This is a genomic window from Streptomyces similanensis, assembly GCF_039543625.1.
Taxonomy (GTDB): Bacteria; Actinomycetota; Actinomycetes; order Streptomycetales; family Streptomycetaceae; genus Streptomyces; species Streptomyces similanensis.
In genome coordinates, this window is sequence record NZ_BAABKC010000064.1 from 56,217 (window position 1) to 107,347 (window position 51,131).

Annotated in this window: 48 protein-coding genes, 1 rRNA gene, 1 pseudogene and 1 riboswitch (1 of these 51 only partly in view); of the genes and pseudogenes, 27 read left to right on the top strand and 23 right to left on the bottom strand. The window is 72.9% G+C overall.

All coding sequences use genetic code 11. The annotated features are described in order from the left end of the window. The 4 genes from ABEB07_RS21750 to ABEB07_RS21765 all read right to left on the bottom strand — a co-directional run. A protein-coding gene (locus ABEB07_RS21750) for a cobyric acid synthase (protein ID WP_345669898.1) crosses the window boundary here: on the bottom strand, nt 1-134 show its 5' portion. Its footprint begins 1,399 nt before the window's first position; 134 of the gene's 1,533 nt are visible here — the first part of the coding sequence; its start codon is at nt 132-134; its stop codon lies beyond the left edge, outside the window. Continuing rightward, nucleotides 131-1,159, bottom strand: coding sequence for a cobalamin biosynthesis protein (locus tag ABEB07_RS21755; RefSeq protein WP_345669899.1), 1,029 nt, complete (start codon nt 1,157-1,159; stop codon nt 131-133). Before ABEB07_RS21755 ends, ABEB07_RS21750 begins: the two co-directional genes overlap by 4 nt. Before the next feature lie 104 nt (nt 1,160-1,263). Continuing rightward, a riboswitch (cobalamin riboswitch) is annotated at nt 1,264-1,404 on the bottom strand. 283 nt (nt 1,405-1,687) lie between these two features. Continuing rightward, entirely contained in the window at nt 1,688-1,918 is a 231-nt protein-coding gene (locus tag ABEB07_RS21760; protein WP_176148463.1) for a hypothetical protein, read from the bottom strand. A 34-nt stretch (nt 1,919-1,952) separates the two neighbouring features. Continuing rightward, complete coding sequence (locus ABEB07_RS21765) at nt 1,953-3,335, bottom strand: inorganic phosphate transporter (RefSeq protein WP_345669900.1); 1,383 nt, start codon at nt 3,333-3,335, stop codon at nt 1,953-1,955. 132 nt (nt 3,336-3,467) lie between these two features. Between ABEB07_RS21765 and ABEB07_RS21770 the strand changes: the two genes are divergently transcribed. From ABEB07_RS21770 to ABEB07_RS21795, 6 genes are all read left to right on the top strand, one after another. Continuing rightward, nucleotides 3,468-4,265: a class II aldolase/adducin family protein gene (locus ABEB07_RS21770; RefSeq protein ID WP_345669901.1), complete on the top strand. Its 798-nt coding sequence runs from the start codon at nt 3,468-3,470 to the stop codon at nt 4,263-4,265. A gap of 89 nt (nt 4,266-4,354) precedes the next feature. Beyond that, nucleotides 4,355-5,482 carry an alpha/beta hydrolase gene (locus ABEB07_RS21775; protein ID WP_345669902.1) on the top strand — a complete coding sequence of 376 codons (1,128 nt, stop codon included), beginning with the start codon at nt 4,355-4,357 and terminating at the stop codon, nt 5,480-5,482. A 215-nt stretch (nt 5,483-5,697) separates the two neighbouring features. Then, a complete protein-coding gene (locus ABEB07_RS21780) occupies nt 5,698-7,134 on the top strand; it encodes a hypothetical protein (protein WP_345669903.1) in 1,437 nt (478 codons plus the stop codon). Nucleotides 7,135-7,509: 375 nt separating this feature from the next. After that, nucleotides 7,510-9,108 (top strand): ABC-F family ATP-binding cassette domain-containing protein, encoded by a 1,599-nt coding sequence (locus tag ABEB07_RS21785; RefSeq protein WP_164583177.1) that lies wholly within the window; start codon nt 7,510-7,512, stop codon nt 9,106-9,108. Between the two features lie 354 nt (nt 9,109-9,462). Then, nucleotides 9,463-9,684 (top strand): helix-turn-helix domain-containing protein, encoded by a 222-nt coding sequence (locus ABEB07_RS21790; protein WP_018567695.1) that lies wholly within the window; start codon nt 9,463-9,465, stop codon nt 9,682-9,684. Nucleotides 9,685-9,815: 131 nt separating this feature from the next. After that, complete coding sequence (locus ABEB07_RS21795) at nt 9,816-10,628, top strand: enoyl-CoA hydratase/isomerase family protein (protein WP_345669904.1); 813 nt, start codon at nt 9,816-9,818, stop codon at nt 10,626-10,628. Between the two features lie 70 nt (nt 10,629-10,698). On the opposite strand, the gene ABEB07_RS21800 is transcribed toward ABEB07_RS21795, so the two are convergent. The 5 genes from ABEB07_RS21800 to ABEB07_RS21820 all read right to left on the bottom strand — a co-directional run bounded on the left by ABEB07_RS21800 (nt 10,699) and on the right by ABEB07_RS21820 (nt 15,743). Beyond that, the gene (locus ABEB07_RS21800; RefSeq protein WP_164589163.1) at nt 10,699-11,454 is read right to left on the bottom strand and encodes an SDR family oxidoreductase; all 756 of its coding nucleotides are present in this window, start codon (nt 11,452-11,454) and stop codon (nt 10,699-10,701) included. Between the two features lie 5 nt (nt 11,455-11,459). Next, nucleotides 11,460-13,259 (bottom strand): glycoside hydrolase family 15 protein, encoded by a 1,800-nt coding sequence (locus ABEB07_RS21805; protein WP_345669905.1) that lies wholly within the window; start codon nt 13,257-13,259, stop codon nt 11,460-11,462. Nucleotides 13,260-13,383: 124 nt separating this feature from the next. Continuing rightward, a complete protein-coding gene (locus ABEB07_RS21810; protein WP_164589161.1) occupies nt 13,384-14,214 on the bottom strand; it encodes an SURF1 family cytochrome oxidase biogenesis protein in 831 nt (276 codons plus the stop codon). 49 nt (nt 14,215-14,263) lie between these two features. Further along, the gene (locus ABEB07_RS21815; RefSeq protein ID WP_164589160.1) at nt 14,264-14,497 is read right to left on the bottom strand and encodes a hypothetical protein; all 234 of its coding nucleotides are present in this window, start codon (nt 14,495-14,497) and stop codon (nt 14,264-14,266) included. A 259-nt stretch (nt 14,498-14,756) separates the two neighbouring features. After that, nucleotides 14,757-15,743: a DEDDh family exonuclease gene (locus ABEB07_RS21820; protein ID WP_345669906.1), complete on the bottom strand. Its 987-nt coding sequence runs from the start codon at nt 15,741-15,743 to the stop codon at nt 14,757-14,759. Between the two features lie 370 nt (nt 15,744-16,113). On the opposite strand from ABEB07_RS21820, the gene ABEB07_RS21825 reads away from it, so the two are divergent. Further along, nucleotides 16,114-16,824, top strand: a complete 711-nt coding sequence (locus tag ABEB07_RS21825; protein ID WP_345669907.1) for a VIT1/CCC1 transporter family protein — start codon at nt 16,114-16,116, stop codon at nt 16,822-16,824. A gap of 149 nt (nt 16,825-16,973) precedes the next feature. Next, the gene (locus ABEB07_RS21830; RefSeq protein WP_345669908.1) at nt 16,974-18,020 is read left to right on the top strand and encodes a zinc-dependent alcohol dehydrogenase family protein; all 1,047 of its coding nucleotides are present in this window, start codon (nt 16,974-16,976) and stop codon (nt 18,018-18,020) included. A 22-nt stretch (nt 18,021-18,042) separates the two neighbouring features. Here the strand turns inward: ABEB07_RS21830 and ABEB07_RS21835 are convergent, their stop codons facing one another. Then, complete coding sequence (locus ABEB07_RS21835; RefSeq protein ID WP_345669909.1) at nt 18,043-19,476, bottom strand: CoA transferase; 1,434 nt, start codon at nt 19,474-19,476, stop codon at nt 18,043-18,045. Nucleotides 19,477-19,563: 87 nt separating this feature from the next. Next, nucleotides 19,564-21,090, bottom strand: coding sequence for a S8 family peptidase (locus ABEB07_RS21840; RefSeq protein WP_345669910.1), 1,527 nt, complete (start codon nt 21,088-21,090; stop codon nt 19,564-19,566). Nucleotides 21,091-21,349: 259 nt separating this feature from the next. Here ABEB07_RS21840 and ABEB07_RS21845 point away from each other — a divergent pair, with 259 nt between their 5' ends. From ABEB07_RS21845 to moaA, 3 genes are all read left to right on the top strand, one after another. Further along, nucleotides 21,350-21,706, top strand: coding sequence for a DUF485 domain-containing protein (locus ABEB07_RS21845; RefSeq protein WP_176148451.1), 357 nt, complete (start codon nt 21,350-21,352; stop codon nt 21,704-21,706). Next, nucleotides 21,703-23,343 carry a solute symporter family protein gene (locus ABEB07_RS21850; RefSeq protein WP_176148450.1) on the top strand — a complete coding sequence of 547 codons (1,641 nt, stop codon included), beginning with the start codon at nt 21,703-21,705 and terminating at the stop codon, nt 23,341-23,343. The genes ABEB07_RS21845 and ABEB07_RS21850 overlap by 4 nt, the downstream gene beginning before the upstream one ends. 155 nt (nt 23,344-23,498) lie before the next feature. Next, nucleotides 23,499-24,488 (top strand): GTP 3',8-cyclase MoaA, encoded by a 990-nt coding sequence (moaA, locus tag ABEB07_RS21855; protein ID WP_345669911.1) that lies wholly within the window; start codon nt 23,499-23,501, stop codon nt 24,486-24,488. Here the strand turns inward: moaA and ABEB07_RS21860 are convergent. Continuing rightward, entirely contained in the window at nt 24,485-24,709 is a 225-nt protein-coding gene (locus tag ABEB07_RS21860) for a hypothetical protein (RefSeq protein ID WP_176148449.1), read from the bottom strand. The two genes, moaA and ABEB07_RS21860, sit on opposite strands and share 4 nt — an antisense overlap. A gap of 276 nt (nt 24,710-24,985) precedes the next feature. After that, nucleotides 24,986-25,387, bottom strand: coding sequence for a DUF3099 domain-containing protein (locus ABEB07_RS21865; protein ID WP_345669912.1), 402 nt, complete (start codon nt 25,385-25,387; stop codon nt 24,986-24,988). Between the two features lie 299 nt (nt 25,388-25,686). Here ABEB07_RS21865 and ABEB07_RS21870 point away from each other — a divergent pair, with 299 nt between their 5' ends. Further along, the gene (locus ABEB07_RS21870; protein WP_164584762.1) at nt 25,687-25,971 is read left to right on the top strand and encodes a GlsB/YeaQ/YmgE family stress response membrane protein; all 285 of its coding nucleotides are present in this window, start codon (nt 25,687-25,689) and stop codon (nt 25,969-25,971) included. A 141-nt stretch (nt 25,972-26,112) separates the two neighbouring features. Here ABEB07_RS21870 and tyrS read toward each other — a convergent pair whose 3' ends face one another. Genes tyrS through ABEB07_RS21885 form a run of 3 tightly spaced genes read right to left on the bottom strand, consistent with a single transcriptional unit; the run spans nt 26,113 to nt 30,352 of the window. Further along, complete coding sequence (tyrS, locus tag ABEB07_RS21875) at nt 26,113-27,381, bottom strand: tyrosine--tRNA ligase (RefSeq protein ID WP_345669913.1); 1,269 nt, start codon at nt 27,379-27,381, stop codon at nt 26,113-26,115. A 56-nt stretch (nt 27,382-27,437) separates the two neighbouring features. After that, nucleotides 27,438-28,832: a metallopeptidase TldD-related protein gene (locus ABEB07_RS21880; RefSeq protein ID WP_345669914.1), complete on the bottom strand. Its 1,395-nt coding sequence runs from the start codon at nt 28,830-28,832 to the stop codon at nt 27,438-27,440. Next, nucleotides 28,829-30,352: a TldD/PmbA family protein gene (locus tag ABEB07_RS21885; protein WP_345669915.1), complete on the bottom strand. Its 1,524-nt coding sequence runs from the start codon at nt 30,350-30,352 to the stop codon at nt 28,829-28,831. Before ABEB07_RS21885 ends, ABEB07_RS21880 begins: the two co-directional genes overlap by 4 nt. A gap of 247 nt (nt 30,353-30,599) precedes the next feature. Between ABEB07_RS21885 and fabG the strand changes: the two genes are divergently transcribed. Further along, on the top strand, nt 30,600-31,304 hold the full coding sequence (fabG, locus tag ABEB07_RS21890; protein ID WP_164584920.1) for a 3-oxoacyl-[acyl-carrier-protein] reductase: 705 nt from the start codon (nt 30,600-30,602) through the stop codon (nt 31,302-31,304). Between the two features lie 5 nt (nt 31,305-31,309). Continuing rightward, entirely contained in the window at nt 31,310-32,077 is a 768-nt protein-coding gene (gene fabI / locus ABEB07_RS21895; protein ID WP_164584921.1) for an enoyl-ACP reductase FabI, read from the top strand. Nucleotides 32,078-32,212: 135 nt separating this feature from the next. Here the strand turns inward: fabI and ABEB07_RS21900 are convergent, their stop codons facing one another. After that, the gene (locus ABEB07_RS21900; protein ID WP_345669916.1) at nt 32,213-32,911 is read right to left on the bottom strand and encodes a FadR/GntR family transcriptional regulator; all 699 of its coding nucleotides are present in this window, start codon (nt 32,909-32,911) and stop codon (nt 32,213-32,215) included. 82 nt (nt 32,912-32,993) lie between these two features. Between ABEB07_RS21900 and ABEB07_RS21905 the strand changes: the two genes are divergently transcribed. From ABEB07_RS21905 to ABEB07_RS21920, 4 genes are all read left to right on the top strand, one after another. Beyond that, the gene (locus ABEB07_RS21905; protein WP_345669917.1) at nt 32,994-34,319 is read left to right on the top strand and encodes a CynX/NimT family MFS transporter; all 1,326 of its coding nucleotides are present in this window, start codon (nt 32,994-32,996) and stop codon (nt 34,317-34,319) included. 48 nt (nt 34,320-34,367) lie between these two features. Then, on the top strand, nt 34,368-34,487 hold the full coding sequence (locus ABEB07_RS21910) for an SGM_5486 family transporter-associated protein (protein ID WP_086025514.1): 120 nt from the start codon (nt 34,368-34,370) through the stop codon (nt 34,485-34,487). Nucleotides 34,488-34,714: 227 nt separating this feature from the next. Next, the gene (locus tag ABEB07_RS21915) at nt 34,715-34,921 is read left to right on the top strand and encodes a hypothetical protein (protein ID WP_345669919.1); all 207 of its coding nucleotides are present in this window, start codon (nt 34,715-34,717) and stop codon (nt 34,919-34,921) included. Nucleotides 34,922-35,027: 106 nt separating this feature from the next. Further along, nucleotides 35,028-35,546 carry a SixA phosphatase family protein gene (locus ABEB07_RS21920; protein WP_345669920.1) on the top strand — a complete coding sequence of 173 codons (519 nt, stop codon included), beginning with the start codon at nt 35,028-35,030 and terminating at the stop codon, nt 35,544-35,546. Nucleotides 35,547-35,701: 155 nt separating this feature from the next. Here the strand turns inward: ABEB07_RS21920 and serB are convergent, their stop codons facing one another. Beyond that, a complete protein-coding gene (serB, locus tag ABEB07_RS21925; RefSeq protein WP_345669921.1) occupies nt 35,702-36,910 on the bottom strand; it encodes a phosphoserine phosphatase SerB in 1,209 nt (402 codons plus the stop codon). Between the two features lie 687 nt (nt 36,911-37,597). On the opposite strand from serB, the gene ABEB07_RS21930 reads away from it, so the two are divergent. Continuing rightward, on the top strand, nt 37,598-40,165 hold the full coding sequence (locus tag ABEB07_RS21930) for an FHA domain-containing protein (protein WP_345669922.1): 2,568 nt from the start codon (nt 37,598-37,600) through the stop codon (nt 40,163-40,165). Nucleotides 40,166-40,255: 90 nt separating this feature from the next. Here ABEB07_RS21930 and ABEB07_RS21935 read toward each other — a convergent pair whose 3' ends face one another. Further along, nucleotides 40,256-40,981: a transglycosylase SLT domain-containing protein gene (locus ABEB07_RS21935; protein ID WP_176148440.1), complete on the bottom strand. Its 726-nt coding sequence runs from the start codon at nt 40,979-40,981 to the stop codon at nt 40,256-40,258. 463 nt (nt 40,982-41,444) lie between these two features. Between ABEB07_RS21935 and ABEB07_RS21940 the strand changes: the two genes are divergently transcribed. From ABEB07_RS21940 to ABEB07_RS21950, 3 genes are all read left to right on the top strand, one after another. Continuing rightward, nucleotides 41,445-42,590, top strand: coding sequence for a GAF domain-containing sensor histidine kinase (locus ABEB07_RS21940; RefSeq protein ID WP_164583477.1), 1,146 nt, complete (start codon nt 41,445-41,447; stop codon nt 42,588-42,590). Next, nucleotides 42,583-43,224 carry a response regulator gene (locus tag ABEB07_RS21945; RefSeq protein ID WP_164583476.1) on the top strand — a complete coding sequence of 214 codons (642 nt, stop codon included), beginning with the start codon at nt 42,583-42,585 and terminating at the stop codon, nt 43,222-43,224. The genes ABEB07_RS21940 and ABEB07_RS21945 overlap by 8 nt, the downstream gene beginning before the upstream one ends. Nucleotides 43,225-43,373: 149 nt before the next feature. After that, on the top strand, nt 43,374-43,613 hold the full coding sequence (locus tag ABEB07_RS21950) for a chaplin (protein WP_164583475.1): 240 nt from the start codon (nt 43,374-43,376) through the stop codon (nt 43,611-43,613). Between the two features lie 469 nt (nt 43,614-44,082). Here ABEB07_RS21950 and ABEB07_RS21955 read toward each other — a convergent pair whose 3' ends face one another. Further along, entirely contained in the window at nt 44,083-44,871 is a 789-nt protein-coding gene (locus ABEB07_RS21955) for a hypothetical protein (RefSeq protein ID WP_345669923.1), read from the bottom strand. A 151-nt stretch (nt 44,872-45,022) separates the two neighbouring features. Here ABEB07_RS21955 and ABEB07_RS21960 point away from each other — a divergent pair. From ABEB07_RS21960 to ABEB07_RS21970, 3 genes and pseudogenes are all read left to right on the top strand, one after another. Further along, a pseudogene (locus tag ABEB07_RS21960) lies at nt 45,023-45,553 on the top strand (ABC transporter ATP-binding protein); the annotation flags it as partial. 366 nt (nt 45,554-45,919) lie between these two features. Continuing rightward, complete coding sequence (locus tag ABEB07_RS21965; RefSeq protein ID WP_164587170.1) at nt 45,920-46,351, top strand: NfeD family protein; 432 nt, start codon at nt 45,920-45,922, stop codon at nt 46,349-46,351. Nucleotides 46,352-46,475: 124 nt separating this feature from the next. Continuing rightward, nucleotides 46,476-47,453 (top strand): SPFH domain-containing protein, encoded by a 978-nt coding sequence (locus ABEB07_RS21970; RefSeq protein WP_176148436.1) that lies wholly within the window; start codon nt 46,476-46,478, stop codon nt 47,451-47,453. A 171-nt stretch (nt 47,454-47,624) separates the two neighbouring features. Here ABEB07_RS21970 and ABEB07_RS21975 read toward each other — a convergent pair whose 3' ends face one another. The 3 genes from ABEB07_RS21975 to ABEB07_RS21985 form a co-directional block, all read right to left on the bottom strand. After that, complete coding sequence (locus tag ABEB07_RS21975; RefSeq protein ID WP_176148435.1) at nt 47,625-48,131, bottom strand: HNH endonuclease; 507 nt, start codon at nt 48,129-48,131, stop codon at nt 47,625-47,627. Nucleotides 48,132-48,296: 165 nt separating this feature from the next. Next, nucleotides 48,297-48,836 (bottom strand): YbhB/YbcL family Raf kinase inhibitor-like protein, encoded by a 540-nt coding sequence (locus ABEB07_RS21980; protein ID WP_164587167.1) that lies wholly within the window; start codon nt 48,834-48,836, stop codon nt 48,297-48,299. Between the two features lie 59 nt (nt 48,837-48,895). Beyond that, nucleotides 48,896-49,678, bottom strand: coding sequence for a sporulation protein (locus tag ABEB07_RS21985; RefSeq protein ID WP_345669924.1), 783 nt, complete (start codon nt 49,676-49,678; stop codon nt 48,896-48,898). Between the two features lie 141 nt (nt 49,679-49,819). Here ABEB07_RS21985 and ABEB07_RS21990 point away from each other — a divergent pair, with 141 nt between their 5' ends. Both ABEB07_RS21990 and ABEB07_RS21995 read left to right on the top strand, forming a co-directional pair. Continuing rightward, nucleotides 49,820-50,470 (top strand): DNA-3-methyladenine glycosylase, encoded by a 651-nt coding sequence (locus ABEB07_RS21990; RefSeq protein ID WP_176148433.1) that lies wholly within the window; start codon nt 49,820-49,822, stop codon nt 50,468-50,470. Between the two features lie 602 nt (nt 50,471-51,072). Continuing rightward, nucleotides 51,073-51,131: ribosomal RNA gene (locus ABEB07_RS21995) — 16S ribosomal RNA — on the top strand; the annotation flags it as partial.

Below are 51,131 nucleotides of genomic sequence, written 5' to 3' on the forward strand. Positions count from 1 at the left end.
TTCAGGGACATGTTCTGCCCCTTGAACGGCGCGACCTTGACGCCCTGGCGCACCAGCCACCGGCAGATCCCGGCCGTGACGACGCTCTTCCCGGCGTCGGAGGTGGTTCCGGCGACGAGCAGACCGCCGCTCATGAGGTACGTCCCTTCGTCACGGGGGTGCGCGGGCGGCGACCGCCGCCCGGTGCGGGGGCCGAACGGAGGCCGCTCGCCGCCGGGGTGCGCGGGAGACGGGCGCCCAGCAGGCGCGCGCCGGCGCAGGCGCCGAGCGCGAGCCAGCTCACGCGCCGGGAGAGGCGTACGGCCCGGTCGATGTCGGCCGCCCGGACGGCGCGTCCGCCGCCGTTGAGCACCGGCCGGTGCTCCACCCGCCCCGCGTACGACAGCGTGCCGCCCAGGCGCACGCCGAGCGCCCCGGCGAAGGACGCCTCGACCGGCCCGGCGTTGGGGCTCGGATGCCGGCCGGCGTCGGCGCGCCAGGCCCGTACGGCCCCGCGCGGATCGCCGCCGGCCACGGTGGCGAGGACGGCGGTCAGCCGCGCGCCCGGCCAGCCGGCCACGTCGTCCAGCCGGGCGGAGGCCCAGCCGTAGCGCAGGTGGCGGGGCGACTTGTGGCCGACCATCGCGTCGAGCGTGTTGACCGCGCGGAACCCGAGCAGACCCGGCACGCCCGCGACGGCGCCCCAGGTGAGCGCGCCGACCACCGCGTCGGAGGTGTTCTCGGCGACGGACTCGACCACGGCGCGGGCGATCCCGTCGGCGTCCAGCGCCTGCGGGTCGCGCCCGCACAGGTGCGGCAGCCGCGCCCGGGCGGCCTCGATGTCGCCGGACTCCAGCGCGCGGCCGATGGCGCGGGCCTCGTGGGCCAGCGAGGTCCCGCCCACGACGGCCCAGGTGGCGACGCCGGTCAGGGCGGCGGAGGCGGTGGGGGAGGTGCGTACGGCGCGGGCGGCGACGGCGCCCAGCGCGGCGGCGCCGCCCGCGCACACCGCGGTGTGCAGAGCGCCCCACCCGCGGTGGTCCCGCCACAGCACGCGTTCCACGGCGCCCGCGGCACGGCCGAACGCGGCGACCGGGTGCCCGCGGCGCGGATCGCCGAGGAGGAGGTCGCCGAGGAGGCCGGCGGCGGCGCCGTACGCGAAGACGCGCTCGGCACCCATCGGGTCAGCCCGCCGCGAGGACGGTCAGGGGGTCGTCGCTGGTGACTCTCGGTCGGCAGCCGCGCATGGCGATATGTCCTCACTCAGGGTGTCCACGCCCTGGTTCGACGAGACCGGCGGTGAGAGTTCCTGGCTCCCGGGGGTTTCCTCCCCGGTCACAGTGGCGGGACCGCGCCGGATTCGCACCGGGCTTCCTCTCCTGCCGCCGTACATGGCCCCGGCAGTCCACCACGCCCCGCGAACACCCGTCAACTTGCCGTTGACCTGCGTCGTACGACTGAGATGAGGCCCACACCGGCCCCGCGCGACGGCGTGCCCCGGCGTGCCCCGGCGCGCGCCCGCGCACCCGTCGTCCCGCGCCTCCCACCCCGCCGCTCCCGCACCTCCCACCCCTTCGACGCGGGCCCGCCCCGGACAAGGCTCCGCCCCGCGCGGGCCGCTGGGTGGCGGTCCCTGCACGGGGCGGGGGAGGAGGCTGAGGGGCCGGTCGGGGCGGCGGCGTCGGCCGCGGCGGTGACCGGCCCGGGGTCAGCCCTTGCCCATGATCAGGTAGATGCCGTAGCCCACCGCGGCGGCGCACGCCGCGAAGCAGACGTAGGCGCCGGTGACGGCGAGCGTCCCGCCGCCCGCACCGGTGGCCACCGCCCGCTCACGGCGGGAGAGGCCGGCGATGCCGAGGGTGAACAGGGCCACCAGGCCCACGGTGGCCACGAGGCTGACGCCGAAGACGGAGCCGAGGGCTGCCCAGTCGATCTTCATGGTGATGCTTCCTTGGGGGACCGGTGTGCGGGACTCAGACGGTCGCGGCCGGCGGTACCGCCGCGCTCGCGGGGGTCGCCGACGGCGTCGGGTCGATACGGGGCGCGGACGCCGGCGCCGGGATGGTCGCCGCGAGGTCCTCGGTGAGCAGGCCGGCGGCCGTGGCCGGGACCGCGCCGAGCGGGGCGGCGAACGCCGCGGCGGGGGCGCCGACGGCCTGGGCCGGGATCCCGGGGACCGGGGCGGCCGGGGGCGGCGCCACGGCGGCGATCGCCTGGGTCACCACGCCGGCCGGCTCCTCGGACCCGGCGCCGGTGACGTTGGTGTGGTCGACGACCTGGCGGCGGGAGATCTTCCAGATCGCCGCGGAGGAGGCGACGAGGAACACGGCGACGAGCGCGGTGCCCCAGTCGCCGAGGCCCGTCACGGCCTCCGCGCCCGCGCCCACCAGCGCGGCGGCGGGCAGCGTCAGCACCCAGGCGATGGCCATCCGGCCCGCGGTGGACCAGCGGACCACGCCGCCCTTGCGGCCCAGACCCGCGCCCATCACCGAACCGGAGACGACGTGCGTGGTGGACAGGGAGAAGCCCAGGTGGGAGGAGGCCAGGATGGCGGCGGCCGAGCTGGTCTGGGCGGCGAAGCCCTGCTGCGGCCGGAGGTCGGTCAGGCCCGAGCCCATGGTGCGGATGATGCGCCAGCCGCCGATGTAGGTGCCGGCCGCGATGGCCAGGCCCGCGCAGAGAATCACCCAGGTGGGAGGGTTGGAGCCGGGGGCGATGGCGCCGCCGGCGATCAGGGCGAGGGTGATGATGCCCATCGTCTTCTGCGCGTCGTTGGTGCCGTGGGCCAGCGAGACCAGACCGGCGGAGGCGATCTGCCCGACCCGGTGGCCCTTTTCGGCCGCCTTGCCGTTCGCCCCGCCGTCGCCGTTCCCGCCGATGGCATACGACAGCCGGGTCGCGGCCAGCGCGGCCAGGCCCGCCACGATCGGGGCGGCGACGGCCGGGATCATGACCTTGGTGACCAGCACGTCGCCGTGCACCGCGCCGATGCCGGCGGAGGCGACGGTGGCGCCGATCAGACCGCCCATGAGGGCGTGCGAGGAGCTGGAGGGGAGCCCGACCAGCCAGGTCAGCAGATTCCAGAGGATCGCGCCGACCAGGGCGGCGAAGATGACCTCGGGACGGATGCCGGCCTCGTCGACGAGGCCCTTGGAGATCGTGTTCGCGACCTCCACGGAGAGGAAGGCGCCCACCAGGTTCAGCGCGGCCGACATGGCCACCGCGACCTTGGGCTTGAGCGCGCCGGTGGAGATGGTGGTGGCCATCGCGTTGGCGGTGTCGTGGAAACCGTTCGTGAAATCGAACGCGAGTGCGGTTATCACCACGATCGCGAGGATCAGCGAGAAGCTTTCCATTTACCCAGGCAATCGTTCGAGCGTCATTGGCTCGTTGAACGTAGGTAACCAGGGTGAACGGAAGATGAACTGGCGCGGTATGGGCGGTGTCCGATTCTGTTGCACACTTCACACCGCTGGCAGGATCGCCCCATGGCTGAAGAACGCGACGAGGGACGGCCCGGCGCCCGCCCGGAACACGACGGAGAACGGCCCGGCGAGCGTCCGCGACGCGACGGACGACGGCCCGGCGAGCGTCCGGGACCGGACGGCCGCCGCGAGGTCCGTGCCGAGGAGGCCCGCGCCTGGCGCGAGCTGGTGGCGGCCGCGCGCCGCACCGTCGCCGACGGACTGGTCGTCGGCACCTCGGGCAACGTGTCCGTCCGGATCGGCGACACCGTCCTGGTCACCCCGACCGGCGTGCCGTACGACCGGCTCACCCCCGACGACGTGACCGGCGTCGACCTCGACGGCCGCCAGGTGCTCGGCTCGCTCGCGCCGACCAGCGAACTGCCCACGCACCTCGCCGTCTACCGCGCCACCGACGCGGGCGCCGTCGTCCACACCCACGCCGTGCACGCCACGGCCGTCTCCACCCTCGTCGCCGAGCTGCCGCTCGTCCACTACATGGCGGGCGCGCTCGGCGGACCGGTGCGGGTCGCCCCGTACGCGACGTACGGCACCGAGGAACTGGCCGGAAACGTGCTCCGCGCCCTCGACGGCCGCTCCGGCTGCCTGCTCCAGAACCACGGCGCCCTCACTTACGGCGCCACCCTCGACCAGGCGTACGACCGCACCGCCCAGCTGGAGTGGATGTGCCGCCTGTGGCTGACCGCCTCCGCGATCCCCGGCCGCACCCCCTCCCTGCTGACCCCGGAACAGCTGGAACAGGCCACCGGACGCCTGCGCGGTTACGGCCAACGCCCGCGACCCGCGCCCGCCGAGGGATGAACCCCGCGCATCCTGGAACCCGCAGGGGCATGTCACTCCGACCCTTCCTTCCGCTGGCCGGTGAGCCGGTACACCGTGACACTGGTCCTGTGCGCACAGTCAAAGCGACGGCCGCGGCCGTCACCGCGGCCCTGGCGGCCGGCGCGGCGAGTGTCGCCGCCGGCCGGCTCGCCAGCGACGCCGCGCTCAAGGCGCCCCCGGGCCGCCCTTTGCCCACCGACCACCGCCTCACCGTGCACGGCACGGCCGACGGCCAGATCACCCTGACCCGCGACCTGGCCTCCCTGCGCCCGGGCGTCTACGGCCTGGCCGGCAACGGCTCCCACGCCATCGTCGGCCCCGTCCTGGACGGCGCCCCGCACCTGCCGGACACCGTGGTGCGCCGCCTCGACCGCGTCACCCACGGCGAGCTGCGCCCCCGCGACAAGGTCTGGCTCACCCCCAACCTGTACGTGGGCGACCCGCACGCCGCCCTCGGCCTGCGCTACGCGGAGGTGGAGATCCCCGGCGAGCTGGGCAGCCTGCCCGCCTGGTTCGTGCCCGCCGTCCGCGAGACCTGGGTGATCACCGTGCACGGCCTGGGCACCACCCGCGAGCTGCCCCTGAACATCATGGAGTTCCTGCACCGCAGACACTTCCCGGTGCTCGACCCGGCCTACCGCGGCGACCTCGGCGCGCCCCGCTCCCCGGACGGCCTGAGCCACCTCGGCCAGACCGAGTGGCGCGACCTGGACGCGGCGATCCGCTACGCCGTACGGCACGGCGCCGAACGGGTCGTCCTGCACGGCTGGTCCACCGGCGCCACCATGGCGCTGCACGCCGCCCTCCACTCGGAGCTGCGCGACCGCGTCTCCGGCCTGATCCTGGACTCGCCGGTGCTCGACTGGGAGACCACCCTGCGCGCCCTGGCCAGGGCGCGGCACACCCCGCACGCCCTGCTGCCGCTCGCGGTCCGCGCCGCCCAGGGCCGCACCGGCCTGCACGCGGACCGGGTCGCCGGGGCCGCCGACGCCGCCCGGCTCACGGTGCCCACCCTGATCTTCCACGGCCCCGGCGACGAGGTGGCCCCCTGGCGCTTCTCCCGCCGCCTCGCCGAGCGGCGCCCCAATCTCATTGCCCTGCACACGGTCCCCGACGCCCCGCACGGCGCCCTGTGGAACGCCGACCCCGAGGGGTACGAGGAGGCGCTGCGCCGCTTCCTCACGCCCCTGATGTGACGGCCGGCGCGACGGCCGAGCGGCGGTTCCGCTCCCGGCCGCCGCGCCGGCCGGACCCGCCCGCGCCGAGGCCGTCCGCGGCGCCCCGATCCCCGTACCGCGCTGGCCGGTTCGCGCCGTTTCGCACGCCGTGCCGACCCCTGCGTTGGCCATCCCCGTCGCCCGCCGTGACATTCCGTTTGGGTTTTCGGACCGTCAACCGGAAGACTGCACCTGTGACGTCCCGTATCCCGCGCGACTCCAGGCTTCGACTCGTCCGCCCACGACCCCTGGCCGCCGCCCCCCGAGCCGTGAACCAGCGGCGCTCGCGCCGCCCCGCGCCCCGCCCGCCGGAGGGCACACCGGCCCCCGCGGAGCTGGCCAGAATGGCGCGCTCCGGCCTGGCCGGAGCGGCCCGCGTCGCCCGCTGGGCCGACGCCGCCCTCGGACCCGGCCGCGCCGGCGCGACCGCCGACGGCAAGGCCACCCTCTCCGCGCACACCGCCGACCGCGCGGCCGACGAGCTGGGCCGCACCGCCGCCCAGATCCGCGCCGACTGGGACACCGCCCGCCTGGCCGGCCTCATCGAGGTGCACGGCGACAGCGCCCGCCCCGGCTGGCGGCTGCGCGCCTGGGACCGCGACGACAGCGCCGTGCTGCGCGGCTGGGTGGCCCTGTTCGACGCCTGGTCGCTGGCCTGCCCCGAGCCCGCGGAGCACGAGGCCGCCGCCGTCGCCGAGGTCGTCTCGGCCATGCCGCAGGTCCTCTCCTTCCTCCAGCTCTCGGCCGGCCCCGTCCCGGTCGAACAGCTCCTCGACCTCCTGGAGCAGCGCGTCACCGAACTGCGCACCGCCCGCTGCGAGGTCCCCTACGACCGGCGGCTCGAACCCGCGGGACCGCCCGCCCCGGTCCCGGCCGGCACCACCGCCCCGGAGCCCGCCGCGAACGACGCCCCGCTCGCGCCCCTGCTCGACTGGGCGCTGCGCGCCCTCGCCTCCGTCGGCGCGCTCACCTACGGCGACGGCCAGGCCACCCTCACCCCGCTGGGCAGCTGGGCGGTCTGGGTGAAGCTGGAGCAGATCTGCGTCGCCGCCCAGAGCCCCGCCGGGAACATCGAGCAGGCCGCCGAGGACATGCTGCGCGGCTGCGCCCAGCTGCGCCCGAACGCGGCCCGCGCCGAGTACCGCGCCTGGCTCGCCGCCCGCCCGGTCGGCAGCGCCGTCGCCGAGCTCCTCGCCGCGGCGCGCGGCGAGGACGCCCTGCTGCGCGGCCTCGCCTTCGAGGCGCTGCGGGTCGTCGGCGCCCCCGCCGAACCCGACGTACGGGGCGTCCAGGACGAGCCGGCGCTGCGGCCGTACGCACTGCTGTGGCTGGCCGAGCACGACGGCGTCGACCCGGAGGACGCGCACGAGGTCCTCACCCGCCAGGAGGCGACCTGGCTGTGGGTGGACACCGCCGCCGCCGTCGCCGACCACGGCGAGGCCCCGATGCTGGTGCGGCACCTGGAGGCCGCCGTGCAGCCCACCGTCCCGGCCCTGCTGGACGAGGTACGGGCGGTCGGGCACCCGCGCACCGTGCAGGTGCTGGTCGCGCTCGCCGCCGCGCACCCCGACCCGGCCCTGGCCAAGGCCGTCCGCCGGGCCGCCTTCCAGGTCCACACCGGCGGCAGCTGACCCGGAGCGCCGCCGGCCGCGGCGGAGGGCGGCGTCCCGGCGCGCGTGCCCAGCGGCGCCGGACAGCGGCCGGGGCGCTCGCCCGCGCCCGCGTCCGCCGTGCCGATCACTCCCTCGCGACCCGGTCTCGTGACCCGGTCCGGGCCGAGGAGCTTCCGGCCGGCCGCCCGGTGTGGTCCCGGTCACCGACGGTGCCCGGCGGCGACGCGGAACGCCCGGCTCCGGGCGTCTTCGCCCCACGCCCGCGCAAACACCGGGAAAAACCGCTTGCGGCCCCCCGTTAGACTGTTCCGCATGGCCATTCTCCTCGCGCATTAGACCAGCGGGAACGTCCTCAGCCGTCCATCCCGCCCCCACCCGCCCTGGAGTCTGTCCGTGATCTCCGCTTCCGGCATCGAGCTGCGCGCCGGTGCCCGCATCCTCATCGAGAACGCCACCTTCCGCGTCGCCAAGGGCGACCGCATCGGTCTGGTCGGCCGCAACGGCGCCGGCAAGACCACCCTCACCAAGTGCCTGGCCGGCGAGGGCATCCCCGCCGCCGGCACCATCACCCGCTCCGGCGAGGTCGGCTACCTCCCGCAGGACCCGCGCACCGGCGACCTCGACGTGCTCGCCCGCGACCGCGTCCTGTCCGCCCGCGGCCTGGACGTCCTGATCCGCAAGATGCGCGAGAACGAGCAGCGCATCGCCAACGGCCAGGGCTCCACCCGCGAGAAGGCCCTGCGCCAGTACGAGCGCCAGGAGACCGAGTTCCTCACCAAGGGCGGGTACGCCGCCGAGGCCGAGGCCGCCACCATCGCCGCCGCGCTCAACCTGCCCGACCGGGTGCTCGGCCAGCCCCTGCACACGCTCTCCGGCGGTCAGCGCCGCCGTATCGAGCTGGCCCGGATCCTGTTCTCCGACGCGGACACCCTGCTGCTGGACGAGCCGACCAACCACCTCGACGCCGACTCGATCATCTGGCTGCGCGACTACCTGAAGACCTACCGCGGCGGCTTCATCGTCATCTCCCACGACGTGGACCTGGTCGAGACGGTCGTCAACAAGGTGTTCTACCTGGACGCCAACCGCTCCCAGATCGACGTCTACAACATGGGCTGGAAGCTCTACCAGCAGCAGCGCGAGGCCGACGAGAAGCGCCGCAAGCGCGAGCGCGCCAACGCCGAGAAGAAGGCCGCCGCGCTGCACTCGCAGGCCGACAAGATGCGCGCCAAGGCCACCAAGACCGTCGCCGCGCAGAACATGGCCCGCCGCGCCGACAAGCTGCTGGCGGGCCTGGAGGCCGTGCGCCAGTCCGACAAGGTCGCCAAGCTGCGCTTCCCGGAGCCCTCGCCGTGCGGCAGGACGCCGCTGATGGCGGAGGGCCTGTCGAAGTCGTACGGCTCGCTGGAGATCTTCACCGACGTCGACCTGGCCATCGACAAGGGCTCGCGGGTCGTCATCCTCGGGCTCAACGGCGCCGGCAAGACGACCCTGCTGCGGCTGCTGGGCGGCGTGGAGAAGCCCGACACCGGCCAGGTCGTGCCCGGTCACGGCCTCAAGCTCGGCTACTACGCGCAGGAGCACGAGACCCTCGACCCGGAGCGCACGGTACTGGAGAACATGCGTTCGGCGGCACCCGACATGGACCTGGTCGAGGTCCGCAAGGTGCTGGGCTCGTTCCTGTTCTCCGGCGACGACGTGGACAAGCCCGCCCGGGTCCTCTCCGGCGGCGAGAAGACCCGGCTCGCGCTGGCCACCCTGGTGGTCTCCTCCGCCAACGTGCTGCTGCTGGACGAGCCCACCAACAACCTCGACCCGGCCAGCCGCGAGGAGATCCTCGGCGCGCTGCGCACCTACAAGGGCGCGGTCGTCCTCGTCACCCACGACGAGGGCGCGGTCGAGGCGCTCCAGCCGGAGCGGATCATCCTGCTGCCCGACGGCGTCGAGGACCTGTGGGGCGCCGACTACGCGGATCTCGTCGCCCTCGCCTGACGGCCCCGCCCCGGCTCGGGCCGGGGCCTGATCAACGGCGCATGGATCATTCGGCCCATCGGTGATCCATCATCTGTGTGAGATCTCCTCGTATCGGGGTGTGTCGTACACCGATTTCCCGGCCGAGCCCTTATCCACCAAGGGCTCGGCCGTACTGCGTCGCTGACCTGGCGTTTCTCGGAAGAACCCGTTCGGCGGTACGAACGCCGACGGATGGAATGTCCGATTCCGCTTGTGGGGACGGGCTCCTGTCGTCACAACCGTGTCTCACGGACCTTGCCGAATGGGTGGCCATGACGCCCCGGAGGGGTGATCATGAGGAGACCAGAGCGCACTTCCCATGAGGAGGCACGGGTGGCCGAGACTCTGAAGAAGGGCAGCCGGGTGACCGGCGCCGCGCGCGACAAGCTCGCGGCAGACCTGAAGAAAAAGTACGACGCCGGTGCGAGCATTCGGGCGTTGGCCGAGGAAACCGGCCGCTCGTATGGCTTTGTGCACCGGATGCTCAGCGAGTCGGGCGTCACGCTCCGTGGGCGTGGCGGGGCGACCCGCGGCAAGAAGGCCGCCTCGGCCTGAATCCCGGGCGGCCCCTCGGCTTCGATGGTGACCACCCGGTCGGTCCGTTGGTCGGCCGGGTGGTTACTGTGCAGTCACTTACGATGTCCGCGCAGGGCATCGCGGCTGACCGCACGCATCGGAGGCGCACCATGGCTTCGCCCGAGCACGACCTCGCACCGCTCGACCCGCTTCTCGACCGGGACGGCGTACGGCTCACCGTCGACGACGCGCTCGCCACGGTGACGCTGACCAACCCGGCCAAGCGCAACGCGCAGAGCCCCGCCCTGTGGCGGGCGCTGGCCGAGGCCGGCCGGCTGCTGCCGGGCACCGTCCGCGTCGTGCTGCTGCGCGCGGAGGGCAAGTCGTTCTCCGCCGGGCTCGACCGGCAGGCGTTCACGCCGGAGGGCTTCGACGGCGAGCCGTCCTTCCTCGACCTCGCCCGCGGCGGCGACAAGGAACTGGACGCGACCATCGCCGAGTACCAGGAGGCGTTCACCTGGTGGCGGCGCGGCGACCTGGTGACCGTCGCCGCGGTCCAGGGGCACGCCATCGGAGCGGGCTTCCAGCTGGCCCTCGCCTGTGACCTGCGCGTCGTCGCGGACGACGTGCAGTTCGCGATGCGCGAGACCAGCCTCGGACTGGTGCCCGACCTCACCGGCACGCATCCGCTGGTGGGCCTGGTCGGCTATGCCCGGGCGCTGGAGATCTGCGTGACCGGCCGGTTCGTCGCCGCCCAGGAGGCGGTGGGCTGCGGGCTGGCCAACATCGCCGTGCCCCGCGACCAGCTCGACGCCGCAGCGGCCGACCTCGCCTCGGCGGTCCTCGCCGCGCCCCGCGACGCGGTGATCGAGACCAAGACACTGCTCCAGGGCGTCCACGGCCGCTCATACGAGGAGCAGCGCGCCGCCGAGCGGCAGGCCCAGGGCCGCCGCCTGCGCGACCTGGCGGGCCTGGGCGAGTAGCCGGTCCGCTCGCCCGCGAGGCCGGGTCGGCCGCCGAAGGCGCACGCCCCGGGCGGCCGGCCGGCGCGGATCAGAAGCCGTGCCGGGCGCCGCCGTCCACCGGCAGCATCACGCCGGTGACGAACGACGCCGCGGGCGAGAGCAGGAACGCGGCGGCGCGGCCGAACTCCCGCGGGGCGCCGTACCGGCGCAGCGGGATGCGCGACTCGTTGGCCGCCCGGGTCGCCTCCGGGTCCGCGGACAGCGCGTCCAGCTCCCGCACCCGGTCGGTGTCGATCCGGCCCGGCAGCACCCCGACGACCCGGATGCCCCGCGGCCCCAGCTCGTCCGCCAGCGACTTGGCGAACCCGGCCAGGCCGGGCCGCAGCCCGTTGGAGACGGTCAGCCCGGGAATCGGCTCGTACACCGAACCGGACAGCACGAAGGCGATGACGCCGCCCGCCTCCAGCTCCGCCGCCGCGGCGCGGGCCAGCCGCACCGCGCCCAGGAACACCGTCTCGAACGCCGACCGCCACTGCTCGTCGGTGGTGTCCGCGACGAACCCGGGCGGCGGCCCGCCGACGCTGACGAGCACCCCGTGAAAGCCGCCGAAGCTCTCCCGCGCCGTCGCGATCAGCCGCTCGGCCGCCCCGGCGTCCGCGTTGTCCACGGCCACCCCGACGGCGTTCGGGCCCAGTTCGGCCGCCGCGTCGGCGACCCGCCGCTCGTCCCGCCCGGTGACGACCACCTTCGCCCCGTCGGCGACCAGCTCGCGCGCGGCGGCGTTGCCCAGCCCGCGCGTCGCCCCGGTGACGACGTACACCCGGTCCTTCAGTCCAAGATCCATGGCGTCTATCCTGCCCCCTCGTCCCCGTACAGGGCGAGAGCGGTGTTCACCAGGCCGATGTGGCTGAACGCCTGCGGGAAGTTGCCCAGCTGCCGTCCGGCGCCCGTCCCGTCGTCCACGAGGTACTCCTCCGCCAGCAGCCCCACGTCGTTGGCCAGCCCCACCAGGTGCTCGAACAGCTCCTCGGCCTCCTTGGTGCGGCCCGTCATGTGCAGCGCGTCGGCCAGCCAGAACGAGCACACCAGGAACGTGCCCTCCCCGCCGGGCAGCCCGTCCACGGCCGCCGTGTCGGTGCTGTAGCGGCACACCAGACCGCCTTCGCCGAGTTCCGCGCGGACCGCGTCGATGGTGCCGACCACCCGGGGGTCGTCCGGCGGCAGGAAGCCCACGCGCGGGATGAGCAGCAGCGCGGCGTCCAGCTCCCGCGAGCCGTAGGACTGGGTGAAGGTGTTGCGCCGCGGGTCGTAGCCCTTCTCGCACACCTCCCGGTGCACCTCGTCCCGCAGCTCACGCCAGCCGGCGAGGTCCCCGGACAGCTCCGGCTCCTCCTCCAGGGTGCGCACCGCCCGGTCGGCGGCCACCCACACCATCACCTTGGAGTGCACGAAGTGCCGCCGCCCGCCGCGCACCTCCCACAGCCCCTCGTCCGGCTCCCGCCACGCCTCGCGCAGGAACTCCAGCAGCGCGCGCTGCATCGACCAGATGTGCGGCTTGGGCGAGAGACCCGAGCGGCGCGCCAGCGCCAACGTGTCCATGACCTCGCCGTACACGTCCAGCTGGCGCTGGAGCACGGCGTCGTTGCCGATGCGCACGGGCGCGGAGCCGGCGAAGCCGGGCAGCCACGGCAGCTCGTACTCGGGCAGCCGGCGCTCGCCCGCCAGCCCGTACATGATCTGAAGATCCGCCGGGTTGCCCGCGACCGCGCGCACCAGCCAGTCGCGCCACGCCTCGGCCTCCTCCTGGTAGCCCGCCGCCAGCAGCGCGCCGAGGGTGAGCGTGGAGTCGCGCAGCCAGCAGTAGCGGTAGTCCCAGTTGCGGACGCCGCCCAGCTCCTCGGGCAGCGAGGTGGTCGGGGCCGCGACGATGCCGCCGGTGGGGGCGTAGGTGAGCGCCTTCAGGGTGATCAGGGAGCGGACGACCAGGTCCCGGTGCGGGCCCGAGTAGCGGCAGCGCGCCGCCCACGCCCGCCAGTCCGTGACGCTGTGCTCCAGCGCCTCGTACGGGTCGATCAGCGGCGGCCGCGGCTCGTGCGAGGGGTGCCAGGTCAGCACGAACGCCACCGACTCGCCCTCGGCGACCTCGAACTCCGCGTGCGTGCCGAAGTCCTCGCCCCAGGTGCGCACCGGCGGCTCGCTGCGCAGCCACGCCGAGTCCGGCCCGGCGACGGCCACCCGGTGGCCGTCGGACCGGCGCATCCACGGGACGACCGCGCCGTGGTCGAAGCGCAGCCGTAACGTGCTGCGCAGCGTGACCCGCCCGCTCAGCCCCTCGACGATCCGCACCAGGTCGGGCGCCCGGTCGCGCTGCGGCATCAGATCGGTGACGCGGACGGAGCCCTCGGGCGTGTCCCACTCGGTGTCCAGCACGAGGGTGTCGTGGCGGTAGGCGCGGCGGGTGCACGGGCCGTCGGCGTCCTTGGGGGCGATGCGCCAGTGTCCGTTGTCCTCGTCGCCGAGCAGTCGGGCGAAGCAGGCCGCCGAGTCGAACCGGGGCAGGCAGAGCCAGTCCACGGAGCCGTCCCTGCCGACCAGCGCGGCGGTCTGTTGGTCGCCTATGAGGGCGTAGTCCTCGATCCGGGGCCACATGGATGACCGGCTTCCCGGCGGACGGCGCGGCATTCCGGCTCACCCGGCTGTGCCACGCGGGTTCCGGCAGGTCGGGTACGCCGGCCGGGCGTCCCGGCGTACGGGGACCGCGCTCGGACAGGCCCTATACGGCCGCGGTCTCGCTCTCCGCGGCCACCGGCGTGGCCGTCGCGCCCTGCCGCTGGTCGCGCAGCTCGCGCCGGGCCAGCACCAGCCAGCCGACCGGGACGCAGGCGGCGAACAGCCACCACTGGATGGCGTACGGCAGGTTGATGTCGCCGACGCCGATCCAGCTGGTGTCCTCCTTGGGGGAGGGCAGCAGCCGGGGGCTGCCGCCCTCGGGGGCGGGGGCGACGAGTTCGACGTAGCCGCCGAGGACGGCCGTGGCGGAGGTGTCGCCGGAGTCCCGCAGGAGCGCGCCGACCTGCCCGCTGTTGATCAGCATGATCTGCCGGTCCGGGAGTCCCGAGACGTTCTTGATGCCGCTGGCGGCCGTCGTCTCGTCCCGCATCAGCCGGCCGGTGACCGTGATCTCGCCCCGGGCGGGGGCCGGGATCCTCGGGAACGCGGTCTGCGAGGCGGGTGAGGCGATCCAGCCCCGGTTGACGAGGAGGGTCCGGCCGTCCGTCAGCGTGAACGGCGTCAGGACGTGGTAGCCGACCTGGTCGTCGCTGTTGGTGCGGCGGCGCACGACCAGCTCGTGAGCGGTGTCGAAGTGCCCCTTGGCGGTCACCCGGCGGTAGATGTCGTCGTGCGCGACCGCACCGCCGACCGTGGTGAGCGACTCGACCGGCGCGGGCTTCGCCGCCAGCGAGGCGGTGATCACGTCGTTCAGCTTCTGCCGGTGGTCGTGGCGGTGCAGCTGCCAGAAACCCAGCCAGATCATCGTCGGGATGAGCAGCAGAGCCACGAGGGTCAGGATCACCCACTGGCGGGTCAACAGGAAGCGGTACACCCCACGACGGTACCGCGCCCGCCGTGGGGTGTTTTCGGCAGGGGTGTCCTCAGACCCGGTCGACGATTCCGACCCTCCCCTCGGCGCGGGCGCAGTGGCCGCCGCAGTACCAGTGGCCCTCGACCTCGACGCCCTGTCCGATGATCTGGACGCGGCAGTGCTCGCACAGCGGCGCCATGCGGTGGATCGCGCAGGCGAAGCAGTCGAAGACGTGCACCGCTCCCTGGGCATGGACCTCGAAGGTCATACCGTAGTCATTTCCGCATACTTCACATCTCGCCATGCGCCACAGGGTGAGCGGTCGCCGCCGCCCGGACGGGACGCGCCCGCGCGAGTCGCCGCCAATCACCCGTACGCGCGCCCGCCCCACCCACGCCCGCCGTACCGCGTCCGCGTGTCGTACCGGGAAAGCGCGCCGTACCGGGTCCGCGTGCCGCCCGACCCTCGCGCGCCCTGCCGTCCGCGCGCCGTACCGCGTCCGCGTGTCGCGCGGCCCCCGCGCGCCCTGCCCTCCGCGCCCGCCGTGCGGCGGGCGCTCGGCCTCAGGCGCCGTCCGCCGGTTCGACGTCGCCGAGGAGCTGGCCGAAGGCCGCCTCGTCGACGACGGGGGTGCCGTACTGGCGGGCCTTGGCCGTCTTCGACGTGCCCGAGTCGGGGTCGTTGGTCACCAGCAGGCTGGTCAGCCGGGACAGGCTCGTGGCGACGTGCAGCCCCGCCTCGGTGGCGCGGTCCTCCAGCAGCTCGCGCTCGGTGGAGGTGTCACCCGAGAAGGCGACCCGCATGCCCTGCTTGAGGCGTCCGCCCGCCTCGTAGCGGCCCGGGTTCGGATGGGGGCACGCGGGCCGCTTGCGCGACGGCCGCCAACTGCCGGCCCGGTAGCCGCCGTAGCCGCCCGACTGCTGCCGGGGCACCGGCCGGTCGGACCACTCGGTCAGCGGCCGGCACTCCAGCAGCGGCAGCCGGACCCCGCCCGCCGCCGCGGCCCGCAGGCTCGGCCGGAACGCCTCCGCCAGCACCCGCGCGTCGTCCAGCGCGTGGTGCGCCCGCCGCTGCACGACCCCGAAGTGCGCCGCCAGCGACTCCAGCTTGTGGTTGGGCAGCGGCAGGCCCAGCTCCTTGGAGAGCGCGATGGTGCACAGCCGCTGCCGCACCGGCGCCTCGCGCCGCGCCCGCGCGTACTCCCGGGCGATCATCTGCCAGTCGAACACCGCGTTGTGCGCGACGAGCACCCGGTCCGCCAGCCGGGCCGCGAACTCCTCGGCGATGTCCGTGAAGAGCGGCGCGCCCTCCAGCGTCTCGCTCGTCAGCCCGTGGATCCACACCGGCCCCGGGTCCCGCTCCGGGTTGACCAGCGTGTACCAGTGGTCCTCGACCTCGCCGCGCGCGTCCAGCCGGTAGACCGCCGCCGAGATGATGCGGTCGTCACGGGCCAGGCCGGTGGTCTCCACGTCAACGACCGCGTATCCCTGCGGATACGCGGTCGGCCACGGGGCGGGCGTGGCTCCTGCGAGCGTGCGGTCTTCGAGCATGGTCCATGAGGATACGGGCCGCGACTGACAGTGCGGCCCCGCAGGGCCCGACGCGCCCCCCGCACGCCCCCGGCGCACCCCGCCCACGACCGCTCCCGTCGCCCGCACACGCCCCCCGCCGCAAAACGCCCGAAACGGACCAGAGTTCACCACGCGGACGGGACGGATGCGAAGCCGCGGCGCGGCCGTCCCGGCGAACCCGCGCGCGGCACAAGGTGGTTGACCTGGACCGGACCCGGGCAGGCGCCCGATCCCGGACAGGACGGACAGGCCCGACGGACCCGCCGGGCGGCAGGCGGCCGTACGCCGCCGGGCCACCGTCCGCGCGACCTCGCCCCCTCCCCATCGCGATCGTGCGATCCTCCGTGCTGTGACCGAACCAACGCATGACGAGCCGCACGGCGGCGCGCTCGGTTCCCGCCTCAACTGGCTGCGGGCCGCGGTCCTCGGCGCCAACGACGGCATCGTCTCCACCGCGGGACTCGTCGTGGGCGTCGCCGGGGCGACCGACTCCCGCCAGGCGCTGCTGACCGCCGGGCTGGCCGGTCTGCTGGCCGGGTCGATGTCGATGGCGGCGGGGGAGTACGTGTCGGTCTCCACCCAGCGGGACGCCGAGAGGGCCGCACTGGCCGAGGAGCGGCGGGAGTTGCGCGACCAGCCCGAGGCCGAGCTGCGGGAACTGGCCGGACTGCTGGAGCGGCGCGGCCTCTCTGGCGAGGTGGCCCGCGACGCCGCCCGCCAGCTCACCGAGCGCGACGCGCTCAGGGCCCACGCCGCCGTGGAACTGGGCATCGACCCCGACCGGCTGACCAACCCCTGGCACGCGGCCGGGGCGAGCTTCCTGGCGTTCACGGTCGGCGCGCTGCTGCCGCTGCTGGCGATCGTGCTGCCGCCGGCGGCCCTGCGGCTGTGGGTCACCGTGCTGTCCGTGCTGGCCGCCCTCGTCCTCACCGGCTTCAGCAGCGCCCGCCTGGGCGCGGCCCCGCCCGGCCGGGCCGTGGCGCGCAACGTGGCCGGCGGCGCGCTGGCCATGGCCGTCACCTACGCGGCGGGCGCCCTCCTGGGCGCGGCAGGGGCCTGACGCCCCGGTTCGCGCTGGTCGCGAGCCCCTCGTGCGCGGGGGCGCCCGGCGGCGGCGTACGGTGAAAGACGCCCGGGAACGCTCCCGGACCAGGGAGCGCCCCTCGCGCGCCCCCGCACGCCCCCCACCGAAGTGAGAAGGACCCCGTCATGCGCGCCACCACCATCCACGCCCCGTACGACATGCGGGTGGAGGACGTGCCCGAGCCCCTGGTGCAGCTGCCCACCGACGCCGTGGTGCGGGTGCTGCGCGCCTGCGTCTGCGGCAGCGACCTGTGGGCGTACCGCGGCGAGGCGGCCCGGCAGCCCGGCCAGCGCATCGGACACGAGTTCCTCGGCGTGGTCGAGGAGACCGGCTCCGACGTGACGGGCGTCCGGCGCGGCGATCTGGTGGTCGCGCCCTTCATGTGGTCCGACGGCGTCTGCGACCACTGCCGCGAGGGCCTGACCACCTCCTGCGAGCACGGCGGCTTCTGGGGCTCGGTGGGCTACGACGGCGGCCAGGGCGAGGCGGTGCGGGTGCCGTTCGCCGACGGCACCCTGGTGCGGCTGCCCAAGGACGCCGCCTCCGACCCGCGGCTGCTGTCCGCCCTGCTGACCCTCTCCGACGTCCTGGGCACCGGCCACCACGCCGCCCTCGGCGCGGGCGCCCGGCCCGGCGCCACCGTCGCGGTCGTCGGCGACGGCGCGGTCGGGCTGTGCGCGGTGCTGGCCGCCAAGCGGCTGGGCGCCGAGCGGATCATCGCCCTGGGCCGGCACGAGGTCCGCACCGACATCGCCCGCCGCTTCGGCGCCACCGACGTCGTCGCCGAGCGCGGGGATGCGGCCGTCGAGGCGGTGCGCGAACTCACCCGCGGTCAGGGCGCGCACGCGGTCGTCGAGGCGGTCGGCACCGAGCAGTCCATGCGGACCGCCCTCCACATCGCCCGCGACGGCGGCGCGGTCGGCTTCGTCGGCGTGCCGCACGGCAGCGGCACCGGAGTCGACCTCGGCGTCATGTTCAACCGGAACGTCGCGCTGCGCGGCGGCGTCGCCCCGGTCCGCGCGTACATCCCCGAACTGCTGCCCGACGTCCTGGACGGCACGATCGACCCCTCTCCGGTCTTCGACATGACGGTCGGCCTGGAGGGCGTGCCCGACGGCTACCGGGCGATGGACGAGCGGGTCGCCCTGAAGGTGCTCGTCACCACGGACTGACCCGCGCCGCCCGGCCCGCCCGTCACAGCCAGCGGGCCGGGTCCGCGCCCCACGGGCCGGGCGGCCGCGCCCAGTCGGCGGGGCCGCCGGCGAAGGCGACGGGCGAGCGGGCGTACCGCAGCCGTCCGATCCGGCTGTCCGCCTCGGCCAGCCACGGCCCGGGACCGCCGTACGGCGCGCCCTGCGTCGTCACGACGCCCTCCGCGACCGCCGCGACGGCCCCTGTGGCCGCCCCGGCCGCGCCCGCCGCGCAGCCGCTCTCCCGCGTCAGCCACGCCGCCGTGCGCGCCAGCGCCAGCCGTACGACCCGGCTCCCGCCCTCGTGCGCCTGCTCGGTCAGGGCCCGCAGCACCGCCCCGGCCAGCAGGTAGCCCGTGCCGTGGTCCAGGGCCTGCGCGGGCAGCGCGCCCGGCCGCTCCCGCGTGCCCTCGGTCGCGGCGACGCCGGTGGCGACCTGGACGAGGCTGTCGAAGCCCCGCCGTCCGCCCCAGGGCCCGCGGCGGCCCCACGCCGAGAGCTGCGCGACGACCAGTCCGGGCCGCCGCTCGGCCAGCGCCTCGGGGGAGAGGCCGTACCGGTCCAGGGCGCCCGGCCGGTACGCGGTGACGACGACGTCCGCCCCGGCCAGCAGCTCCTCGAACCCGGCCCGGCCGGTGGCGAGGTCCAGCACCGCCGAGCGCTTGCCGAAGCCCGTGTCCGCGTGCTGGTCGGCCAGTTCGGGCAGGTGCGGGGCGTCCAGGCGCAGCACGTCCGCGCCCAGCAGGGCGAGCGTGCGGGTGGCGACCGGACCGGCCAGCACCCGGGTCAGGTCCAGCACGCGCAGCCCGGCGGCGGGCCGCAGGACGGCGGGGTCCGTGAGCGGCGGCAGCACGCGCGCGGGCGTCTCGTCCAGCCGCTCCCGCTCCACCATCGCACCGGCGGCCGCCGCCGCGCCCTGCGGATGGGCGGCCCACTGCCCGGGGGTGCGCAGCGCCACGGCGAGCCCGCCGGCCGCGCACACGGTCTCCTCGACCTCGTGCGCGGAGCGCTCGGCGAGCACGGAGGCGACCCGGTCCGCCGAGGCGCCGTCCGCGGGGACGCCCAGGGCGCGCAGCAGCCGCTCGCGGTGGTGCGGGTAGTTGGCGTGCGTGCGCACCCAGCCGTCCGCCGTCGGCCACACGCGCGACAGCGGCGCGAAGCTCACGGGCGCCCGCCCGTCGATCAGGAGGTGCCGTTCACTGGCGAATGCCGTGGCCACCGCCCCGTCGTCCACCCGCACGGCCGGTACGGCGCCGAGCCCGGCGCGCCGCGCGCCCAGCTCGGCGGCGGCCAGCGCGCAGGCGCCCACGCACGCGCGCGCGAGCTGCCGTACGGGAAGGCGCGCCCGGAGCGCGCCCTCCCGTTCCACGACGGTGACGTGGGGGAGCAGGGCGGGGTCGCCGCCCAGCGCCGACCATGCGGAGGCGAGATGAGTCATGACATCACTATGCAGTATTGATTCAATCAATCTACGAAGATGACCGTGCAACTCTCGCCGTACATGATGTCCGCGCGCCCCGAGGCGTTACTTGGTCACCGCGGCCAGCGCGTCCGCCGTGCCCCAGCCGTAGAAGCCGTTGTGGTTCTTCGACCCCTGGCACACCGCGTCGACCTTGCCGTCCCCGTTGATGTCATAGGGGTCGGTGCACGGTGTGGCGGTCGCCTCCGCGTACAGCAGCGCCTTGACCAGCGCGGCCGGCGCGTGCGGATGGGTTGACTTGATCAACGCGGCGACACCGGCCACGTGCGGGCTCGCCATGGAGGTGCCCGCCATGTAGCCCCACGTGCCGCCCGGCAGCGGGCCGAGGATCAGACCGCTGGTGGCCGGCGGAGCCGGGGTCTGGTAGGCCGTCGAGTCGCCGCCCGGCGCGGCGATGTCGATGACCCCGAGACCGTAGTTCGAGAAGGAGGACTTGACGCCCTTGGCGCCGGTCGCCGCGACCGTGACGACACCCGGGAGCTGGGTGGGTATGTCGAAGCACTTGTGCGGGTCCACCGTCCGGTCCCCGGGGGTCGAGTCGTTCGGGGAGGACGGGTCGGTGATCGAGCGGGAGGCCAGGTCGTAGTTCTCGTTGCCGGCCGCCGCGACGTTGACCGTGCCCTTGCTCTCGGCGTACAGCGAGGCCCGCCGCACCGCGTCCACCAGCGCCTTCTGGTCGGGGTCGTCGGTGCAGTTGAAGTACCACGGGTCGGTGTAATAGCTGTTGTTGGTGACGTCGACGTGGTGCTCGGCCGCCCACACGAAGCCGCACACCACGGCCTCCGTGTAGAAGAACCCGTCCGGGTTGCCCACCTTGATGCCGGCCACCTTCACGCCCGGCGCCACGCCCGTGATGCCGACGCCGTTCTTCGCGCCCGCGATCTCGCCGGCCACGTGCGTGCCGTGCGGGCTCTCGGCGGCGCTGGGCCGCCAGGCGCCGTCCGTGGTGTCCGGCTTGCCCGAGACGCAGTCGGCGGAGGCCGCGCGGTCGAAGTTCGGCGCGATGTCGGGATGGGTGTCGTCGACGCCGGTGTCGATGACGGCGACGGTGACCTTCGGGCTGCCGAGCGTCTTCTCGTGCGCCTTGTCCGCCTTGATGGCGGGCAGGTCCCACTGCAACGGCTCCAGCGGGTCCTGGCCGGCCGCGGCCTCGGTCTTCGCCCGGGACAGCTGGGCCGCGGTGAGCGGCTGCGGCGCGCCCGTGTCGGTGGTCGACTGCGCGGGCAGCGGCGCGGTCCGCGTGGCGCCCGCCGAGTCGACGCCGCGCGCCTTGCGGACCTGCTGGGCGAAGCCGGGGTTCGCGGAGTGGGCGACGATCACACCGATGCGGTCGTACGTCACCACGACCGTGCCGCCGGCCGCGGCGATCGCCCGCCGCACGTCGGCGAGCGTGTGACGGTCCGTCCTGGTGTTGACGACGTACGTGAGGGTGGACGCGTCCGCGGTCTGCGCGGCGGACGCCGCCCGCGGTGCCGCCGAGGCCGCCGCCGGAACGAAGCCGAGCGAGGCGGTCAACGACAGCACGGCCGGTACGGCCAGGGCGAGTCGACGTCTCGAACGCAGATGAGCCATGGGGTCTCCACATCATCCAGGAACGGGGCCCGCCCGACACGACGATGCTGTTCAGGCAGGTACATGACGAGTTGCGCAGGCCGAAGCTATCCCGACGCCCCGCCCGTCAGCAATGACTTGGCAATGACCGCGCACGGCCACTTGCGAAACAACTCATAGGACTTGAACCGGTCCTCGCGTGGCGCCGTGGACCTCGGACAGGGGCCCGAGCACCATCGAGCCCCTGTCGCATCCCCATCCGCAACACGAGGAGACAGACGTGGCCACCGAGACACCGCCACCCTCGAAGACACCGGCCGCACTCCCCTCGGCCGAGGAGTTCACCGCGGTGCGCGAGAGCGCGGAGTTCGCCGAACTGCGGCGCTCCCACCGCTCGTTCGCCTTTCCGCTGACCGTCGCCTTCATCGCCTGGTACCTGCTCTACGTGCTGCTCTCCAACTACGCGGGCGGCTTCATGGGCACCAAGCTGTTCGGCAACGTCAACGTCGCCCTCGCCCTCGGCCTCGCCCAGTTCCTCACCACGTTCCTCATCGCCTGGTGGTACGCGCGGCACGCCGCCGCCCAGCTCGACCCCAAGGCCGAAGCCATCAAGTCCCGGATGGAGGGCGGCGCATGAGCCCCGCGACACACCCCGCCGCACACACCCTGCTGGCCGCCGGCGGCGCCGCGAGCGAGCACCGGACGCTGATCATCACCCTGTTCTCGGTCTTCGTCGCCGCGACCCTCGTCATCACCGTCTGGGCCGGCCGGCAGACCAAGGACGCCGCCGACTTCTACGCGGGCGGACGGCAGTTCACCGGATTCCAGAACGGGCTGGCCGTCTCCGGCGACTACATGTCCGCCGCGTCCTTCCTCGGCATCGCCGGCGCCATCGCCCTCTTCGGCTACGACGGCTTCCTCTACTCCATCGGCTTCCTCGTCGCCTGGCTGGTCGCCCTGCTCCTGGTCGCCGAACCGCTGCGCAACTCCGGCCGCTACACCATGGGCGACGTCCTCGCCTACCGCATGCGCCAGCGCCCGGTGCGCACCGCGGCCGGCGCCTCCACCATCGTCGTGTCGATCTTCTACCTGCTGGCCCAGATGGCCGGCGCCGGCGTCCTGGTCTCGCTGCTGCTCGGCATCACCAGCGACGCCGGCAAGATCGGCATCGTCGCCCTGGTCGGCCTGCTGATGATCGTCTACGTCACCATCGGCGGCATGAAGGGCACCACCTGGGTGCAGATGGTCAAGGCCGTGCTGCTGATGGCGGGCGCCGTCCTGCTGACCTTCCTGGTCCTGCTCAAGTTCGACTTCAACGTCTCCGACCTGCTCGGCAGCGCCGCCGGCAACAGCGGCAAGGGCGCCGCCTTCCTGGAGCCCGGACTGAAGTACGGCGCCACCGGGACCACCAAGCTGGACTTCCTCTCGCTCGGCATCGCCCTGGTGCTCGGCACCGCCGGGCTGCCGCACATCCTGATCCGCTTCTACACCGTCCCCACCGCCAAGGCCGCCCGCAAGTCCGTCATCTGGGCCATCGGCCTGATCGGCGCCTTCTACCTGATGACCCTCGCCCTCGGCTTCGGCGCCGCCGCGCTGATCAAACCGGACGAGATCATCGCCTCCAACAAGGCGGGCAACACCGCGGCCCCCCTGCTCGCCCTGCACCTCGGGGGAGTGGACTCCGACTGGGGCGCCATCCTGCTCGCCTCCATCTCCGCCGTCGCCTTCGCCACCATCCTCGCCGTCGTCGCCGGCCTCACCCTGGCCTCGTCCTCGTCCTTCGCCCACGACATCTACGCCAACGTCATCAAGAAGGGCGCCGCCACCGAGAAGCAGGAACTCGGCGCGGCCCGCTGGGCGACCGTCGGCATCGGCGCGGTCTCCATCGTCCTGGGCGCCCTGGCCCGCGACCTCAACGTGGCCGGCCTGGTCGCCCTCGCCTTCGCCGTCGCCGCCTCCGCCAACCTGCCCACGATCCTCTACAGCCTGTTCTGGAAGCGGTTCACCACCGCCGGCGCCCTGTGGTCGATCTACGGCGGCCTGGTCACCGCGGTCGGCCTGGTGCTGTTCTCCCCGGTGGTCTCCGGCAAGCCGACCTCGATGTTCCCGGACGCCGACTTCCACTGGTTCCCGCTGGAGAACCCCGGCCTCATCTCCATTCCGGTCGGCTTCCTGCTGGGCGTCGTCGGCACCCTGCTGTCCAAGGAGGAACCGGACCGCGCCAAGTACGCCGAGCTGGAGGTGCGGTCGCTGACCGGCACCGGCGCGCACTGAGCGGTTCGCACCGGCGGCCGTGCCGCGGGGATCGTAGATCCCTACGACACGGCCGCGCCCACTCCGTCGGATCGGGCACTGCGGTCCGTCGGCCCCGTCACGTAGGCTCGCAAGTGTCGGAACACATCCGGTCCGCGACACGGGAGGGGGCCCACGTGCTCATCGACACCTTCGGCCGAGTGGCCACCGACCTGCGGGTCTCGCTCACCGACCGGTGCAACCTGCGCTGCACCTACTGCATGCCCGAGGAGGGCCTGCAGTGGCTGGCCAAGCCCGACCTGCTCACCGACGACGAGATCGTCCGGCTGATCGGCATCGCGGTCACCTCCCTCGGCATCGAGGAAGTGCGCTTCACCGGCGGCGAACCGCTGCTGCGGCCCGGACTGGTCGGCATCGTGGAGCGGGTGACCGCCCTGGAGCCCCGCCCCCGCACCTCCCTGACGACCAACGGCATCGGCCTCAGGCGCACCGCGGCGGCCCTCAAGGCGGCCGGCCTCGACCGGGTCAACGTGTCCCTGGACACCCTGCGCCCCGACGTCTTCAAGGCGCTCACCCGCCGCGACCGCCACAAGGACGTCCTCGACGGCCTCGCGGCGGCCCACGAAGCCGGCCTGACCCCGGTGAAGGTCAACACCGTCCTGATGCCCGGCCTCAACGCCGACGAGGCCCCCGACCTGCTGGCCTGGGCGATCGAGCACGACTACGAACTGCGCTTCATCGAGCAGATGCCGCTGGACGCCCAGCACGGCTGGAAGCGCGACGGCATGGTCACCGCGGGCGACATCCTCGCCGCCCTGCGCACCCGCTTCGAGCTGACCCCCGAAGGCGCCGGGGAGCGCGGCTCCGCACCGGCCGAGCGCTGGAGGGTCGACGGCGGCCCGCACCGCGTCGGCGTCATCGCCTCCGTCACCCGCCCGTTCTGCTCGGCCTGCGACCGCACCCGCCTCACCGCTGACGGCCAGGTCCGCACCTGTCTGTTCGCCACCGAGGAGACCGACCTGCGCGCCGCGCTGCGCTCCGACGCGCCGGACGAGGAGATCGCCCGGCTGTGGCGGCAGGCCATGTGGGGCAAGAAGGCGGGCGCGGGCCTCGACGACCCGACGTTCGTCCAGCCCGACCGCCCGATGTCGGCGATCGGCGGCTAGGACCAGGAGTCCGCGTCGGGCCGCCAGTCCTTCAGCGCGACGACGTCCTTGAGGAAACCGCGCACTCCGAGGAACGTCGACAGGTGCTCGCGGTGCTCCTCGCACGCCAGCCACGTCTTGCGGCGCTCGGGCGTGTGCAGCTTCGGGTTGTTCCACGCCAGCACCCACACGGCGGCCTCGCGGCAGCCCTTGGCGGAGCAGACCGGGGTCTCGTCAGTCACTGATCCGTCCGTCACTGATCCGTCCGTCACGGGTCCGTCTCACCACCACGCCATGAACAAGGCGACGCCGAGCAGCCACGGGGGGAGCTGCCCGGCGTCGGTCTGTCGCTCCGACGGGGGATGCGGAGCGCGTACGAAGTATGTCACGGGTGACCCGTCGCCCGGCACCGGAACAACGTGATTGATCTGAGCATTTCTTGAGCTTCGCGCACAGCGCCCGCACAGCCCTCCGAGAGGCCGGTCACGACCCGGCCACAGCGGGCCGACAGGCGCGCCTCACGCCCCGTCGCGTGACTCGCGCGCCGTGCTCGCCGAGGAACCGTCCGCCCCGTCCTCCGGAACGGATTCCGAAAAGCCGTCCTCCGTCGTCCGCGGCGCGGTGATCATCGGCTTCGCCGGCACCGTGACGAACGTCGACGGCAGCCCCGGGGCGTTCTCCCGGCCCGCGTTGGCGATCACCACGGCGATGTACGGCAGGACCGCGCCGAGCACCAGCGCCACGACGGCCACGTACCGTTCGACGTTCCACAGCGCCACCGCGAGGAGCACCGACGCGGTACGGACCGCCATCGAGATGACGTACCGGCGCTGCCGGCCGCGGACGTCCTCCTGGAGGCCCGTCCGGGCGCCGGTGATCCGGAACACCTGGGCGCTGCCCCCGCCATGCTGCTTCCGCATCGCATTCCACCATTCGTCCGCACCGGACAGCTCCCCGGCCCGTACCCGGTCCACGACCGGGCCGGGACACCGCGCCCGTACACCCTCATCCTCCACGGTACGCCGCGCCGGCCGTGCCCTCGCGGTCGGGGGCGACCTCGGCCTGCGCGAACGCGCCGCTCACCACCGTCCGCGCGCCCCGCGCGCCCCGGACCGCCCGGCCTGCGCCCTCACGCGTACGGCCCTGTCCGGCATGCGGCGTAGCGGCGGGGCACCGACACTGGCGGTACTGCTCACGTCGAACCGGACGAGGAGGCGCCATGGGCTGGTTGTGGGCGATCATCGTGGGTTTCATCCTGGGTCTGATCGCCAAGGCGGTCATCCCGGGCAAGCAGCACAGTCCGCTGTGGCTGACGACCATCTTCGGCATCCTCGGGGCGATCGCGGGCAACGCGATCGCCCGCGCCCTCGGCGTCGCGGAGACCCGCGGCATCGACTGGAGCCGGCACATCTTCCAGCTCGTGGCCGCCATCGTCATCGTCGCCGTCGGCGACATGCTGTACCTGAAGACGGTCGGCCACCGCAGGCAGCGCCAGCGGATGTAGCCGCCCGGACGCACGGCGCGCCGCCCGCACGGCGCGCCGCCCGCACGGCCGGGCGGTCGCACGGCGCGGGCGGTCGCACGGCGCGGGGGCGGCCCCGGAAACCCGGAACCGCCCCCGCACCACAACACACCGCGGGCGCGCTCAGCCGCCGGTGACCTCCACCGCCGCCAGGTTCTTCTTGCCCCGGCGCAGCACCAGCCAGCGGCCGTGCAGCAGATTCTCGCGGGCAGGGACCGCGTCCTCGGCGGTGACCTTGACGTTGTTCACGTAGGCGCCGCCCTCCTTGACCGTGCGGCGCGCGGCCGACTTGCTGGCCACCAGGCCCACCTCGGCGAACAGGTCCACGACCTGGCCGAGGTCGGCGACCTCGGCGTGCGGCACCTCCGACAGGGCCGCGGCCAGCGTCCGCTCGTCGAGCTCCGCCAGCTCGCCCTGGCCGAACAGCGCCTTGGACGCGGCGATCACGGCCGCCGTCTGGTCGGCGCCGTGCACCAGCGTCGTCAGCTCCTCGGCCAGCGCCCGCTGCGCGGCCCGGGCCTGCGGCCGCTCCTCGGTCTGCCGCTCCAGCTCCTCCAGCTCCGCACGGGAGCGGAACGACAGGATGCGCGCGTACCGGGAGATGTCCCGGTCGTCCACGTTCAGCCAGAACTGGTAGAACGCGTACGGCGTCGTCATCTCGGCGTCCAGCCAGACGGCGCCGCCCTCGGTCTTGCCGAACTTGGTGCCGTCCGCCTTGGTCATCAGCGGCGTCGCCAGCGCGTGCACGTTCGCGTCCGGCTCCAGGCGGTGGATCAGGTCCAGACCGGCCGTGAGGTTGCCCCACTGGTCGCTGCCGCCCTGCTGGAGGGTGCAGCCGTGGCGCCGGTAGAGCTGGAGGAAGTCCATGCCCTGGAGGATCTGGTAGCTGAACTCGGTGTAGCTGATGCCCTGGTCGGACTCCAGCCGCCGGGCCACCGAGTCCTTCGTCAGCATCTTGTTGACGCGGAAGTGCTTGCCGATGTCCCGCAGGAACTCGATCGCCGACAGGCCCTCGGTCCAGTCCAGGTTGTTCACCATCACCGCGGCGTTCTCGCCCTCGAAGGACAGGAACGGCTCGATCTGCCCACGCAGCCGGTCCACCCAGCCGGCCACCGTCGCCGGGTCGTTCAGCGTGCGCTCGGCGGTCGGGCGCGGGTCGCCGATCAGCCCCGTGGCGCCGCCGACCAGCGCCAGCGGCCGGTGCCCGGCCTGCTGGAGCCGGCGCACGGTGAGCACCTGCACCAGGTGTCCGACGTGCAGCGACGGCGCGGTCGGGTCGAAGCCGCAATAGAACGTGACGGGACCGTCCGCGAGCGCCTTGCGCAAGGCGTCCTCGTCGGTGGACAGGGAGAACAGGCCCCGCCACTTCAGCTCGTCGACGATGTCCGTCACGGTTCTCTTGTCTCCTCGGTGATCATGAGGCGGTCGGGTGACAGCCGCCTACGAGGTTATACGCCCTGGCTGACAGAGCTCATATTGAAATCGGGGACGCGCAGCGCGGGCATCGCCGCCCTGGTGAAGTAGTCGCTCCACTCGCGCGGCAGCGTCTTCTCGGTGCGCCCTGCCTCGGCCGCCCGGCCCAGCAGGTCCACCGGCGACTCGTTGAACCGGAAGTTGTTCACCGCGCCGGTCACCTCGCCGTTCTCCACCAGGTACACGCCGTCGCGGGTGAGACCGGTCAGCAGCAGCGTCGCCGGGTCCACCTCGCGGATGTACCACAGGCAGGTCAGCAGCAGTCCCAGTTCGGTGTCCGCGACCATCTGCTCCAGCGAGCGGTCCGTGCCGCCGTCCAGGATCAGGTTCCCGGCCGTCGGGGCGAGCGGCAGCCCGGTGAGCGCCGCGCTGTGCCGGGTGGTCGGCAGATGCCTCAGCTCGCCCTCGGCGATCCACTGGGTCGGCGCGACGGGCAGCCCGTTGTCGAACACCGACTCGTCGCCGCCCGAGGAGTGCGCGACCACGAACGGGGCGCACTCCAGGCCCGGCGCGTGCGGATCGCTGCGCAGGGTCAGCGGCAGCCCGGTCAGCTTCGCGCCGACCCGGGTGCCCCCGCCCGGCCTGGAGAACACCGTGCGCCCCTCGGCGGCGTCCCGGCCCGAGGACGACCACATCTGGTAGATCAGCAGGTCGGCCACCGCGCTCGGCGGCAGCAGCGTCTCGTACCGCCCCGCCGGCAGCTCCACGCGCCGCTCGGCCCAGCCCAGCCGTACCGCCAGCTCCGCGTCCAGGGCCGCCGGGTCGACGTCCGTGAAGTCCCGGGTGGACCGCCCGGCCCACGCCGAGCGGGTGCGGTCGGGCGACTTGGCGTTCAGCTCCAGCGTGCCGTTGGGCTGGTCGTGCCGCAGCCGCAGCCCCGTGGACGTGCCGAGATACGTCGACACCAGCTCGTGGTGGGCGAAGCCGTACAGCTCGCGGCCGCCGGCCCGCGCGCGGGCGAACGACTCGCCGAGCGCCGGCGCGAAGCCGGCGAACACGGCCGAGGACGTCTCGGCGGGCGCGTCGGCGAAGTCCGAGGAGGCGGGCACGCCGGTGACCAGCGGCTGCGCGTCCTCGGCGGGGCCGGCCGCGCGGGCCGCGGCCTCGGCGGCCCGCACCAGCGGCTCCAGGTCGTCCGCGGTCACCGCGGCGCGCGAGACCACGCCCGAGGCGGTGCCCTCCGCGCCGTCCACGGTCGCGATCACGGTGAGCGTGCGCCCGCGCGTGACACCGTTGGTGGTGAGCGCGTTGCCCGCCCAGCGCAGATTGGCGGAGGACTGCTCGTCGGCGATGACGACGCAGCCGTCGGCCCGCGACAGCTCCAGGGCGCGTTCGACGACCTCGTGCGGCTTGGTGGTGCGCGTGCTCATCGACCGGCCTCCTGGGTGGTGTTCAAGATGTTGACGCCCTTGAAGAGGGCCGACGGGCAGCCGTGCGAGACGGCCGCGACCTGGCCCGGCTGGGCCTTGCCGCAGTTGAAGGCGCCGCCGAGGACGTACGTCTGCGGGCCCCCCACCGCGGCCATGGAGCCCCAGAAGTCGGTCGTCGTCGCCTGGTAGGCCACGTCCCGCAACTGGCCCGCCAGCCGCCCGTTCTCGATGCGGTAGAACCGCTGGCCGGTGAACTGGAAGTTGTAGCGCTGCATGTCGATGGACCAGGACCGGTCCCCGACGACGTAGACGCCCCGCTCGACACCGCCGATGAGGTCCTCCGTGGACATCCCCGCCGGGTCCGGCAGCAGCGACACGTTGGCCATCCGCTGCACGGGCACATGGGCGGGGGAGTCGGCGTAGGCGCAGCCGTTGGACCGCTCGAAGCCGGTCAGCCGGGCGATCCTGCGGTCGAGCTGGTAGCCGACCAGGGTGCCGTCCTTCACCAGGTCCCAGGACTGCGCCGCGACGCCCTCGTCGTCGTAGCCGATGGTGGCCAGGCCGTGCTCGGCGGTGCGGTCACCGGTGACGTTCATCAGATCGGAGCCGTAGCGCAGCGTGCCCAGCTGGTCGAAGGTGGCGAAGGAGGTGCCGGCGTAGGCCGCCTCGTAGCCCAGCGCGCGGTCCAGCTCGGTGGCGTGTCCGATGGACTCGTGGATGGTCAGCCACAGGTTGGAGGGGTCGACCACCAGGTCATAGACGCCCGGGTCGACGCTCGGCGCGCGCATCTTCTCGGCGAGCAGCCCGGGGATGCGCTCCAGCTCGCCGGCCCAGTCCCAGCCGGTCCCGGTCAGGTACTCCCAGCCACGCCCCACCGGCGGGGCGAGGGTGCGCAGGGAGTCGAACTCGCCACTGGAGTCGTCCACCGACACGGCCGTCAGCTGCGGATGCACCCGCACCCGCTGCTGCGTGGTCACGGTCCCGGCGGTGTCGGCGTAGAACTTGTTCTCGTGCACGGCCAGCAGCGAGGCGTCCACATGGTCCACGCCGTCGGCGGCCAGCAGCCGCGCGCTCCAGTCGGCGAGCAGCGCCGCCTTCTCCTCGTCCGGCACGGTGAACGGATCGATCTCGTACGCCGACACCCACGTCCGGTCGGCGTGCACCGGCTCAGCCGCCAGCTCGACCTTCTCCGCGGACCCGGCCGCGGCGATCACCCGCGCGGACAGCTTGGCCATCGCCACCGCCTGCGAGGCGACCCGGGCGGCCGCGTCCATCGTCAGGTCCACCCCGGAGGCGAACCCCCAGGCGCCCCCGTGCACCACCCGCACCGCGTACCCGAGGTCGGTGCTGTCCGACGACCCGGCCGGCCGCGCGTCCCGCAGCCGCAGGGACGCGTCGCGCACCCGTTCCAGCCGGAAGTCCGCGGGCTCGGCCCCCAGCGCCCGCGCCCGCGCCAGCGCGGCGTCGGCCAGGGCGCGCAGTGGAAGGGCCGTGAAGGCCTCGTCGATCGTATGTGGCACGGGGGTCTCCCTGCTCTCGTCGCCTGTCGGACCGATCATGTCGCGCGGGCGGCGGGGGTGACCACACGTTTGCGGCCGGGTCAGCCGTTTTCTGTAGGGACTCGACAGCGCGACTCGCGCGCCACTGTCGGTGCCCGATTGTCCGCCGCGGTGGGCGGACCGATAGGTTTTCGGATGAAGCCGCCTGTCATCCAGGTGATCGGGCGTGCTGTCGGACCGCTTCAGACCGCTATGAAAGGGTGATCCGTTGAGCCGCTCGGTTCTCGTCACCGGAGGCAACCGGGGCATCGGCCTCGCCATCGCCCGCGCGTTCGCCGACGCCGGCGACAAGGTCGCGATCACGTACCGGTCGGGGGAGCCGCCGGAGGGCTTCCTCGCCGTCAAGTGCGACATCACCGACCCCGAGCAGGTGGAGCAGGCCTACAAGGAGATCGAGGCGCAGCACGGCACGGTCGAGGTCCTCGTCGCCAACGCGGGCGTCACCAAGGACCAGCTCCTGATGCGGATGTCCGAGGAGGACTTCGCGTCGGTCATCGACACCAACCTCACCGGCACCTTCCGGGTGGTCAAGCGCGCCAACCGGGGCATGCTGCGGGCCAAGAAGGGCCGTGTCGTCCTGATCTCCTCGGTGGTCGGCCTGCTGGGCTCGGCGGGGCAGGCGAACTACGCCGCCTCCAAGGCCGGCCTGGTCGGCTTCGCGCGCTCCCTCGCCCGCGAGCTGGGCTCGCGCAACATCACCTTCAACGTCGTCGCCCCCGGCTTCGTCGACACCGACATGACCCGGGCGCTCAGCGACGAGCAGCGCGAGGGCATCCTGGCGCAGGTGCCGCTCGGCCGGTACGCGCAGGCGGAGGAGATCGCCGCCGCGGTGCGGTTCCTCGCCTCGGACGACGCCTCGTACATCACTGGAGCCGTCATCCCCGTTGACGGCGGACTGGGAATGGGTCACTGATCACCATGAGCGGAATTCTCGAGGGCAAGCGCGTCCTGATCACCGGCGTGCTGACGGAGGCGTCCATCGCCTTCCACACCGCGAAGCTGGCCCAGGAGCAGGGCGCCGAGATCATCCTCACCGCGTTCCCGCGGCCCACGCTGACCGAGCGCATCGCCAAGAAGCTGCCGAAGCCGGCCAAGGTCATCGAGCTGGACGTCACCAACGACGAGCACCTCGGCCGCCTGGCCGACGTCGTCGGCGAGGAGCTGGGCGGCCTCGACGGCGTCGTGCACTCCATCGGCTTCGCGCCGCAGGACGCCCTCGGCGGCAACTTCCTGAACACGCCGTTCGAGTCGGTGGCCACCGCCCTGCACGTCTCGGCGTTCTCCCTGAAGTCGCTGACCATGGCCTGCCTGCCGCTGATGCAGAACGGCGGCTCGGTCGTCGGCCTCACCTTCGACGCCCAGTACGCCTGGCCGCAGTACGACTGGATGGGCCCGGCCAAGGCCGCCCTGGAGGCCACCAGCCGCTACATGGCACGTGACCTCGGCAAGCAGAACATCCGCTGCAACCTGATCTCGGCGGGCCCGCTCGGCTCCATGGCCGCCAAGTCCATCCCGGGCTTCAGCGACCTGGCCGCCGTGTGGGACTCCCGCTCGCCGCTGGAGTGGGACCTCAAGGACCCCGAGCCGGCCGGCCGCGGCGTCGTCGCCCTGCTGAGCGACTGGTTCCCGAAGACCACCGGCGAGATCGTCCACGTGGACGGCGGCCTGCACGCCATCGGAGCGTAGGCGCCACCGCCGGATCGAGACCGACGCGGGAGGGCCCGACACCCCTGGGGGTGCGGGCCCTCCCGCGTCGCTGCGTCGCTACAGGGGCCAGGGCGTACGCGCGCGGGTCGGTCGTACGCGTGCGTGCCGTGCGGCTCAGTCCTGGGCCGGCGGCGGAGTCGTGAAGCGGCCCGGACGGCACAGGAAGGGGTAGCTCGCCGCCTCCGCGGCGGCGGCCTCCGCGTCGCCCGTGCGGATCGCGTCGACCAGCCGGGTGTGGTCCATGTGCGTGTCCGGCGTCAGCTCGGCGCCGACGTCCGCGCGCAGCCAGTCCCGCATCACCTCGCCGAGGTCCGCGTACATCGCGGTCATCACGTCGTTGTGGGAGGCGGCCACCACGGCCAGGTGGAAGGTGGCGTCCGCCGTCACGAAGTCCTCCGCGTCACCGGACTCCCACGCCTCCTCCCGCCGCACGAGCAGCGCGTCCAGCTGCTTGAGGTCCTTCTCGCCGCGCCGCTCGGCGGCCAGCTTCGCCGCCCCCGACTCCAGGGTGGAGCGCAGTTCGGCGATGTGCCGGGGATCCACCCCGGCGAACCGGCGGTGCATCACGCCCGCCAGCTCGCTGGTCGCCACGACGTAGGTGCCCGAGCCCTGGCGGATGTCCAGCAGACCGTTGTGGGCGAGCGCGCGGACCGCCTCGCGCACGGTGTTGCGGGCGACGCCGAGCTGTTCCACCAGCTCGGGCTCGGTCGGGATACGCGAACCGACCGGCCACTCGCCCGAGGTGATCTGGTTGCGCAGCGCGGCGATGACCTGCTCGGACAGCGCCGACCGGCGCGGATGGCTCAGGGGCATGGCACACCTTCGCACGTCTGGCCCGGAGTGCTGCTCGCGGACACTGGACAGTCAATCATCCTATGATTCTATGATGGGTCTCATGGTAAGTGAGGAAACGACCCGGACGACGACGCCATCGACCGCGCAGCACACCCCGGCCGGGGCCGCCGCCCCGGAGGCGCCCGGGGCCCACCGGGAGCCCCGGACGCCCGCCCCGCGCGCGTGGGCGACGCGCCTGGTCGTCGCCGGCATCGTGCTGTCCGCCCTGAACCTCAGGCCCGCCATCACCAGCCTCGGCGCGCTCCTGGAAGAGGTGCGCGACGGACTCGGGATGAGCGGCAGCGTGGCCGGCCTGCTCACCTCGGTGCCCCCGCTCTGCTTCGCCGTCTTCGGCGTCATGGCCCCCCGTCTCGCGCGCCGCTTCGGACCCGCCGCCGTGGTGTGCGCGGGCATGGCCGCCATCACCGCGGGCCTGGTGATCCGCCCCTACATCGGCAGCACCGTCGCCTTCCTGGCCGCCAGCGCCCTCGCCCTCATGGGCATCGCCGTCAGCAACGTCCTGATGCCGGTCATCGTCAAGCGCTGGTTCCCCGACCGGGTCGGCTCCATGACCGGCCTGTACTCCATGGCCCTCGCCCTGGGCACCTCGACCGCCGCCGCCGTGACCGTGCCGCTGACCGACGCCCTCGGCGGCTGGCAGCCCGGACTGGCCGTATGGGCGCTGCTCGCGGCGGTGGCCGTGCTCCCGTGGCTGCCGCTGATCCGGCACCGGGACGCCGCCGGCGCCGAGCGGCCCGAGCACGCCCGGCAGGACACCCCGCGGGAGGAGCCGGCCCCCGCGCTGCGCATCACCCGCAGCCGCACCGCCTGGGCGCTGGCCGTCTTCTTCGGCCTCCAGGCCACCGCCGCCTACATCACGATGGGCTGGATGCCCCAGATCTTCCGGGACGCGGGCGTGCCCGCCGGCACCGCCGGACTGCTGCTCGCCGTCACCATGGTGATGGGCGTGCCGCTCGCCTTCGTCATCCCGCGACTGGCCACCCGGCTGCCCCACCAGGGCCCGATCGTGCTCGTCCTCGGCGTCTGCGGCCTCGCCGGCTACGCCGGCCTGTACCTCGCGCCGGCCGGCGGCGCCTGGGCCTGGGCGGTGCTCCTCGGCGTCTCCAACTGCGCCTTCCCGCTCGCCCTCACCATGGTCGGCATGCGGGCCAGGAGCGGTCCGGGCGTGGCCCAGCTGTCGGCGTTCGCCCAGAGCGCCGGCTACCTGATATCCATCCCCGGGCCGCTGCTGGTCGGCGTGCTCTACCAGAGCAGCGGCGGCTGGGGCGTGCCGATCGCCCTGATGACCGCGCTGATGATCCCGCAGATGCTGGTCGGCTGGCTGGCCGGGCGCAACCGCACCGTGGAGGAGGAGGCGGCGCGCTGAGCCGCCCCCGCGCACCCGTCCGGGGCGCGGGGTGCCACACTGGTGGCCATGCAGCCTGTGCTCGATCCGAACCCGCCGAACGGCCAGAAGAAGATGCTGATCGTCTTCGGCGCGTTCCTCGCCATCTTCGTGGTCATCGCCATCGTCGCGACGCTCGCCTCCCCCTGACCCGCCCCTCGGCCCCCTGACCCGCCCCCTCGGCCAGGACCGGCCCGGCCCCGCCCATGGTGGGGCTGGCCCCCCTGTCCCCTAGGGGGTGAGGGTCAGGGTCAAGTGGGTGGATCACCGGATGGGCGGGCGCGCGCCGATTCCGTAGTTTCGTGGTGTGACCGCGACGAGCGGTCCGTGGAGTCCGTGGACGAGCGGAACCGACCCGAAGACCAGCGGAGGCGACCATGCCGGCCCGTACGCACACCCGGACCCACCCGGCGACCATGGGCGGCGTCGACACCAGGCTGCCCTGGTGGGCCCTGGCGCTGCCGGCCCTCGCCTTCGTGACACTGCTGGCCCTCATACTGAACCCGTCGCACGCACATACGACCGGCGCCGACCCCGCGACCACGCAGCTGCTGGAGCGCGTCCAGGAACTCCTGACGCGATGAGGCGGCAGGACCGGCCCGCGGCCCGTCCGGCACCCGGCGCCCCGGCCGAGAAGGCGCATGTCAACTACCTGCGCCCGATGGCCTGTTTCGTGCGAAGCTGGGTGTCATGAGCGTCGCAGAACCCCGCAGGATTGTCCTCTTCCGGCATGCGAAAGCCGACTGGCCGCAGGTGTCCGACCACGAACGACCGCTCGCCGAGCGGGGCCGCAAGGACGCCCCGGTGGCCGGCCGCAAGCTGGCCGACACCCACATCCCCTTCGACCTTGCCCTGTGCTCGACAGCGAACCGGACCCGGGAAACCTGGAAGCTCGCCGTCCACGAGCTGCCGCACCGGCCGAAAACCGTCTACGAGGAGCGGATCTACGAGGCCTCCCCGGGCGAGCTGATCGCCGTGCTCAACGAGACGCCGGACGACGTGCGCAACGTCATCCTGATCGGTCACAACCCGGGTGTGCAGGGAGTGACCGAGGTGCTCTCCGGCGCCGCCGAGGGCGACGCGGGCGAACGGATGGGCCGCCGAGGCTTCCCGACCGCGGCCTTCGCCGTGCTGACCTTCGACGGCTCCTGGAAGGCCCTCGAACCGGGCACGGCCACCCTGAGCGACTACTGGGCCCCCTCGGAGTAGCCCGCCGAGCGCGCGAGAGGCCCGGCGGCCGGGGACGGCGCGCCGGACCTCGCGGCAAGGGCGCACGGCGACCGCTCCGCCCGACCGCGCGGGGCCGGTCAGCCGAGTGTGCGGGGGCGGGTCTGGTCAGCCGGCCGTGCGGGGCACGGGTCCGCTCAGCGCTCCTCGTGCGCGTCCGCCGCCTCGACCTCTTCGCGGGTGACTCCGAGCAGATACAGGACCGTGTCGAGGAAGGGCACGTTCACCGCGGCGTGCGCGGCCTCCCGCACCACCGGCTTGGCGTTGAAAGCGACGCCGAGACCGGCGGCGTTCAGCATGTCCAGATCGTTCGCGCCGTCGCCGATCGCCACGGTCTGCGCCAGCGGAACGCCCGCCTCGGCGGCGAACCGGCGCAGCAGCCGCGCCTTGCCCGCCCGGTCGACGATCTCGCCGGTGACCCGGCCCGTCAGCTTCCCGTCGACTATCTCCAGCGTGTTGGCCTGCGCGAAGTCCAGCCCCAGCCGGTCCTGCAGATCGTCCGTGACCTGGGTGAAGCCGCCCGAGACGACGCCGACCTGGTAGCCCAGCCGCTTCAGCGTACGGATCAGGGTGCGGGCGCCCGGCGTCAGCCGCACCTCGCTGCGCACCTTGTCCACCACGGAGGCGTCCAGCCCCGCCAGCAGCGCGACACGCGCGTGCAGCGACTGCTCGAAGTCCAGCTCGCCGCGCATCGCGGCCGCCGTCACCTCGGCCACCTGGTCCTCGCAGCCGGCGTGCGCGGCGAACAGCTCGATGACCTCGTCCTGGATGAGCGTCGAGTCCACGTCCATGACGACCAGCCGCTGCGCGCGCCGGTGCAGGCCCGCGGCGACCACCGCGACGTCGACGCCCAGCGCCGCCGCCTCCTTCGCCAGAGCGGTGCGCAGCGGTTCCGTCTCCACGCCGGACACCGCGAACTCCACCGCGGTCACCGGGTACTTGGCCAGCCGGAAGATACGGTCGATGTTGCCGCCGGCCTGGGTGATCCGCGCGGCGATCCGCGCGGTCGCCTCCGCCGTGAGGGGGTGGCCGAGCACGGTGACCAGGGAGCGGCCGAGACCGCGCGGCCGGTTGTCGCCCCGGCCGGACAGGATCTCCGCCTGCATCTTCATCGACTCGGCCCAGCTGTGCACGGTGGCCCGCAGATCGCCCTCAAGGCCGGTGGGCGGCTGGGTGACGAGCGCGCACAGCACCATCCGGCCACGGGTGACGACCTGCTCGATGTCCACCACGTCCACGGAGTAGGCGGCGAGGGTGTCGAAGAGACCGGCCGTGATGCCTGGCCTGTCCTTCCCGAAGATCTTGACGAGAAGGGTGAGGTCATCGGAACTCTGCGAAGCGCTCATGGTGCCTCCCACCGTATCCGGCACCCCGTGCCCCACGCCCCTCAGGTCCGCCTGGCGGACAGGAAACACTGGGCGTCGATCAGGTGAAACCGCCCTGACGCGCACCCCGGGCCGAGGGGGCGGACGGACCCCGCGCGCCCGGGACCCGCCCCGGCGCACGCGCGGCGCGCCGGCACGGCGCAGGGAGGCCGGCCGGTGCCGCCGCAGGCACCGGCCGGGCGGCCGGTACGGCACGCCGGGGGAGCGGCGACCCCACACCGCGGAAGCGGCCACACCCCGCCACCCCGCCACCCCGTCGCCCACGCCGCACCCGTCCGCAAGGCCGCACCCGTCCTCAGATCCGCGCTCCGGTGCGCACACCCAGGTGTGTGCGGACGTCCGCGGCCACCACCCGCACCCGGAGCCGGAGTTCGACCGAGACGAGCCCAACGGCCGCCGTACGCAGGTGCCGTAGAAAGAGAACGCAGGGCGCGTCCGCCGTCCATGTCCTCCTCGGGCGGGAATGCCACTCTCCGCCCGGTTTTCAACCCTCGCCCGTGTCACGGCAGTCGAGTGGACGTTACCCACTCATGACAAGGCCCGGCTTTCGGTCACGGGGCCCAGCCTGAAATAGTTCCTCCCGATGTTCGACATCCCTACACCCCCTGCGACGGGGGTAACTCGGGGGACAAATCAGTGGGGCATGGAGTGCCGGAACTCGTACTGGAAACCAATGGACGGACCTGGACGCTCGACCCGTCCAGGCGCTACACCCTCGGACGCGATCCGCAGGGCGACATCGTGTTCGACGATGCCAGGGTCTCCTGGCGCCACGCCACGGTCGGCTTCGACGGCCGGGGTTGGGTCATCGAGGACCACGGCAGCACCAACGGCACGTTCGTGCGGGGCCAGCGGGTCCAGCAGGTGGAGATCGGCCCCGGCTCGGCCGTCCACCTCGGCAACGCGACCGACGGACCGCGGCTGAACCTCTCGGCCGCCGCGGCCCCTGTCGCCGCCCAGGGCGCCCACGCCGGCTGGGCGCAGCAGGCCCCGGCCGCGCAGCAGCCGCCCGTCGCCCAGCAGCACGCCGCACCGGCGGACTGGCAGCAGGCACAAGCACAAGCACAGGCACAGGCACAGGCACAGGCGAAGCCGCAGCAGCAGGCGCCCGCACAGCAGCAGGCGCCGTCGATCCCGCACCAGCAGCAGGGCGGACCCGGTGGTGGCGCGGGGGCGCCGCCGGTCCACGGCGACCGCAGCCCCACCACGTTCCACCAGTTCTCCCTCGGCCGGGTGATGCGCATCGGCCGTGCGCTGGAGAACGACCTGGTCGTCTCCGACCTCCAGGTCTCCCGCCACCACGCCGAGTTCCACGCCACGCCCGACGGCCGCTTCGAGATCCGCGACCTGGGCTCGCACAACGGCACGTACGTCAACGGCCAGCCGATCGCCAAGGGCGGCTCGGCGACGCTCGGCCCCAGTGACATCGTCGGCGTCGGCCACTCGACGTTCCGGATCGTCGGCGACCGGCTGGAGGAGTTCGTCGACACCGGCGAGGTGTCCTTCTCCGCCCGCCACCTCACCGTCACGGTCGACGGCGGCAAGCAGATCCTCAAGGACGTCTCCTTCGGCGTCCCGGAGAAGTCGCTGATCGCGGTCATCGGGCCGTCCGGCTCCGGCAAGTCGACCCTGCTCAAGGCGCTCACCGGCTACCGGCCCGCCGACCAGGGCGAGGTCCTCTACGACAACCGGAACCTCTACAAGCAGTTCGCCGAGCTGCGCCAGCGCATCGGCCTGGTCCCGCAGGACGACATCCTGCACAAGGAGCTGTCGGTCAAGAAGGCGCTGAAGTACGCGGCCAAGCTCCGCTTCCCCTCGGACACCACCGCGCAGGAGCGCAACGCCCGGATCGACGAGGTGCTGCGCGAGCTGAAGCTCGACATCCACAAGGACAAGAAGGTCACCTCGCTCTCCGGCGGCCAGCGCAAGCGCGTCTCGGTCGCCCTGGAGCTGCTGACCAAGCCGTCGCTGATCTTCCTGGACGAGCCGACCAGCGGCCTCGACCCGGGCATGGACCGCGACGTCATGCAGCTGCTGCGGGGCCTGGCCGACGACGGCCGCACCGTCCTCGTGGTCACCCACTCGGTGGCCGAGCTGGCGATCTGCGACAAGCTGCTGGTGATGGCGCCGGGCGGCTCCGTCGCCTACTTCGGCCCGCCCGAGGAGGCGCTGAACTTCTTCGGCTACGACAGCTGGGCCGACGTCTTCTCCGCCTTCGAGAACTACCGCGACTACGACTGGGCGGGCCGCTGGAAGGGCTCGCAGCACTACCAGATGTACGCCGCGGACATCGACTCGGTCGCCCCGCAGGCCGTGCCGGTGGCGCCGCCGCAGGCCCTCAAGCCGCCCAAGCCGCAGAGCTGGGGCTCGCAGCTGCTGACCCTGATCCGCCGGTACGTCTCGGTGATCGTCTCCGACAAGGGCTTCCTGGCCCTGACGGTGCTGCTGCCGGCGGTGATCGGCTCGGTGAGCCTGCTCATCGACCACGAGAAGGGCCTGCTGGTCAACCCGATCAACCACAAGACGGGCCTGCACACCCCGAACGGCACCGCCACCACGGTGCTGCTGATCCTCGCGGTCGGTGCCTGCTTCGCGGGCTCCGCGAACTCCGTGCGCGAGCTGATCAAGGAACGGGTCATCTACGAACGGGAGCGCGCCACCGGCCTGTCCCGTTCGGCGTACCTGATGTCGAAGGTCGTCGTGCTCGGTGTGGTCACCGTGCTGCAGGGTCTGCTCGTCGGCGTGATCGGCTTCTCCAGCCGGACGATTCCCGACGAGGGCCTGATCCTGGGCCACGGGACCCTGCTGGAGCTGTGCCTGCCGATCATGGCGCTCGGCTTCAGCTCGATGATGGTCGGCCTGGTCATCTCCTCGTTGGTGAAGACCTCCGAGAAGACCATGCCGCTGCTGGTGATGTTCGCGATCGTCCAGGTGGTGTTCACCGGCTGCCTGTTCACGCTGCACGGCACGCTGGGCGTCAACGAGTTCTCGTACCTGATGCCGTCGCGCTGGGCCGTCGCCGCCGCCGGCGCCACGCTGGACTTCAACAAGATCGCCCCGAACACCGACGATCCCACCAGCACCGATCCGCTGTGGGACCACGCGGCCTCGGCCTGGACCGTCGACATGATCGCGCTGATCGCGCTGGGCGTCGTGTGCGGCTTCCTGGTGGCCCGCTTCCTGCGGCGCCACGAGCCGGAGGTCATGCGCAAGTAACGCCGGTCACCCCGACGTCCCCTGGTACGCCGAGGGCGGCACCCCGTCGGGGTGCCGCCCTTCCGCGTCTGTCAGAGGTCCGCGCCGACCTCAGTACGCGCTGTTGACGTTGTCCATCGAGCCGTACCGGTGGGCGGCGTAGTTGCAGGCGGCGGTGATGTTGGCGACCGGGTCGTAGATGTTCCACGAGGTGCCCGGGACGTGGTAGGTCCGGAAGGTCGGGTCGATGACCTGGAGCAGACCCTTCGAGGGGATGCCGTTGATGGCGTTGATGTCCCAGTCGTTGATCGCGCGCGGGTTGCCCGAGGACTCCCGCAGGATGTTGCGGTGCAGGCCGCTGTAGGAGCCGGGGATGTTGTGCTGCTTCATGATGTCCAGCGACTGCCGGATCCAGCCGTTCAGGTCGTTGCCGTAGGTCTTGGACGCGGCGACGGTCTGCATCTGCGGACGCTGCGCGGCGCGGGCGGTGGCCTGCTGGGCGTGGCGCCCGGCGACGGCCTTGCGCTCGGCGGCGGTCTTCTTTGCGGCGACGGCGGCCTTCTCCTTGGCGACGGCCTGCTGCTTGGCCGCGATGGCCTGGACCTTGAGGCTGTCACCGGCGAGGCGGTCGGTCACGCTGGCCTTGACGCCCTTGACCGGCTGCGAGGCGACGGTGGCCGGAGCCGCGGTGTCGGCGGCGACGGTCGTGGCCTCGCCGGGCACGGCGGCGGAGACGGCGATGGCGGCGGCGCCGAGCGTGGTGACACCGGCGACGGCGAACTTCTGGGTCTTGGTCAGGGCACGACTCTTACGGATGAAGCGGAAGTTGGCAGACATACGAAATGGACCTCTTCGAGTAGCGCGGAGGTCGCTCTCCGGACTGCGGGAGGGGGTCCTACCCACACGAACGCCACGAGCGGAAACCCGCGGCGCTGAGCGACGAGAGCAATTCTTAGCTGCCGCAAAATCCGCTGGCAAAGGTGTGACGTACGAAGCCGGGTAGTGGATCAGGAACACGCAAAACGGGACAGACTGGGCCATCTGTCCCGTTCATCCGGGGCTCTATGTCTCCTATGCCCGTTCGTACGTGACGTGCGCCCTATGTGGGTCCTCACATCGGGGGCGGTTCGCCCTTACTGAAAGTTGCTGCCGCAATGCATTCGGTGAGCGGATTTCGGGGGTTTCCGGGAAGGTTCGGACAGCCCTCGGCACCGGGCCCCGGGACCTAGGTCCAGCGGCCCCGGACGGCGCCGCCCCAGGGCCGATCCGCGCTGCCGGACCCCGCCGGTACCTTGAGGGCATGAGTCATGGCCCCCGGTCCGGCCTCGCCGCGGTCAGCTCCGCGCTGCTGGCGATGAGCAGGCACCTGGAGGTGCGCGACGTCCTCAAGACGATCGTCGCCTCCGCCCGTGAACTGCTCGACGCGCAGTACGCCGCCCTCGGCGTGCCGGACGACCACGGCGGCTTCGCCCAGTTCGTGGTCGACGGGATCAGCGAGGAGCAGTGGCGCGCCATCGGCCCGCTCCCGCGCCAGCACGGCATCCTCGCCGCGATGCTGCACCAGGCGGAGGCCGAGCGGCTGGCCGACGTCCGCCAGGACCCGCGCTTCGAGGGCTGGCCGGCCGCCCACCCCGACATGTCCGACTTCCTGGGCCTGCCGATCCGCGACGGCGACGAGGTCATCGGGGCGCTGTTCCTCGCCAACAAGCGCTGCCCGAAGCCGGCCGGCGGCTGCGGCTTCACCCAGGAGGACGAGGACCTGCTCGCCCTCCTCGCCCAGCACGCCGCCATCGCCCTCACCAACGCCCGCCTCTACGAGCGCAGCCGCGAGCTGACCATCGCCGAGGAGCGCTCCCGCCTCGCCCACGAGCTGCACGACGCGGTCAGCCAGAAGCTGTTCTCGCTGCGCCTGACCGCCCAGGCCGCCGCCGCCCTGGTCGACCGCGACCCGGTCCGCGCCAAGGGCGAACTCCAGCAGGTGGCCGCGCTGGCCGCCGAGGCCGCCGACGAGCTGCGCGCCGCCGTCGTGGAGCTGCGCCCCGCGGCACTCGACGAGGACGGCCTCGTCGCCACCCTGCGCACCCAGATACAGGTCCTCGACCGCGCCCACACCGCCCGCGTCACCTTCACCGCGCAGGGCCTGCGCGCGCTGCCCGCCGCACAGGAGGAGGCCGTGCTGCGCGTCGCCCAGGAGGCCCTGCACAACGCGCTGCGGCACTCGGGCGCGCGGCACGTGGACGTCACCCTGGAGCGCCGCGGCTGCGGCGCCGTGCTGCGCGTCACCGACGACGGCAGCGGCTTCGACCAGCAGGCGGTGCGCGGCGCGGGCCGCCATCTGGGGCTGGTGTCGATGCGTGACCGGGCGAGCGGGGCCGGCGGCACGCTGACCGTGGAATCGGCGCCCGGCAAGGGCACCACGATCGAGATGGAGGCGCCCGGTGGCTGAAGCGATCAAGGTGCTGGTCGTCGACGACCACCAAGTGGTCCGCCGGGGCCTGCGCACCTTCCTGGAGGTGCAGGACGACATCGAGGTGGTCGGCGAGGCCGCGGACGGCGCGGAGGGCGTCGCCCGCGCGCAGGAGCTGCGCCCCGACGTCGTCCTCATGGACGTGAAGATGCCGGTCATGGACGGCGTCGAGGCGCTGCGCCGGCTGCGCGAGCTGGGCAACGGGGCGCGGGTGCTGATCGTGACCAGCTTCACCGAGCAGCGCACGGTGGTCCCGGCCCTGCGGGCGGGCGCCGCCGGGTACGTCTACAAGGACGTGGACCCGGACGCGCTGGCCGGCGCCATCCGCTCCGTGCACGCCGGGCACATCCTGCTCCAGCCGGAGGTCGCCGGGGCGCTGCTGTCCCAGGAGGAGGCCCAGTCCGGGCAGGGGCGCGGCGGCTCCCTCACGGAGCGGGAGCGCGAGGTCCTCGGCCTGATAGCGGACGGCCGCTCCAACCGGGAGATCGCCCGGGCGCTGGTGCTGTCGGAGAAGACGGTCAAGACACACGTGTCGAACATCCTGATGAAGCTCGACCTGGCGGACCGCACCCAGGCGGCGCTGTGGGCCGTACGCCACGGCGTGACCGACTGACCGGACCCCTCCGGCCGCTGCGGCCCCACCGGGCTGAGATTCATACCGTCGTGGGAATGTCCCCCGGATGGCGCAACCTTCACGAGGCCCGGCCGTTCTCCAGTGCGTGCCGCGGCGACTGCCGCGGCGATCACCAGGAAGGCTCAGAAGTGAAGAACCTGAAGAAGGCAGCGGCCGTGACGATGGTGGCCGGCGGGCTCGTGGCCGCGGGCGCCGGAATGGCCTCCGCCTCCTCCGCCGCCGGCGGCGCCGCCCACGGCTCCCCGGGCGTCGTCTCGGGCAACGTCATCCAGGCCCCGGTCCACGTCCCGGTCAACGCCGTCGGCAACAGCGTCAACGTCATCGGCGTCCTGAACCCCGCCTTCGGCAACCTCGGCCTCAACCACTGACCCCCCGGGCCTCCCGGCTCCCCCCGGGAGGCCCCAGCCCTCCCGCCATCACACGAGCGAGCCCACGTCTCCCACCCTCCCCACCCCCGTCACCGCCCGGGCACCCGTACGGCCCCCACCCGGCCCGTCATCCCAGGGCATGCGTACTGCGCCTGCCCTCCCCGTCACCGCACAGGCGCGCGTACCCCTCTCGCCTCGCCCGTCATCCCGCCGGCGCGCGTACCGCCCCGCCGCACCCCTCTCCACCAACCCGCAGCCGCGCGCGCCAGCGCACCTCGCCCCTCATCCCATCCCGCGGGCATGCGTGCCGCCCGGGGCGGCACGGGTGGGCGCGGGCGGCGCCCCGCACACGCCGGGCCGCGCATCCCACCCCCGCAGCACACCGCCGGGCGCCAGGACAACCGGCGCCCACCGGAGGAACCCTCAGCGCCGGACACCGCCCCGACCGACACCCCCGTACACCCCTTACTCACCGCACCTTTTTCTCCCGCTCCTCCACAACGGAGTTGTACGCGGCGACCTGCGCCCGCCGAGCCGTCCGCTCCACCGGCCGCAACGCGGCCCCCCGCGCCGCCATCTCGGACGCGCTCACCGCACCCCCGTGCCCGTTCCCGTACGCCAGCGACACCAGCAACCCCACCCGCTGCGCCAGCTCCAGCACCCGCACCGCCCGCGGCGGATACCCGGGCGCCAACACCTCCCGCCCCCGCTCCGCCCGAGCCCGGTACGCGTCGATCGCCGCCTCCGCCACCGGCCCCGACCCGGCGACGTCCAGCCGCGCCAGCACCTCAGTCGCCTCCCGCAGCGCCTCCGCCAGCTCTCGCTCCGCCTCACCCAGCGACGGCACGTCGGCCGGCGGCGCCTCCCGCACCGGCAGCGCCCGCCACACCACCTTCACGTGCACATCACCCGCAGGGCCGGCCTCCGACACCTCCGGCACCAGCCCCCACGCGGCGCCGTGACAGATCACCGCCTCCTCCGCCTCCAGCGCCCGCGCGTTGAACTCCGGCGGCCCGCTCAGCCCCAGCGGATGCCCCGGCGCGGGCAGCGCCACCCGCAGCGCGCCCGCCCCCAGCCCCCGCAGCCGCCCCAGCGCGAGCGTCAGCCCGACGGGCTCCGGCTCCCCGGGCAGCCCCACCACCCGGTGGACGGCGTCCTCACCCACGACGGCGAGCACCGCGTCGTCCGGTGAGACAAGTCCGGCAAGAAAGGCATTTCCCCAAGCGGCGAGGCGTCCAGAGCGCGGTTCCGTGAGCATGCCCCCACCCTAAGGACCGACCGATGGAACGGCCCGCCCGTCTCGTGGCGTAGATTCGGTGGGGGCTGCGCCCACCGGCGCGGCGGACCGAGCCACAGGCGTACGCGACAGCCGAGACCGGCGGCACACTGCAAGGGGAGACAACGCGCTCATGAGCGATGTTCTGGAGCTTCAGGACGTATCCGTGGTCCGCGAGGACCGGGCTCTGGTGGACCAGGTCTCCTGGTCGGTCAAGGAGGGCGAGCGCTGGGTCATCCTCGGCCCGAACGGCGCCGGCAAGACCACCCTCCTGAACGTCGCCTCCAGCTACCTCTACCCCAGCAAGGGCACCGCCACCATCCTCGGCGAGACCCTCGGCAGGCCCGGCACCGACGTCTTCGAGCTGCGCCCCCGCATCGGCATGGCCGGCATCGCCATGGCCGAGAAGCTCCCCAAGCGCCAGACCGTCCTGCAGACCGTGCTCACCGCCGCCTACGGCATGACCGCCGGCTGGCAGGAGGAGTACGAGGACGTCGACGAGCAGCGCGCCCGCGCCTTCCTCGACCGCCTCGGCATGACCGAGTACCTCGACCGCCGCTTCGGCACCCTGTCCGAGGGCGAGCGCAAGCGCACCCTGATCGCCCGCGCCCTGATGACCGACCCCGAGCTGCTGCTCCTGGACGAGCCCGCCGCCGGCCTCGACCTCGGCGGCCGCGAGGACCTGGTCCGCCGCCTCGGCCGCCTCGCCCGCGACCCCATCGCCCCCTCCATGATCATGGTCACGCACCACGTCGAGGAGATCGCCCCCGGCTTCACGCACGTCCTGATGATCCGTCAGGGCAAGGTCCTGGCCGCCGGCCCGCTGGAGCTGGAACTCACCTCCCGCAACCTCTCCCTCTGCTTCGGCCTCCCGCTCGTCGTCGAGCAGCTCGGCGAGCGCTGGACCGCCCAGGGCCTCCCGCTGTCCTGACCGCCGGGGCCGAACTCCCCACCCCGGGACGGCCCTTCGCCGCGAGCCGCTCCCCGTGCGCCCTGTCCGTCGCGGGGCCCGCGGTCCTACCATGACCATGTGAACGACATCGACGCATGGGTGTGGTGGCTCGTCGGCGCGGCCGCGCTCGGAATCCCGCTCGTGGTGACCGCGATGCCGGAGTTCGGCATGTTCGCCGTCGGCGCCGTGGCCGCCGCGGTCGTCGCCGGCCTCGGCTTCGGCGTCGTCGCCCAGGTGCTCGCCTTCGTCGTCGTCTCCGTCGCGCTCATCGCCGTCGTACGGCCCATCGCCGCCCGGCACGACCGGCAGCGGCCCCGACTGGCCACCGGCGTCGACGCGTTGAAGGGCAGGCAGGCGGTCGTGCTCGAACGCGTCGACGGCTCCGGCGGCCGGATCAAGCTCGCCGGGGAGATCTGGTCGGCCCGCTCGCTCGACACCGGCCACGCCTACGACGTGGGCGCGGAGGTCGACGTCGTGGACATCGAGGGGGCGACCGCCATCGTCATGTGACCTGGCTCGAACACCCCCCACGGCACGTGAGGGTCTGTCAGACTCGACAGAAAGATCTTCAACGGCCGTCAGCCCATAAGATCTTCCGAAAGCGCCGAGGCGGAGAAGGGTACGGGAAGCAACGATGGCACCGGTCATCATCGTCCTGATCGTTCTGGTGGTGTTGGTCTTCATCGCCCTGATCAAGACGATCCAAGTCATCCCGCAGGCCAGCGCTGCCATCGTGGAGCGATTCGGCCGCTACACGCGGACCCTGAACGCGGGCCTCAACATCGTCGTCCCGTTCATCGACACCATCCGCAACCGCATCGACCTGCGCGAACAGGTCGTGCCGTTCCCGCCGCAGCCGGTGATCACCCAGGACAACCTGGTCGTCAACATCGACACCGTCATCTATTACCAGGTGACCGACGCCCGGGCCGCCACCTACGAGGTCGCCAGCTACATCCAGGCCATCGAGCAGCTCACCGTCACCACCCTGCGCAACATCATCGGCGGCATGGACCTTGAGCGCACCCTCACCTCCCGCGAGGAGATCAACGCCGCCCTGCGCGGCGTCCTCGACGAGGCCACCGGCAAGTGGGGCATCCGCGTCAACCGCGTCGAGCTGAAGGCGATCGAGCCCCCGACCTCCATCCAGGACTCGATGGAGAAGCAGATGCGCGCCGACCGCGACAAGCGCGCCGCGATCCTCCAGGCCGAAGGTGTCCGGCAGTCCGAGATCCTGCGCGCCGAGGGCGAGAAGCAGTCCCAGATCCTGCGTGCCGAGGGTGAGGCCAAGGCCGCCGCCCTGCGCGCCGAGGGCGAGGCCCAGGCCGTGCGCACGGTCTTCGAGGCCATCCACGCCGGCGACCCGGACCAGAAGCTGCTGTCCTACCAGTACCTCCAGATGCTCCCGAAGATCGCCGAGGGCGACGCCAACAAGCTCTGGATCGTCCCCAGCGAGATCGGCGACGCCCTCAAGGGCCTCTCCGGCGCGATGGGCAACTTCGGTTCCTTCGGCGGCAATTCGGGCGGCAACGGCGGCGGCGCCACGGTCCCCCCGCAGAACGACGGCAGGAACAACCCCACCGAACGCCGCGAGAAGCCCCGCATCGACTGAGAACCCCGTTCCCCGCACCCCCCAAGGGGCGCGGGGAACTGCGCGCTCAACCCAGAACGACCCGCACCCGACAACGGACCCCAGCCCCCCACTGCCCAAGGGGCGCGGGGAACTGCGCGACAAGCCCCAACCGACCCGCACCGACCGACGAACACCGCCCCCGGCGCAACCTCAGGCCGCCTCCCGCACCAACCACTCCGGCAGCCCAGCAAGATCATCCGCTCCCAGGGCGAACAGCATCGCGTCCGCCGGCGTCGGCTCGAACGGCTCCCGCAACAACGGCATCCCCGCCTGCTCCGGAGTCCGGTCCGCCTTGCGGTGATTGTCGACCGCGCAGGAGGCCACCGTGTTCAGCCAGGTGTCCTGCCCGCCCCGCGACCGCGGCACCACGTGGTCCACGGTCGTCGCCCGCCCCCCGCAGTACGCGCACCGGTGCCGGTCCCGTACCAGCACACCCCGCCTCGACCACGGCGCTTGTCTTCGGAACGGCACCCGCACGTACCGGCACAGCCGTATGACCCGGGGCGCCGGTATGTCGACCTCGGCGCCCCGCATCCGCAGTTCGGGGTGGGCCTGCTCCACGACGGCCTTGTCCTGCAGCACCAGCACGACGGCTCGGTTCAGCGTCACCGTCGACAGCGGCTCGAAGCTCGCGTTCAGCACCAGCGTGTCCCGCATCCGGCCCACCTCCCGTGTGCACCTGCCCACCCCCTGGCGGGCCCGGATCAACTCTGGACGGGCACGCCGAGATGGACAACGCAATAAAACTGCCCGCCTCCGATCACTTCCAAGACCGAAGGCGGGCAAACGTCCGGTGAACACCGAACCGGGAGAAAGGCCGAGTCAGCCCTCGGCGGGAATCTCGTACTCACCGATCAGCTGGGCGCGCCCCAGCGTGTGGAACCGCAGGTTGAAGCCCACCACCGCGGGAGAGGCGTCCGAGTCCGGACCGAGCTTGTCCTGGTCGACGGCGTACACGGTGAACACGTACCGGTGCGGGCCGTCGCCGGGCGGCGGCGCGGCGCCGCCGAAGTCCTTGGACCCGTAGTCGTTGCGCGCGTGCACCGCGCCCTCGGGCAGCCCCTCGAACTTCCCGCCGCCCGCACCGGCCGGCAGCTCCGTCACCGAGGCCGGGATGTCGAACAGCACCCAGTGCCAGAACCCGCTGCCCGTCGGGGCGTCCGGGTCGTAGCAGGTGACGGCGAAGCTCTTCGTCCCGGGCGGGAAACCCTCCCAGCGCAGCTGCGGCGAGGTGTTCCCCGCCGCCTGGACCTGGGCGTCCTGGAGCGCCGCCCCTTCCCGGACGTCGTCGCTCGTGACCGTGAACGACGGCACGGGCGGATGGAAGTCGTGGGGGAGCGGTCGCCGCTTCAGCTCGGACACCTCGGTACCTCCTGCATCGGTTGCGTCGGGACCCCGCACAGGGTTCCCCGGACCCGAGCCTAGAACCAACTGCGCTTGCTGCCGACCGCGGAGATCCACTGGTGCAGGTACGCCGCCCAGTCGGTCGCCTGGTAGTCGTGCAGAGAGACCTGGAAGCAGCGGTAGGTGTCGCTGCCCTCGCTGAACAGACCGGGCTTCTTGTCCATCTCCAGCACCACGTCCATCGCCTGCTCGTCGGCCACGAAGCTCAACTCGACCTCGTTGAGACCGCGGTACTCCGACGGCGGGTAGAACTCGATCTCCTGGTAGAAGGGCAGCAGCTGCCGCGTCCCGCGGATGTGACCCCGCTCCATGTCCGCGTGCTTGAAGCGGAAGCCCAGCTGGATGAAGGCGTCCAGGATCGCCTTCTGCGCCGGCATCGGGTGCACGTTGACCGGGTCCAGATCGCCGGAGTCCACCGCACGCGCGATCGCCAGCTCCGTGGTCACCCCGATGTTCATGCCGCGCAGCGCGTGGCCGTCGATCATCGTGATCGGCGTCTCCCACGGGATCTCCAGCCCGAACGGCACCGCGTGCACCGCGCCCGCCTGGAGCTCGAAGGCGCCGCCGAGCTGCACCTTGGTGAACTCGATGTTCTGCTTGTACTCCTCGTCGCCGCTCTCCACCTCGACCTTGGCCTGCAGGCCGACCGAGAGCCCCTCGATCCGCTGGTTCACGGACCCGCCCTGGATCCGCACCTCGCCCTGGACCACCCCGCCCGGCACGACGTTGACCTCGTGCAGCTCCGTCTCGACGGACGCCCCGCCGGCCCCGAGACTCGCCAGCAGCTTCTTGAACGCCATGACACTCCTTCTACGCAGTGGGCTCCTGCCCTACCTACAAACGCGACCCGGCCGCGACCGGTTCCGCGTCCACACCCTGGCAAGTCCGAGGATCTTTGACCAGTCCTTGAAACCCACCCGTCTGGACTACGCTCGTCAGGCATGATCGCGCCCTCGGACCGTACGTCCCTGCCCAGAGAGTTCTTCGACCGCCCCGTTCTGGAGGTCGCCCCCGATCTCCTGGGCCGCGTCCTCATCCGTACGACCCCGGACGGCCCGATCGCCCTGCGCCTGACCGAGGTGGAGGCCTACGACGGCCCGAACGACCCCGGCTCCCACGCCTACCGGGGCCGCACCACCCGCAACGGCGTGATGTTCGGTCCCCCCGGCCATGTCTACGTCTATTTCACGTACGGCATGTGGCACTGCATGAACCTGGTGTGCGGACCGGAGGGAGAGGCGAGCGGAGTCCTGCTCCGCGCCGGCGAGATCGTCGAGGGAGCCGAGCTGGCCCGGCTGCGCCGGGTCTCGGCCCGCAACGACAAGGAACTGGCCAAGGGCCCGGCCCGCCTCGCCACCGCCCTCGGCGTCGACCGCGCTCTCGACGGAGCCGACGCCTGCGCCGCCGACGACACCGAGATCCGGATCGTGAGCGGCACACCGGTCCCCGCCGACCAGGTGCGCAACGGCCCGCGCACCGGGGTGGCCGGCGAGGGCGGCGACGGCGACGCCCATCCGTGGCGCTACTGGGTCGCCGACGACCCGACCGTGAGCCCGTATCGCGCGCATGTGCCCCGGCGGCGTCGGAGTTGACTCTGCTGGGCGAAGTGCGTAAGGTAGCCCGAGCCGCTGAACCGGGTACGGCGATCGCCTGCAGCCGGAGCGGCCACTCCACTACCTACTGACAGCCCCTTCGCGGGGCCGATAGTGACGTGCTCGCACGTCCGCATTCGAACCCGCGGAACACCGATTATGAATCGGAACGGGAATCGGCTAGCGTAGTGAATGTCGAAAGGCCGACAGGCGAAAGCCGAAAAGCCGAAGACAACCCGCCGGCCGGGAATCGGAACAGAAAAGTTCTGATAGAGTCGGAACCGCCGGAAAGGGAAACGCGGAAGCGGGAACCTGGAAAGCACCGAGGAAGTCGGATCGGAGAGATCTGATAGAGTCGGAAACGCAAGACCGAAGGGAAAAGCCCGGAGGAAAGCCCGAGAGGGTGAGTACAAAGGAAGCGTCCGTTCCTTGAGAACTCAACAGCGTGCCAAAAGTCAACGCCAGATATGTTGATACCCCGTCTCCAGCATCAGCTGGGACGAGGTTCCTTTGAAAAAACACAGCGAGGACGCTGTGAACGGTCGAGCCTATTCCGCTCGACTGTTCCGCTCTCGTGGTGTCGTCCCGATTACGGGAAAACATTCACGGAGAGTTTGATCCTGGCTCAGGACGAACGCTGGCGGCGTGCTTAACACATGCA

Coding starts and splice junctions, on each gene's coding strand:
- ABEB07_RS21755 (WP_345669899.1), bottom strand. CDS start 1,159: ATGGGTGCCGAGCGCGTCTTCGCGTACGGCGCCGCCGCCGGCCTCCTC.
- ABEB07_RS21760 (WP_176148463.1), bottom strand. CDS start 1,918: ATGAAGATCGACTGGGCAGCCCTCGGCTCCGTCTTCGGCGTCAGCCTC.
- ABEB07_RS21765 (WP_345669900.1), bottom strand. CDS start 3,335: ATGGAAAGCTTCTCGCTGATCCTCGCGATCGTGGTGATAACCGCACTC.
- ABEB07_RS21770 (WP_345669901.1), top strand. CDS start 3,468: ATGGCTGAAGAACGCGACGAGGGACGGCCCGGCGCCCGCCCGGAACAC.
- ABEB07_RS21795 (WP_345669904.1), top strand. CDS start 9,816: ATGGCTTCGCCCGAGCACGACCTCGCACCGCTCGACCCGCTTCTCGAC.
- ABEB07_RS21800 (WP_164589163.1), bottom strand. CDS start 11,454: ATGGATCTTGGACTGAAGGACCGGGTGTACGTCGTCACCGGGGCGACG.
- ABEB07_RS21805 (WP_345669905.1), bottom strand. CDS start 13,259: ATGTGGCCCCGGATCGAGGACTACGCCCTCATAGGCGACCAACAGACC.
- ABEB07_RS21815 (WP_164589160.1), bottom strand. CDS start 14,497: ATGGCGAGATGTGAAGTATGCGGAAATGACTACGGTATGACCTTCGAG.
- ABEB07_RS21820 (WP_345669906.1), bottom strand. CDS start 15,743: ATGCTCGAAGACCGCACGCTCGCAGGAGCCACGCCCGCCCCGTGGCCG.
- ABEB07_RS21830 (WP_345669908.1), top strand. CDS start 16,974: ATGCGCGCCACCACCATCCACGCCCCGTACGACATGCGGGTGGAGGAC.
- ABEB07_RS21835 (WP_345669909.1), bottom strand. CDS start 19,476: ATGACTCATCTCGCCTCCGCATGGTCGGCGCTGGGCGGCGACCCCGCC.
- ABEB07_RS21840 (WP_345669910.1), bottom strand. CDS start 21,090: ATGGCTCATCTGCGTTCGAGACGTCGACTCGCCCTGGCCGTACCGGCC.
- ABEB07_RS21850 (WP_176148450.1), top strand. CDS start 21,703: ATGAGCCCCGCGACACACCCCGCCGCACACACCCTGCTGGCCGCCGGC.
- ABEB07_RS21865 (WP_345669912.1), bottom strand. CDS start 25,387: ATGCGGAAGCAGCATGGCGGGGGCAGCGCCCAGGTGTTCCGGATCACC.
- ABEB07_RS21870 (WP_164584762.1), top strand. CDS start 25,687: ATGGGCTGGTTGTGGGCGATCATCGTGGGTTTCATCCTGGGTCTGATC.
- ABEB07_RS21880 (WP_345669914.1), bottom strand. CDS start 28,832: ATGAGCACGCGCACCACCAAGCCGCACGAGGTCGTCGAACGCGCCCTG.
- fabI (WP_164584921.1), top strand. CDS start 31,310: ATGAGCGGAATTCTCGAGGGCAAGCGCGTCCTGATCACCGGCGTGCTG.
- ABEB07_RS21900 (WP_345669916.1), bottom strand. CDS start 32,911: ATGCCCCTGAGCCATCCGCGCCGGTCGGCGCTGTCCGAGCAGGTCATC.
- ABEB07_RS21905 (WP_345669917.1), top strand. CDS start 32,994: ATGGTAAGTGAGGAAACGACCCGGACGACGACGCCATCGACCGCGCAG.
- ABEB07_RS21910 (WP_086025514.1), top strand. CDS start 34,368: ATGCAGCCTGTGCTCGATCCGAACCCGCCGAACGGCCAGAAGAAGATG.
- ABEB07_RS21915 (WP_345669919.1), top strand. CDS start 34,715: ATGCCGGCCCGTACGCACACCCGGACCCACCCGGCGACCATGGGCGGC.
- ABEB07_RS21920 (WP_345669920.1), top strand. CDS start 35,028: ATGAGCGTCGCAGAACCCCGCAGGATTGTCCTCTTCCGGCATGCGAAA.
- serB (WP_345669921.1), bottom strand. CDS start 36,910: ATGAGCGCTTCGCAGAGTTCCGATGACCTCACCCTTCTCGTCAAGATC.
- ABEB07_RS21935 (WP_176148440.1), bottom strand. CDS start 40,981: ATGTCTGCCAACTTCCGCTTCATCCGTAAGAGTCGTGCCCTGACCAAG.
- ABEB07_RS21940 (WP_164583477.1), top strand. CDS start 41,445: ATGAGTCATGGCCCCCGGTCCGGCCTCGCCGCGGTCAGCTCCGCGCTG.
- ABEB07_RS21955 (WP_345669923.1), bottom strand. CDS start 44,871: ATGCTCACGGAACCGCGCTCTGGACGCCTCGCCGCTTGGGGAAATGCC.
- ABEB07_RS21970 (WP_176148436.1), top strand. CDS start 46,476: ATGGCACCGGTCATCATCGTCCTGATCGTTCTGGTGGTGTTGGTCTTC.
- ABEB07_RS21975 (WP_176148435.1), bottom strand. CDS start 48,131: ATGCGGGACACGCTGGTGCTGAACGCGAGCTTCGAGCCGCTGTCGACG.
- ABEB07_RS21985 (WP_345669924.1), bottom strand. CDS start 49,678: ATGGCGTTCAAGAAGCTGCTGGCGAGTCTCGGGGCCGGCGGGGCGTCC.
- ABEB07_RS21990 (WP_176148433.1), top strand. CDS start 49,820: ATGATCGCGCCCTCGGACCGTACGTCCCTGCCCAGAGAGTTCTTCGAC.